Source organism: Moorena producens 3L, from assembly GCF_000211815.1.
Taxonomy (GTDB): domain Bacteria; phylum Cyanobacteriota; class Cyanobacteriia; order Cyanobacteriales; family Coleofasciculaceae; genus Moorena; species Moorena producens.
This window is the reverse complement of record NZ_GL890825.1, coordinates 87,391-145,061: the sequence shown is the minus strand read 5'-3', so window position 1 is coordinate 145,061 and position 57,671 is coordinate 87,391. Positions and strand designations below refer to the sequence as shown.

Genomic DNA, 57,671 nt, shown 5'->3' with positions numbered 1-57,671 from the left:
GGACATTATAGTTATTAAAAACGCTTTAAATGCTGCTATAGAGTTAATAAATAAATACAAAAAAATAATTACAGTTTTTTTGATTACCAAAAATTCCTATATACTTAATTAAATCTTGCCTCTTGCCTTTCCCAAAGAGATTATGTTCACAAATCAAATGGAAATGCTATATAACCATCCTAGGGCGAAACTAGTCAAAACATTAATATAGCGTTTTTCATACTTATGAGGTACAGTCAATTTTGTTACCCCGTCTCCCGACTCCCGACTCCCTACTCCCGACTCCCTACTCCCGACTCCCTACTCCCGACTCCCTACTCCCTACTCCCTTTGTTATAGATGAACAAATTAGCACTTACCTTAAAAAATCCCTCTCTCACTGATATCAAGTGGATCCTAAGCCTTTTCCTGGCCGCCCTTTTCCTTTGGGGTATTTTTCTGGGAAATGTACCCCTACGGGACTGGGATGAAGGCACTAGAGCCCTGATCGCTAGAGAAATCTATCGCACGGGTAACTGGCTCCATCCTACTCTGTGGGGAGAACCTTATCTACTGAAACCCCCTTTGATGGATTGGCTGATTGCTTTAAGCTATAAAGTAGGGGGTGTCCAAGAATTCACTACTCGTTTGCCTGGTGCTTTTTTGTCAGCGTGTGGAGTACCACTGCTCTATTTAGTAGCACGAGAACTATTCCTTCAACGTCTCAGTGCCATATTTGCCGCTAGCGTCTACTTAACCCTGTTGCCAGTTGTGCGCCACGGACGTTTGGCAATGCTGGATGGCATGATCAATACTTGGTTTTTGCTGTTGCTATTTTGCTTACTTAAAGCTTGTCAGGCTCAGTCTTATTGGGCAATTGGGATCGGAGTTTGTTTAGGACTAATTACTTTCACAAAAGGTCTATTAGTTGTGCCTCTAGGGGCAATTGCTTTGGTCTTTATTCTGGCCAATAAAACCTTAGGGTTGTTGAAAAGTCGCTATTTTTGGTTGGGCATAGTCCTAGGTTACGCACCGGTTTTGGTTTGGTATATTGCCCAATGGCAGCATTATGGAGCAACCTTTTGGCATGTTCATTTTCTCTCTCAAGGATTTGCTCGCATCTCTGAAAAGGTGGAAGGGAATCAAGGATCAGCGTGGTATTATCTTTTGGAGTTAATTAAGTATACTTTCCCTTGGCTATTGTTTTGGCTAGGAGGATTCTATCTAGCTTGGCGAAAACCCCTCACGAGTTGGGGGAGTTTAATTTTAATTGGGACTATCGGCTATTTGACAATTATTTCTATGATGGCCACTAAGCTACCCTGGTATATTATGCCTGTGTATCCCTTTTTTGCTATAGCTGTTGCCGCTAAACTCACTGTATTTTGGCAACATTGGAGTCGTTATCCTAAGATTTTAACAATTATTTTAGGATTTATTGGAGTAGCTGCTTTAGGGGGATGTATTTATTTTATCTTGGCAGATCCCCAACCGGTTTTAATCCTTATGGGTATGGTGGTAAGCCTAACCATGACCCTAGCGGCTTGGACAATTAAACAGCATAACCGCAATTTTATCCCAATTTTATTGATAGGGATGTATATAACTTTGGTATTATTAATGAGTTCTCACTCTTGGCTCTGGGAGTTAAATGAAGCATTTCCAGTTAAGCCAGTGGCGGCTTTGATTCAGGAAAATACGGCTCCAGGGGATATTATCTATACGTCTTTTTCCTATCAGCGTCCTAGTTTAGATTTTTATAGCGATCGCAAAGTGATTCCCCAAGATGAAAATACTTTAAAAGATTTGTGCTCAACTCAATCTTACCTGCTCTTGGACAATTCGACCTTAGCGGCTTTGCAATTACCTAACCAAGTCTCTTTAGGCACTGCTGAAGGGTTTACGTTAGCGAGAGGGTTGGGAGTAGGGAGTGGGGAGTAGGAAATCGGGAGGTAAGCTTTCAGCTATCAGCTATCAGCTTTCAGCTATCAGCATTCAGCTTTCAGCTATCAGCATTCAGCTTTCAGCTTTCAGCTATCAGCATTCAGCTATCAGCCATTGGCCGTAGGCCAGGCGTTGCTGAATCTTCTTTTGAATAGGAGTAGAGTGGGCATCCTGCCCGCCCGAAAATATATTGAAACTGGCAAGATGCCAGTTCCACCAAGATGCCCATTCCACAAAAGTCTTGAAATCATTCCATTATTAAGCAACGCCGTAGGGCAAGCTACACCGAACAGCTTTTGAATAAAATAAGCTGACCGCTGACCGCTGACCGCTGACCGCTGACGGCTGATAGCTAAATGCTTAAGTACTCCAGAGTAGAAAATAGCCCTGGCCAATCAATTACTGATGGTCTCGCTCCCCTATTTATCAGCTCAAAAACTTTTCCAACTGTAACAGAGTTAGCAATGGATTCTACACAAGCTGATGCCACATCAATCCGGCTAGTTTGACCTGATAAAGTATCCCCGGTACCTAAGACTAACCCTAATTTTCCTGCTGTTGTCGCTTTCAACAGAGTGTTTAAATCATAGGAGGTAAACGGACCGTCGATCAATCGTCCTGGGCGAATAATAGTATAAGGTAATCCTGAATTAATGATAATTTCTTCAGCTTTTTGTTTGGCATCGAGTACACCAAAGGAATTAAGAATACTATAGGGTGGTTTATCTTTCCGTAGCACACCACAAGAGGATACAAAGACAAACCGCTTGAGGTCTTTAGGAGCTGCTGCTACCAGGTTGGTGACTCCTATAACATCAACTTGCTCAGGACTATTTTTGGCTTTAGTACGAGCGTAGGTGGGGTTGAGATAGATCTTGAGCCACTCGATCACACTTGGGAATCCTTTCGCCTGATCCATTGTGTCGAAATCCCACTTTTTAGAAGGGAAAGCAGTAGTTCCAGTACAACAGATGATATGAGTGACATTTTGGATGGCAGGGGGGAGGCTAGGGCGTGTTTTCAAACTCGGAGATCCCCCTAAATCCCCCTTAAAAAAGGGGGACTTTGAGAATGGCTCCCCCCTTCCGCGCGGGGGGTTGGGGGGGATCTAAATCTTGCGGAAAACTTTGAAAACACGGCCTAGAGGGATAGCGGATATCACCAACTATAATCTCTACTCGGTTATCAAACATTTCCTGAGCTTTTTCAGCACTGCGAGTCAGAACACTAACCTGAAAACCTTTCTCTAGTAGCTTGGCCACCGTTAGCTGTCCAACCCCACCTGTAGCACCCGCCACCAGTACTTTCTCTGTTGAAGTCATCACCCCTGCTCCTCAAGTTTTGGTCTTAACTGGAATTGGAAATAAGTATATAGTAGTCGGGAGTCGGGAATCGGGAATCGGGAATCGGGAGTCGGGAAGTGTGGGAAGCCATGGCCAATAGGCCACGCTACGCGATCGCATTCAACAATCTCACTAATCCCAGGATTATTCTTGCTAATTGAAATTGTCAGCTATCAGCTGATAGCTGATAGCTGTTCGCTGAATCCTTACTTTGATTCCTAGGATTTTACAGAATCCAAAATGTAATTAGTCGCCAATAACCGTAAAAGTAAAGGCACTATCGGCAGGACGATCTGGAGAAGAAGTTTGTACGACCAAATAATCGGGTCCGACTTCAACAATTGCAGCAGACATATTGAAAGTCTTCCACGGCGAACCATATATAGAAACAGTAGGTGCTGGCAGACTTTGAAATCCTTCTTGAAACTGTATAAGATAAATACCTCCGTCGAGTTCCCGGCTTTTGAAACCCTCACCATACCATACTTGACCATCTGAATTAACAGCCCCATAAAGCTCACGAGCTTGAGCTACAGCAGGGTTAGCAACGAAAACAGACAAGCACAAAGCAACTAAAAGAAAGAAGGAAGCAACTTTCTTCCCGATAGACTGAAAATTCACCATCATATCTCCATTTGATGATCATTGTTAACCTAAAACTTTTGTTGTCTCAGGTTGCGATAACAACCTACCACGAACAGAGCAGACATTCCCCAAAGCCTTAACATTTTCTCAATATTTTTTTAAAATTAATCTAGGATAGTAAACCAATATCTCTTACTTTGTCAAGCAAAGAAGGGAAGTGTGGGAATATCAAGAATCTCACCAATCCCAGCATTATAGTGCTACGCGCAAGTCAGAAGTCAGGGGAGCATCCCATTTTGGAAACAATATTACCCAAAGCAACGATATTTCAAGGGTTTCAGCCCCCTAAAAAGAGCTAACGTGCCAAATTGGGATGCTCCCGAAGTCAGAAGTCAGAAGTCAGAAGTCAGCTATGACTAAGTTTCGGAATTTATGAATTTCAAACACCTTAATGCGTAGTGCTATATTCTTACTAATTGAAATCAAGCATTTCTTTTAAGCTAATAACCTTGGCCTTTCGGCCACGCTACGCGAACAAGCTTGGCCTTTGGCCACGCTACGCGAACAACCTGCTAACCTTATAACCTTTAACCTTTAACCTCCTAACCTTCAACCTCCTAACCTTCAACCTCCTAACCTTCACCCTTCAACCTTCAACAAAATAACCTTCAACCTTCAACCTTCAACCTTCAACCTTCAACCTCCTAACCCCAAAAAAATAGCCGCAGAAATACTATCCACGGCTAGAAAATTCACCTTGTCTTGATGCAGTCGCTCATGGGGGAAACCCCCAAGACCGCGCTGCATCGCTATGTCATTCAATTTTTTCACCTATCCAGACCTGAGCCTATCTGATTAGACCCGATGGATTAGCCGGGGGGAAAACCCCCCAGGAATTTAACGTTTTAGGGGATAATCAAGTACTTGACGGTAATTGTGATGAACTCTCCCGGAATGCCCGTTGGCTGAAGAGGAGTCCAGTCGGAAATTTCCGTGTAACGAAGTACATACAGGGTATGCATCGTATTAAGTATGGCCTTGCGGGACCCCTTTAAAATATGCTGAACAGGGATTTTTTTTGGGGAAGACTCGTCAGGATTATTATCTGAGTTAGGCGGTAATTTTGAAGGCATAAGGTGAACCTTTTGCTTTTTATTTACAGTTATAATCGTAATGATTATAACTGTTTTTGTCAAGGGTTTTGGAAAATTATTTTTTTGTTGAGGGAACAGGGAACAGTGAACAGGGAACAGGGGAAAAATACTATATACATCATTAGGCTATCAACGGCTATAAATAGATTTTTTTAAATAAATTTGATTATTTTTTTTGGTTGTGTTAAATTTAAAGTAGTTTAAATTATCGATTAACAAATCCTATAGAATAGCGTTTCCATATAGTAATGAACTAAACAGGATTTTTCCCCGATTCCCGATTCCCGATTCCCGACTCCCGATTCCCTGTTCCCTGTTCCCGATTCCCGATTCCCTGTTCCCTTGCTATCTATGATTAACTCTGACTCCTTAAAAGCTATTGAAAACGCTAGACTAAATGACAACATTGGTAAGCCCCTTTATGACTCCTATTGTTTCTCCCAGATTCCCCAGATGATCTATCATCTGCTCACGGGTCAAGGAAACATGGGATTACCTAGGAGTGTATTAGGAGAATTACCGGAACGCTATGATAAGGTTATTCTGATTTTTGTTGATGCTTTCGGGTGGCGCTTTTTTCAGGACTATGTTGAACAATCGGAATTTTTGAAGCGGTTTGTAGTGGAAGGTGTCGCTTCTAAATTGACTACCCAGTTTCCTTCTACAACTGCTGCTCATGTGACTACTATTCACTCAGGGCTTCCGGTTGGTGAGAGTGGTGTCTTCCATTGGTTTTACTATGAGCCGCTGTTGGATGATATTATTGCTCCGTTGATGTTTTCGTTTGCGGGTGATAAGCAACGGGGAACCTTGCAAACAACTGGCATTTCTGAGCAAAGCCTTTTCCCTACCCAAACTCTCTATCAAAAATTGCAACAGTATGGTGTTAAATCTTATTGTTTTCAACACTACAATTATGCTTACTCTCCCTTTTCACGAGTGGTGTGTGATGGGGCAAGTATTGTTCCCTACAAAACCATTCCTGAAGCATTAGTTAACCTGACTGAAGCTGCGATCGCTGAATCCGATAAGAGCTACTTTTTCCTGTATTTGGATACTGTTGATGGCATCGCTCATAAATACGGTCCTGGCTCCCTGCAGTTCCAGGCTGAAGTTAGCACACTTTTGCTAACTATGGAGCGACTTTTATATCAGCAGGTAGCTGGTAAGCTGAAGAATACATTATTACTAATTACGGCTGATCATGGACAAATAGAGATTTCACCAGAGACTACTATTTATTTGAATCAGCTTAATCCTTCCATTGAGCAGTTTATTAAACGGAATGCCCAAGGTAAACTGTTGGTGCCAGCAGGATCATGTCGGGATATGGTGTTGTATATTCAGGAAGACCATTTGGATAAAGTCTATGATTTGCTGACGGAGCAGTTGGCAGATCGAGCAACAGTGTATCGCACTACAACATTACTTGAGCAAGGCTATTTCGGTACAGGTGAAATATCGCCACTATTGCTGAATCGGTTAGGCAATTTAGTGATTTTACCGAATAAGTATGAAACGGTTTGGTGGTATGAAGAAGACCGGTTTGAACAACACAAGTTGGGCGGTCATGGGGGATTGTCAAGGGAAGAGATGGAAACGATTTTGTTGGCTATTGATTGCTAAAAGTTGGTTGTTCGCGTAGCGTGGCCGAAAGGCCAAGGTTGAAGAGGGTTGAAGGTTGAAGGTTGAAGGGTTAAGAGGGTTGAAGGGTTAAGAGGGTTGAAGGGTTAAGAGGGTTGAAGGTTGTTAGGAGATGGGGAGAGCTTGTAGGGTGGGCAAAAACCGTTGGCTTCAAATGAGTATTAATGATTAGATTACTTTGCCCACCCTACTTTAATTGGTATTTTTTGTTCACTACTTCTAAAGTTGAAGCTTGTAGGGTGGGCAAAAACCGTTTGCTTCACATCAGTATTAATGATTAGATTACTTTGCCCACCCTACTTTAATTGGGATTTTTTTTATGATAGCTGATAGCTAATAGCTGATATAGCACTACGCATTCAAATTAGGACATTGTCTTGATGCAGTCGCTCCTAAACTCTGAAACTTAGTCATAGCTTACTTCTGACTTCTAACTTCTGACTTCTGACTTGCGCGTAGCGCTATAACTGAACCACTACTCCCTAGGGTCTACTCCTTACGGCCTATTTCCTAAGAGCTATAGCATTTTTAATACTTATGAGTTATGCAAGAGTTTTTTCCTAATTGCTCCAAATAGATAAAAAAAGATCTAAACTACAAAAGAATCATCTGTGCTATTGAGTTGTCAAATTATAGATGACTACTTCTGAGCTAGAAACTGCCCTTAATTGCTATCAAGAAGCACTCTCTAACCTAAAAGAGTCTCAATCTCCTCAAGTAAAGGAAGTGCTAGAGATTTTCAATGCCAGGGATGCTGTGCAGGCTGCTTGGAGTCAGTGTAATCACGTATCTACAACGGATCAACAGCAACTGGTTGAGTTGGACGCTCTGCTGAAGAGCAAAGCAGAGCAGATTACCAAAGTCATCGACTTAGCTGAATACCGAAACAGTTTTCAGCCTCCCGCCGCTGCGTGGTGGTGGCGATTGGAAACAGAAGCACCACCTCATCCCTGGGACCGCTGGGATTGGTTGTGGAAAGGGCTGACGGTGGGCAGTTGGACGGTGAATCTGAGTTTGTTGGTGGATATTGTGCCCCGATTTCTGAGTGCTGGCACCGGAGTTGCGGGAGTGGCAGTGGTGGCGTTTCCGAGTATCTTAACCCTATTGCAAGCCAGAAGCGAACTGACCCAGGCCGGAAAACAAGGGTTTGAAAAATTACTGAACAGGCTGCGTATTCCCAAGCATTACCATGAAGAAGCCAAATTCGCTTCCACATTGTTGCTGTGTGCGGTTCTAGCCCTATTATTCTCTAACAAGCCAGCTTTTTCCGATTGGTACAATCGCCAGGGAGTCAAGAAATATAATCAGGGGCAATTGGCTGGTGCTGAAGCCGATTATCTTCAGGCTTTGGCTCTCGATCCAGATAATGTCAACGCTCACTATAATCTAGGGTCCCTCTACGAAGACCTGCAACAGTTCGATAAAGCCAAGAGTCAATATCAATTTGCTGTTAAGGGGAATTTGATTAAGGCCGAGAACAATTTGGCTCGCTTGTGGATATTGGAGAATAAACCAGAATTGGCTACACCTCTGCTGTGGAAAAGTTTACAGGAGACGGAAAATCAGCCCTTGAGGATCAGATACAACTTGATGAAAAATTTCGGTTGGGCATTGTTGCAACAGCAGCAACTAGACCAAGCAGAGTCCATTCTAACTGGAGCGATCGCTTTAGCCACTACACCAGAGGGATTGGAACAAATCACAACTCGCGGCTCAGCCCACTGTTTGTTGGCTCAGGTCTATGAACAGCAAACGCGCAATAGCGAAGCCCTTGAACAATGGCAAACGTGTTCTGAGCTAGGTTCAATTGTTAATCCTGATCAACCGAAATGGTTAGTTTTAGCTTACAAAGCGTTAAAGAAGGCAGGTAAACTCTAATGCAATGGAAAAAATGGAAACTCTTGATTGGCTTGCTCCTGGGGCTGAGCTTGGTAGTGAGCTTAGCTAGACCAGCTCGTCCGATCGGAAATGGTTTAAATCTAGTTGTGGCCCTTCGTCCTCAAGGTCAGGTGAAAATAAAGCGTTCCACTTGGCAGGATTATCAGCCAGCCTTTATTGGTGCGCCATTGGCAGCTAAGGATCACCTCTTACTGGCCAGCAATACCTTTGCTAAAGTCCTGTGCCAGAACTTAATGCCGTGGGAACCCGAGGGTGGCAGAGACTATATCGTTTCTGAAGGCTGTCCTCCTACCTCAAAACCAAAGCTATCTCAATCCGACCAGGATACAGTGATTGAAAGAGCAGCCAATAATCCAGAGATTCCTTATATTCTTAGACCTCGGGATAGTTCTGTGCTTAATCAGCAACCGCTCTTGGGCTGGCATCAGGTTGAGGGCGCGAGCACTTACCAAGTGACAGTGATAGGTCCAGGGGTGAAGTGGACTCAGGAAACCAGTGCAACGGAGATAGTTTACTCAGGCAAGCAGTCCCTACAACCAGGTGCTCGTTATTGGCTGATTGTCAAGACTGACCAAGGCAAAAGTTCTAAAGATGAAGGGAGTTTCGGGTTTAGCATCCTCGGTCAGGAAAAAGCCCAGGAGGTAAGGGCAGCAGCAGAGCAAATTAAGCAAAAGCAGTTGAGTAAGCCAGCAGAAGCACTAGCCTTGGCTCATTTGTACCGCAGCAATGACTTAAACGCTGAAGCCATTAACCTGCTGGAAACAGCTTTAGCTGATGGACTTGAGTCGATCCGGGTTTATCAACTTCTGGGGGACATTTACCAACAGGTGGGATTAAATCGCCTAGCTAGGGAGCGTTACCGGCAAGCCCTAGAACTGGCCAAGGCAGCGGGAGATTTAGATACTCAAGCTCAAGTGCTTGGGGGACTGGCAGTTACCAGTGGGATTATCGGCCAGAAGAATGAAGCGATCGCGTGGCTAGAGCAAGGGAAAGAGGTTTATCAAACCTTGGGAGATCAGGTCAGGGCAGGTCAATTGGAACAACAAATGGTTAAGATTTTAGGGAGCTAATCGTTCATGAAGCCAAAAATCCTAATCAACCCAGGGCTGATGGCGGCTACCATAGTCGGTGTGATCGGGATCAGAGCAGTTCCCCTGCCACCATGGGGACAGATGAGTATAGCCCAAGCCCAAGAAAGCTCACCATCAACTGAGCTAACCGAATCTGTAATTAAAAGAAAACTAGCAGAAGCATTTCGACTTACTCAGCAAGTGTTGGAACTTGGACAACAACGAAAGTACTCAGAAGCTATCCCCCTAGCAGAAAGAGCATTAGGGATTTGGCAACAAGTCCTAGGAGAGGAACACCCTCTGGTGGCCAGCAGCCTCAACTACCTGGCAGCACTGTACTATAGCCAGGGCAGGTACCAAGAAGCCGAACCCCTCTACCAGCAAGCCTTAGACCTTAGAAAACGCTTGCTAGGAGAGGAACACCCCGATGTGGCCACCAGCCTCAACCACCTGGCAGGACTGTACTCTAGCCAAGGTAGGTACCAAGAGGCCGAACCCCTCTACCAGCAAGCCTTAGACCTTAGGAAACGGGTGCTAGGAGAGGAAAACTCTGATGTGGCCACCAGCCTCAACAACCTGGCGGGACTGTACTCAAGCCAGGGCAGGTACCAAGAGGCCGAACCCCTCTACCAGCAAGCCTTAGACCTTAGGAAACAGGTGCTAGGAGAGCAACACCCCGATGTGGCCACCAGCCTCAACAACCTGGCAGGACTGTACGACAGCCAGGGCAGGTACCAAGAGGCCGAACCCCTCTTACAGCAAGCCTTAGACCTTAGGAAACGCTTGCTAGGAGAGGAACACCCTGATGTGGCAGTCAGCCTCAACAACCTGGGGTTACTGTACTCAAGCCAGGGCAGGTACCAAGAGGCCGAACCCTTCTACCAGCAAGCCTTAGAGCTTTTCAAACGCTTGCTAAGAGAGCAACACCCCGATGTCGCCACCAGCCTCAACAACCTGGCGCTACTGTATTACACCCAAGGTAAGATCACCCCTGCCCTTGAGCTGTTCGAGCAAGGATTGGAGGTAGAAGAACAGAACCTCCACTCTAATTTAGTAGCTGGTTCTGAGTCTCAAAAGCGAAAGTACCTCGATACTATCTCTGGTAGGACATACGCAGTCATTTCTCTGCACCTCAACGCAGCTCCCAACAATCCCAGAGCAGCACGTCTGGCCTTGACTACTGTCCTGCGGCGAAAAGGTCGCGTTCTTGATTTCATCACCAATAGCCAGCAAATCCTGCGTCAACAGTTAGACCCTAAAAGCCAGAGGTTACTGGATGACCTCAACGCTACCCGCACTCAACTAGCAAACTTGTTCTACAGCCAAAGCTTAGACCCTAAAAGCCCAAGGTTACTGGAAGACCTCAATTCTAACCCCACTCAACAAGCCAATCTGACCTACAACCGACCCCCAAATCTACCTCTTAAATACTATCAAGAGAGGGTCAAGTCTCTCTCTGAACAAGCCCACCAATTAGAGGATCAAATTAGCCGTCGCAGCCCTAACTTTCGCACAGCTAACCAACCTGTGACTATCGAAGCCATTCAAAAGCTGATTCCAGCTAATACGGCCTTAGTGGAATTGGTCAAGTATCGACCTTATAATCCTAAAGCGAAACAAGATAAACCTTTTGGTCCCCCTCGCTACGCCGCCTACGTGCTTCATGGCCAAGGAGACCCCCAAGGCATTGACTTAGGGGAAGTTGAGTTGATTGAATCAGACCTGGAGCTGTTCCGCCTCTCTCTTCAAGACAAAGGCACACGCACAGCTCAGTTGAAACAAGCCGCACGGCAAGTGGATCAGAGGTTGATGGAGCCTGTGCGCAAACTGTTAGGGTCTACTCGACATATCTTACTTTCCCCAGAAGGAGAGCTCAACTTGATTCCCTTTGAAGCCCTGGTTGATCAGCAGCAGCGGTATCTGGTGGAAAACTATCGCTTTAGTTACCTTACCTCTGGCAGGGATTTACTGAGATTATCCGAGAAATCTGCCAGTCAAACTGCTCCGGTGTTGTTGGGCAATCCTGACTTTGACCGTTCTGCTGGTGAATTAATTGCTAATCACGATCATGGCAATCTCCCTAGTGCCCACCTTACCCGTTCCATTGACCTCTCAAAGCTGGACTTTTCACCATTACCAGGCACTGCCGATGAAGTAAAAGAAATCGCTGACATGCTGGGAGTAGACCCTCTACTGGGGGCTAAGGCCACTGAGTCAGCAGTCAAACAAATCAATAGTCCCAGGATACTGCATATTGCTACCCACGGTTTCTTTGAGAGCGCTCCCAATCAAGAACTGCCCACCCTCTATGACAATCCCATGCTGTTGTCTGGACTAGTGCTAGCAGGGTTTAAGCAGAAGCGAACTGGTGCAGAGAATGGGGTACTCACTGCCTTGGAAGCGGTAGGACTGAAGTTGTCTGGCACGGAGTTGGTGGTGTTATCCGCTTGCGATACCGGTTCCGGACGGATTAGTTCAGGAGAGGGCATCTATGGCTTGCGTCGGGCTTTTGTGATTGCCGGTTCACAAACTCAGCTGATCAGTTTACGCAAGGTAGAGGATAAAGCCACCAAAGAGCTGATGCTGGCTTACTATCAGCGCTTGCTAGACCATAACATGGGGCGCACCGAGGCTCTGCGGCAGACCCAACTGGACATGTTGAAAGATGAGACGTATCAGCATCCTTATTATTGGGCGAGTTTTATTGTTTCGGGGAATTGGAGACCGATGAAGAATTGAGAATGAAGAATTTAGAATTTAGAATTTAGAATTTAGAATTTAGAATTTAGAATTTAGAATGGAGAATGAAGAATTAAGAATTTAGAATGAAGAATTAAGAATTAAGAGGATATCTGAAAAGTTTTTTTATACTGAATTTTGCCCCCCTAGGGCGTGTTTTCAAAGTTTTCCGCAAGATTATGATCCCCCCCAGCCCCCCAAGCGAGGGATTGCTCGCTTGGGGGGAGCCATACTCAAAGTCCCCCTTTTTTAAGGGGGACCAACGGGGGATCTCCGAGGCAAGAAAACACGCCCTAGCCCCCCAAGCGAGGGATTGCTCGCTTGGGGGGAACAAGAATCAATTTGCTGCTAAAAGTCCCCCGAGCGAGGGATTGCTCGCTCGGGGGATTTAGGGGGCTTAGATGTAGCAAATGAGACTTCTCAGACAACCTCTAAGAATTTAGGTTGTAGGGTGGGCAAAAAACCTTGGTTTAGAATGAGTATTAATGATTATAGCGTTAATTGCATGTATGAGGTACAATAATTAACCTCAAAGTCCCCCTTTTTAAGGGGGATTTAGGGGGATCCATTTGTACCTCATGAGTCCTATAAACGCTATAGATTAGTTTGCCCACCCTACTTTAATTAGGATTTTTTTCACTCCCGACTCCCGATTCCCGATTCCCGACTCCCGACTCCCGACTCCCGACTCCCTTTTTAACATGGAGAATACACAAGACTATCTACAAACCACTCCAATCATCGATTGGCAACATCCTAGCGTTCTGGAACTGGCGAAGACAATAGCCCTAGAGCATCAAACATCGAATGCGATCGCAAAAGCCTGTTTTGAGTGGGTTCGCGATCAAATTTGTCATAGCGTTGACTATAAAATGAACCCTGTCACCTGTCGTGCCTCGGATGTACTTAAGCATAAAACCGGTTATTGTTATGCAAAAAGCCATTTGCTAGCTGCTCTATTACGAGCCAATGGAATTCCAGCAGGCTTTTGTTATCAACGCTTAAGTATTAATGACGATGGTGAGCCTTACAGTTTGCATGGTCTCAATGCTGTTTACTTAGCTGAATTCGGTTGGTATCGAATTGATCCCAGAGGAAACCGTGAGGGAATTAATGCTCAATTTAATCCCCCAAAGGAGCAATTAGCCTTCAGCATTCGATTTCCCGCAGAAGCTGACTTTCCTAACATTTTTTCTGAACCACTTCCTATAGTTATCGAAGCATTACAGGCTTGTAATACTTGGGATGAAATGCTTGGTAGTTTGCCAGATGTTTTGTTGGAGGAATGGTAATAATGAAGAATGAAGAATTTAGAATTTAGAATGAAGAATGAAGAATGAAGAATGAAGAATGAAGAATGAAGAATGAAGAATTTAGAATGAAGAATTTAGAATGAAGAATGAAGAATGAAGAATGAAGAATTTAGTGCGTACCCGTAACGCACCACTAGGTTGAAAGCCCCTAACAGGTGGTAAGCACTATAAGTGTTGCAAGGGTGGGTAGAGGAGAAAAATAAGCGATCGCATACTTTGTAATTTTGCGATCGCTACTGTTCAACAAAACAACAAATTTGTCTACTATTTTAGCAATCGGAAAGCCTAAGCTATCAGCTTATGCGCTACGCGCACGCTACTTGAGGTGCTTTCAGCTATCAACTAATGGGCTATGGGCAAGCTACACCGAACAGCTTTTGAATAAAATAAGCTGACCGCTGACTACTGACCGCTGACCGCTGACCGCTGACTGCTGACTGCTTACATGACCTTTTCCATCCTAAACCGTTCAAACCCTACCCCCCTAAGCAATACAGTCTCCGGTTCAATGATAGTAAATCCCTGTTTGATAAAGAAATACTTAGAAATTATGCTAGCTTCAGTATAGAGACAACTAACCCCTTGCTTTAACGCTTCATCTTCTAATTGTTGGTAAATGGCTGTAGCATATCCCTGTCGAGAGTAGTCTTTTGCTGTAAACAGTAAATCAATGTGATTAGCGGGATTTAATTGACCAAAAGCCGCCACCTTATTGCCATCAACTGCAACAAGTGTTATTCCCATACTCAGCCGTTTCGTAAACTGGTCGATATCCTTAGGATAGGATGACCAAATCTCTATTTGTTTACGATCATAAGCCTGTGATGCTATCTCCATGATAGCATTTTTGTAGACATCAATCACAGCTTTGGCATCTGATACTTGGTAGTTACGAATTAACATCTGTCTCAGAGATTACTCTGCCTCTTGCCTCTTGCCTTAGTGGTGCGTTACGGTGCGGACTATCTCAACGCTGGCTACAAGGTTCAAGATGAGGGCAAGTCCGCCCCTAACGCACCCTACTGGACTTGCCTCTTGCCTCTTGCCTCTTGCCTACTCCCTACTCCCGATTCCCTTTCAATTCATCTTATAGCGAGCAGTCCACAGTATTTTCCTGAAAAATGGAATATCTTTGAAAACTCTCAGCAAACCAAGTTTCTTTTCTGGTTCATCAAGATAAAACCAATCATCAAGGAATTCAAGCCCTGGATTCCAAGCCTCCAAGTCTTTACTGTCTTTAATACCAAACTTGAAAGTGGCATCTTTTCCCAAATGCAAATCCTGTTGTAATTTTCTGTTGATGATTGCTCGCAGGGGCGGCTTTAACCAAGCAGCCTTGACAAATTCAGCAATAAGTTCACAGCCTGGAAAAGTTGATTGCAGTTTCAATACTAATGATTTTACTTCCTCTTCTTGAAGGTACATAAACACGCCTTCTGCCATAAATAAAACTGAATCAGCCTTCAACTCTCTGATTAGTTCCATCCATTCATAATTAAATACCGAAGACGGAATAAAGCGATAGCGGTCAGTTTCTGGCAACAGTTTCCGTTTAACTGCTATCACCTCTGGGAAATCAAGGTCATAGAATATCACCTTACCGTTATCGATCCGGTGGAAACGAGTATCCAATCCACAACCAATATTAACAACAATTCTGTTCTTGATGCAGTCGCTCATGGGGGAAACCCCCAAGACCGCGCTGCATCGCTTATGCGATCGCTCCAGGAAATTTCTGGTATAATCATCATAGCGTTTGGCGCGCATAGCAATATGAACCACCAATTTTTTTTCTACCTTGCCCTTAGCTAAGCTATGATAAAGCTTGTTATCTGATTGGGATAATTCAGGAGTTAATTTGTCAGTAATTTCAACAGCTAATGGATCATATAAAATTGGGTCTTTTGACTGGCTTTCTAGGGCATGGCAATATAAAGTCAGTAGGGATGTAGCTGCTACATCACCGATTTGAGTGTTGAGTAATTTCGGAATTTCCATATCAGCTATCAGCTATCAGCTATCAGCTATCAGTTATCAGTTATCAGTTATCAGCTATCAGCTATCAGCCATAAGCTATAGCGTTTATTGCATTTATGAGGTACGCTTTTGAGCCTCAAAGTCCCCCTTTATAAGGGGGATTTAGGGGGATCCCTTTGTACCTGATGGGAGAGAGAATTGCTATATCAGCCAAAGGCCAACGACTGACCGCTGACACCTGTTCCCATAGCGCATATGCTTACAAAAAACTTGTATAGCACTACGCATTCAGATTAAGACATTTGTAAACTCCGAAACTTAGTCATAGCTTACTTCTGACTTCTGACTTCTGACTTGCGGACTTGCGCGTAGGGCTATACTATCATGTCGGAATAATTACCCTTCATAAAAATCTCCCCATCTCCCCATCTCCCTATCTCCCCAGCCTAATTATAGGTATTCCACCAGACTTGATATAAGCTATTTTGAAGGCGTTTATAGCAATCTACTATGGCAACCATTAACGATAACTACCTCAAACTCAAAGCTGGCTACCTATTTCCCGAAATTGCGCGACGGGTCAATACTTTCGCAGAGGCCAATCCTGATGCTAAGCTAATCAAGCTGGGGATTGGTGATGTTACCGAACCACTACCAGCAGCCTGCCGCACCGCTATAATCAAAGCTGTTGAAGAAATGGGCGATCGCGCCACCTTCAAAGGTTATGGTCCCGAGCAAGGCTACCCTTGGTTAAGGGAAAAAATTGCTACCCACGATTTTCAAAGCCGGGGGTGTGAGATTGAGGCTGGGGAAATTTTCATCTCCGATGGCTCCAAGTGCGACACCGGTAACATTCTCGACATCTTTGGGAAAGATAACAAGATTGCCGTTACTGACCCAGTTTATCCTGTATATGTAGACACCAACGTCATGGCTGGTCATACGGGGGATGCTGATGATAGCGGTAAATATGAGGGTTTGGTTTATCTACCGATTACCGCCGAGAACAACTTCACCGCAGAGATTCCCTCCGAGAAGGTTGATTTAATTTACCTATGCTTCCCCAATAACCCTACCGGAGCAACCGCTAGCAAAGACTACCTCAAAACTTGGGTAGACTATGCCAAAGCAAATGGTTCGGTCATTTTCTTTGATGCAGCCTACGAAGCCTTTATTACTAATCCAGACCTACCCCACTCCATCTACGAGATTGAGGGAGCAAGGGATTGTGCCATTGAATTCCGCTCTTTTTCCAAGAATGCGGGCTTTACCGGCACCCGCTGTGCATTAACAGTAGTACCCAAGACCCTAACAGCCAAAGCATCCGATGGTTCAGATGTGGAACTGTGGCCACTTTGGAACCGCCGCCATTGTACTAAGTTTAATGGGGTTTCCTATATTGTACAACGAGGCGCTGAAGCCGTTTATTCTGAAGAAGGCCAAGGGCAAGTTAAAGCACTAGTTAACTTCTATCTGGAAAATGCCAAAATTATTTGCGACCAACTAACAGCTGCTGGATTAACAGTATATGGTGGTGTAAATGCCCCTTACGTTTGGGTCAAAACACCTAATGGTCTATCCAGTTGGGACTTCTTTGATAAATTACTCAACACAGCCAATGTAGTCGGAACCCCTGGTTCTGGATTTGGTGCTGCCGGGGAAGGTTATTTCCGCATTTCCGCATTTAATAGTCGGGAAAATGTAGACGAAGCGATGCAGCGGATTACCGATAAATTCAAAGTGTAGTTTTAGGGTAAAGGTAAGCATTCAGCTATCAGCTATCAGCTTTCAGCTATCAGGTTTCAGCTATCAGCTATCAGCTATCAGCTATCAGCTATCAGCTATCAGCTATCAGCTATCAGCTATCAGCTATCAGCTATCAGCTATCAGCTATCAGCTATCAGCTATCAGCTATCAGCTATCAGCTATCAGCTATCAGCTATCAGCTATCAGCTATCAGCGATTAGCGCACGCGACTTGAGGTGCTTTTGAATAAAATAAGCTGACCGCTGTTCGCGTAGCGTGGCCTTTGGCCAAGGCTGAAGGCTGACCGCTGACCGCTGACCGCTAACCGCTGAATGCTTAAAAATAAGGATAGAAATTATGTCAATTAAAGTCTACGGTATCCCCAACTGCGGCACTTGCAAAAAAGCATTTAAATGGCTGGAAGATAACAGTGTTGACTATGATTTTATCAACACAAAAGAGCATCCACCAACTGCTGATATGATTAGCAGCTGGGTAGAAGCCTTGGGCTCTAAACCCATGCGTAATACGTCTGGGAAATCCTACCGTGAAATAGGTGAAGAAAAAAAGACTTGGACCGAAGAGCAGTGGGTTGAAGCCTTTGCCAAAGATGCGATGCTGCTGAAACGACCCCTGTTTGTGAAGGATGGCACAGCGGTGTTGGTAGGGTTTAGGGCAAATGAAGAAACGATACGAGAAAAATTGGTAATATAGTATTTTTGTCGTAATTATCAATAGAATAAACCAAACTATCGAGCCCAAGGATGAGTAAAGAAACAGATATAGTTGTAATTGGCAGTGGGATTGGTGGTTTATGCTGCGCCTCTCTTCTAGCTCGCTACGGTTTTAACGTCACAGTCTGCGAGAGCCACTCAATCCCTGGTGGTGCTGCTCACGCTTTTGAGCGCAATGGATTCAAGTTTGACTCCGGTCCGTCTCTTTACTCAGGTTTGTCTTATAGCCCTTCTTCTAATCCTCTGCGACAACTGCTAGATGCCATTGGTGAGGATTTATCTTGGGAAACCTACAAGACATGGGGTTGCCGTTTGCCTGAAGGTGACTTTGACACCTCCGTTGGTGCGGATCAGTTTTGTGAGGTTCTAGCCAGGCTTCGTGGTAAAGATGCTGTAACCGAATGGCGTGAGCTTCAGCGGGTGATGGAACCCCTAGCTAAGGCTGCGATCGCAATTCCCCTCGCTGCCATCCGTTTTGATCTTGGCGCAGTGGTCACCCTCAGCCGATTTGCCCCCTCTTTCCTACCATATCTTGGGAATTCTATCAAGCTCAGAGGACCCTTTAGCCAGATAATGGACGGTGTTCTCAAAGACAACTTTAGCCGTAATTGGCTGGATTTGCTTTGTTTTCTATTATCTGGACTACCAGCGGATGGAACCATTGCGGCAGAGATGGCCTTTATGTTTGCGGAATGGTATCGACCAGGGGTAGTGCTAGACTATCCCATTGGTGGTAGTGGTGCCCTAGTTGATGCCCTAGTGCGGGGATTAGAAAAACATGGTGGTCAGTTGATAGTTAATGCTCATGTTGAAGAAGTGATAGTCGAGCACAACCGTGCCGTAGGTGTGCGTCTGAGGGGCAGCAAAGAAATCCGAGCCCGTAAAACAGTAGTGTCTAATATCTCAGTATGGGATACCCTCAAACTACTGCCAGATTCAGCCATACCAAAATCCTATCGAGCCAAGAGAAACGCCACCCCTGAGTGTGATAGCTTCATGCATCTCCACTTAGGCATTGATGCTGAAGGACTAGAAAAAGACCTAGCCTGCCACTACATTATCGTTAATGACTGGGAAAAGGGTGTTACCGCTCCCCAGAATATAGTAGTGCTATCGATTCCATCCCTTTTAGACCCATCCCTAGCACCACCAGGAAAACACGTGATTCACGTTTATACTCCAGGTAACGAACCCTATGAACTCTGGCAGGGGATGAGTCGTAGCAGTGAAGCCTATGCACAACAAAAGCAGATGCGTGCAGAAATCATGTGGAAAGGATTGGAGCGGATCATTCCAGACATTCGTTCCCGTTGTGAAGTCACTCTAGTCGGTACACCACTGACCCACGAACGCTTTCTGCGCCGCCACCGAGGTTCCTACGGTCCAGCAATTCGAGCAGGAGTTGGCATCTTTCCTGGTCCTGGCACACCCCTACCTGGACTAATGTGCTGTGGAGACTCAACCTTTCCCGGTATTGGTTTACCAGCAGTTGCCGCCAGCGGGATGATTACTGCCAATACCCTTGTACCGGTTTCAAAGCATTTGGAAATGCTGAAAACGATTGGGTTGTGACCTAGATTGGGCAACTATCGTCAGCCGTCAGCCGTCAGCCGTCAGCCGTCAGTGGTCAGCCGTCAGTGGTCAGCCGTCAGCCGTCAGCAGACTTAACTCAGATTAAACCAATGCTTACCTCTTTTATTAAAAAGCACCTCAAGTAGCGTGCGCATTAGCTGATAGCTGATAGCTGATAACTGATAGCTGATAGCTGATAGCTGATAGCTGATAGCTTACCTATAACTAAGGATCACCAACTAGCAAAAAAGCAGCCCAATAATAGGGATGGGTAAAGCTTTGTTTTCCAAATCCTGACAATTCTGAGGATAAAGCAATTTTCTTGCCAGAGCTATATAAGTGATCATTCTCGATCCGGACATTGCCTCGAATCATTGCCAACTGTGCCTGTCGCAAGGCTTCAGTTTTACTCGGTGTCTTGTTCAACTGACGGTAAAACTCTGTAGTCAGCCCCAGAGCCCCTTGGTCACTGACAGACCAAAGGGTTGCTAGAGTGGAGTCAACCCCTGCCTGAAAGGCTGAGCCAGCAAAACCTAGCTCTGCTTCCCGATTTCCCAAAGCGGTTTGGCAAGCGCTGAGTACCAACAACTCTACCGATGGCTCAGAAAACAGATTTTCCACTTGATCGAGCCCCAGTTTTTCGTCCCACATTTGAATATAAGAATTTTCAGGAGCTCCCTGATTAAACTGAGCATGGGTAGCTAAGTGAATGATGCCAAATTTCCGTTTTTTTCGTTGAGCCTTTAAATTTTCCAGAGTGAAGCTTTCGTTGAGAAAATAGTTACCTTTCCACAGTTTGTTGATAATTGTTTGTAACTCGACTTTTACCCAAGGCAAATCCTGTTTATCAGAAAATTGGGAGGCTCCCATCGCCAGCAGTCGCAAGGATTGAACATGGGTAAACCGAGAATAGGTCAAACTAAGGCTAGGCACCAGGCTGACACTATAATTTTCCACTAGATAATTCTTTTGATCGTGGAGAGCAGCCAGGGGTAGGGAGCGCAACCCCTGATCCATGGCAAATATCAGGCTCTCGATCTTATTAGCTTTTAACTCAGCCTCCAACGGTCCGATCAGCCATTGGTAAAGTTGCTGAGCTGGTTTGAGATAATCCTTATCATCCAAGCTTCGGGGATTTATCAGTGTTCGATGAAAGGTCCTAGTCACAGCTAGGACTTCAGCACGATTTGCGTTATAGACTCGCCGCAGAATTGGATTACCGTCTGCTGTGATCAGCAACAGTTCTAGCTGGTCATCGTTTTGTTGTAAGCATTTTTCCGGTTCTAAAGGTAGATCAGAGGGTCGGTAACCAAATCTTCGGTCAATTTCGGCTGCTGGGATTGCTGGAGTTTGGCATCGAGTTCCTGGTAATGTCAGGGAGTTTTGGACAAAACTGACATAAATAACCCCAGTCTTGAGACCCTTCTCCCGCTCAAGCTCACGAATGCGATCGCGCACATCATTCTGAGTAGAAATTTTGGTCTTGAGCTGTCGCAGAAAGTATGCCTGATATTCTTCTGTGAAGGCTTTTTCTATGCCATAGACTAGGTCACTTGTAACGGTCGCCTCCAGTGTGATTGGTTGCTCTACCAATGGTGGAACCTCTGGCGGTGTTATTGATGAGTTATCCGGTGTGGGGATTTTTGAGTCTACCTGTTGTGAAACTGTTAGATCATCCGGTAGTAAAACCGTTACATTCTCTGGTGGTGTACCTGTGCCATCATCCGGTGGTGTGACTGTGCCATCATCCGGTGGTGTGACTGTGCCATCATCCGGTGGTGTGACTGTGCCATCATCCGGTGGTGTGACTGTGCCATCATCCGGTGGTAGAACTGTTACATCATCCGGTGGTGTAACTGTGCCATCATCCGGTGGTGTAACTGTGCCATCATCCGGTGGTAGAACTGTTACATCATCCGGTGGTGTGACTGTTACATCATCCGGTGGTGTGACTGTGCCATCATCCGGTGGTGTGACTGTGCCATCATCCGGTGGTGTGACTGTGCCATCATCCGGTGGTAGAACTGTTACATCATCCGGTGGTGTAACTGTGCCATCATCCGGTGGTGTGACTGTGCCATCATCCGGTGGTGTAACTGTGCCATCATCCGGTGGTGTGACTGTGCCATCATCCGGTGGTGTAACTGTGCCATCATCCGGTGGTGTGACTGTGCCATCATCCGGTGGTGTGACTGTGCCATCATCCGTTGGATCTCCCGGATTAATAGTAATCTCTCCTTCCGTACCTCTGAGAGCATCTAACCGTGAGTTAGATTCTATTTGTTCTCGTATTGCTTCTGCATCAGCTTCGCTAGTAATGTCAGGAGCGAAGACTATGATATCACCACCATTGCCACCCCTCTGAGCTTGTGTGTTGATCTCAATATTCTCAAAGTTAACATTGTTTGAATCTGGAACGTTAAAGGTTAAGTTACCAGAATCTCCACCGTTTGATGCCTCGGTGATAATTGTGAGAGTCTCACCATTTACCTCAATGCTTCCCTGTGCAGTTTCCAAGGTTACATCACCAGAATTACTACCCCCTGTTTCTGTCGTCCTGATCGTGGTAACATCCGGACGATCATTATTACGGAATATAATGTCGTCTTGAGCTGATAAGATTACGGGTCCAGCATCACCTAAGATTACAGGTGCAGCATCACTCGGATTAGAACTTGTATCGATATCACCAATAGTGATACTCCCTTCAGGTAAATTCTGTTCAAGATTAGAGAATTCTGTCCCTTCTACGGTGACTGATTGATTAGGATCAAAATTAACTGAATTACTCAATTGATCCTCACTCAAACCTGCTCGCAAAATCAGAGAGCGGCGTTGGGTCAAATTCTCAAAATCTGGATCTGAAGTGGGAATCGAGCCAGTGGTGTCTGGCTGTGTGATCTTGATATTTCCCCCCTCAATACTTCCAGTAGACTCTACTTTCAGAGAAGCTCCTGTATAATCGCCAAATTTTACATCGCCTCTAGAGATAATAATCGGGTCATAGAAGCTCAGAAAATTACCTGGTTTACCGGATAAATTCAGAATCGAGAAACTACCACCACTAGCAAAGTGAGCATCTCCGGAAATAATCCCATCACTAACTAAACTGAGATTACCCCCACTCTGAAAGGGTGTCTTGGGATGATTCAGTGCCAGAATATCAATGCCTAAATCCCCCTGAATGTAGAGGTCTCCTCCCGCTATAGCATTGAAGGAATTCTCAAGAGTATCCCTTACCACCACTTTATTCTGGGCAAGTAGGTTTAAATCTCCCGTGGTAGACAGCTGGCTTTCTACTAGAGTCAGGTTATTGTTGGCGGACAGGGTTGCAGTCTCTGCCGTTACTTCCTTTGCCGCTACATCCCCAGACTCCAAAGTGATGCCTGAATCCTGCAACGTTACAGTACCATCACCATTATCCTTGAATTCTGTGGCATGACCTACATCAGGGCCAGTTAAAAGTTCAGGCAATTGCACAGGTGTCAAGGATTGTTGGTCAGTGAGTAGGGGGTGAATTTCCAAATTCAGCAAGTGCCCCTCTTGGGTAATTTTCACTAAACTTTCCCCTGGTACAGCAGCTACCGTAATTTTTCCCTCTTGTGCTGCCAGTTCTCCAGTACTGATCACAGTGCCACCCAGTAAGGTTAGGTTATTTCCTGGTGTCACCTCTAGCTGGCCCTGATTGATAATGGCTCCTGGTGTACCTAATGTCTCGAACCTAAATACACTAGGTGTTCCAATTAAGGACAAGTAGTCGTTGTCACCAAAGGCACTAAACCAATTATTATCACCAAAGCCAATATCTGTAGCGGTGGTAGCGGTTAATGATCCTGGAATGTTCAGCTGGGCATCGGCACCAAAAATTATCCCCGCTGGATTCATTAAAAACAGGTTGGCGTTGCCCCCTGTGACTTGGATGAGACCGTTAATCACTGAAGCGTTGCCACCTGTAACCCGATTGAGAATGTTTTTGATACCGGGTTGAGACAAAAAATTAACAATTTGGTCTTGGTCTAAACCAAACTCCTGAAAGCTGTGAAATAGATTAGAGCCATCACCTGATTGAGTACCTCCGTCAATATCAAAGCGATTACCATCTTGGATAACTTCCGTGTCAGTGGTGTGATCGGCTTGAATCGGCTGTGCTATTGTCGGTATAACCCAAAGAGGTCCTGCCAACACATAGAGGACGCTCAGGGATTGACTAATTCTACTCACAGCTAATTTCATCTGGCTTATTCGTAAAATCTTTTTTATTTCGTTATCTTAATCGGTTTTAATTTTAAATTTAAATTGCTGGATAATTAACAAAATTAATCGAATCTTTGATTATATAGTTAAATTTATTGCAATCTTGATAAATTAGGTTTGGCAGTAGTTAAAAACTTCACAAAGATCTGGTCATCTTTATCAAAAAAATACAAACAAATACTAGAGTAGTGGTAAGATTACCCTTATATTTCTACCGTGAAATAAATAAGGTAAAATTTGGATTTATTCGTAGAAATTTACCAAATATTATCGTTTTCACAACTCATTTATTATTGTTATCATTAATGGCAATATCAAAAACTATGTCAGTAATCAGCTAAAGGCCTTTGGCCACGCTACGCGAACAGCAGTCAGCTTTGCTGCTAATACGTAAGCAATCAGCAATCAGCAATCAGCAATCAGCTATAATTAATCAGCAATCAGCTATCAGCTATCAGCTATCAGCGCTTTTCATAACTATGAGGTAGATAGGATTTTTTACCTATTACCTATTACCTATTACCTATTACCTATTACCTAGGCGTTGCTGATTATGCGTATGGTTTTGCCCCCCTAGCCCCCCAATTCTGGGGGGAACAAAACTATCAAAGTCCCCCAGAATTGGGGGATTTAGGGGGCTTCAATCAAACCAAATGATCGCGCATTCATTCCTTAATTCAGCAACGCCATTACCTATTACCTATTACCTTGTTTTAAGCTGACCACTGACCACTGACCGCTGACCGCTGACCACTGACCGCTGACCACTCTGGTTAATCACTTCCCAAATAGTGCCTGGAATTTTCGGTTACGCTAATAGGTGATGCGGTTTCTAGCCTAATCAGGTAAACAGCATTTTTTCCCGATTCCCGACTCCCGACTCCCGATTCCCGATTCCCGACTCCCGATTCCCAACTCCCGACTCCCGACTCCCGACTCCTATACCACGAAAAGGGATATGATGGTAAGTTAACCGAATTTGATCTGAAATGTTCGAGAGTCAAACCATTGCTGCGATCGCAACAGCAGTTGTACCCCAACAAGGGAGTATCGGTATTGTGCGACTGTCAGGAAGAGATGCGATCGCAATTGCCCGTACTTTATTCCAGGCACCGGGGCGTCAGGCTTGGGAGAGTCACCGGATTCTCTACGGCTATGTGCGTCATCCCAAAACCCAACAGCTAGTGGATGAGGCATTGCTGCTAATTATGCAAGCTCCCCGTTCCTACACTCGTGAAGATGTGGTAGAGTTCCATTGCCACGGTGGGATCATGCCTGTACAAAAAGTGTTGCAATTGTGCCTAGAACAAGGAGCGAGATTAGCACAGCCAGGAGAATTTACCCTGCGGGCATTTTTGAATGGGCGTTTGGATTTGACTCAAGCAGAAAGTGTTGCTGACTTAGTGGGGTCTCGCTCCCCAGCAGCGGTTCAAGCGGCCCTAGCTGGGTTGCAGGGCAAGCTCGCCACACCCATTCGGGAAGCTAGAGCTACTTGCCTGGATATTTTGGCAGAAATTGAGGCTCGAATTGATTTTGAGGAGGATTTACCGCCCCTTGATCAAGGCGCAATTGTAGCTCAACTTAACAATATCTTAACAGAAGTATCCCAACTATTAGCCACAGCGGATCAAGGTGAGCTATTGCGCACAGGTTTAAAAGTGGTAATCCTGGGGCGACCCAATGTCGGAAAATCCAGTTTATTGAATGCCTGGAGTCGATGCGATCGCGCTATTGTCACTGACCTTCCTGGTACCACTAGAGATGTAGTAGAATCCCAGTTAGTAGTTGGGGGAATTCCGGTACAGGTGCTCGATACAGCAGGAATTCGGGAAACGGCTGACCAAGTGGAGAAGATTGGAGTAGAGCGATCGCGTAGTGCAGCGATGGCGGCTGACTTAGTATTACTGGTGATTGAAGCAACCACTGGCTGGAGTGCAGGAGACCAGGAAATTTACCAACAGGTGCAAGAACGTCCCGTAATTCTAGTAATTAACAAAACTGACCTAGCCAGTGATAAGGCTGAATCTACCCTATCCTATCCTAATACTATAGAGCGGGTAGTGAAGACAGCTGCTGCCTACAATCAAGGGATTGATGCTCTGGAGAAGGCAATTCTTGACGCAGTAAATCGTGGCAACCTGCAAGCCGCTGATTTAGATTTAGCCATTAACCAACGACAAGCTGCTGCATTGACCCGGGCGAAAATGTCTCTTCAGCAAGTGCAAGAAACTATTGCAAAAGAGTTACCCTTAGATTTTTGGACGATAGATTTGCGTGGAGCAATTCAAGCCTTGGGAGAAATTACAGGAGAGGAAGTAACCGAATCAGTGCTTGACCGCATTTTCAGCCGTTTCTGTATTGGGAAGTAATATTAAGTTTGTTTGATTACTTGTAAGCATTCAGCCGTCAGCTATCAGCTAAAGGCCTACGGCCACGCTACTTGAGGTGCTAATGCGCTACTGTTCGCGCAGCACCTCAAGTAGCGCAATCCCTGCTAAAGGTCTGTGGCCACGCTACGGGAACAGTTTATGCCCATAGCGTACGTTACTAATGGTGCTTTTGAATAAAATAAGCTGTTCGCGTAGCGTGAGCTTTTAGCTCACGGCTGACGGCTGATAGCTGAATGCTTACGATTACTTATCTTATTACTGGGCTGCTAATGGATAGTGAATAATGGGTAATCAGCAAAAGGCAATTATCCATTATTCACTATTTTTTACCTCTTCCCTCTTACCAGCTCTGTTCGCGTTCGCGCAGCGTCTGGCTCTGCCAGTAAGCGTGGCTCACGGCCTTAGCTCCCTAAAAACCTCACCCAAATCAGAATTGCTCTAAAACTTAGAGACTATTTATAAAGTAAATCTTAAGAAATATAGAGTACTTAATAGGGGTGAGTTAAGGCAGACAGCTCTCGCTACAGGTGAGCTTTTAAAGTACTCGCCGCCTATCTCACCCTACGCAATAATTTAAGCTTTATTTAACTTTAACTAACTTTAACCTTTATTTAACAAAAAGTCTCTAAGAGACTGAATCTAGAAGCTTGTCTTAAATGCTAAAAGCTTGACTATGACTACAGCCCCCCTTAATAAGCTGTTACACACTTAACTGGCTAGCTGGCGTAGATAGTAGATGGGGAGAGGGTTTTGAGGTTTTTTTCTAATTGGAAAATAGGCAATTTAAGCGATGCAGCAAGGGAACAGGCGGTTTCCCCCATGAGCGACGGCATCAAGAAAATGCACAGCAGCTTAAGAGGGAAACTTTGAACAGATGAAAGTCCCCCGTGGCATAAATGGCAAAACCTCTGGTTGAGAAACACCCTTATATATCACGAATCCATTGTAATTACTTAATAATTAGTTGTTTTATATTTTATTATGTGTTTTTTTTAAAAAAAATGTAAACAAGTAACCAGTATTGAATTTATTTCCCCTATAGTTAATTTTTGTCAGCCTTATAAAAAAAAGGAGTTTTGATGTTAACTGCTCAGGCAATTAAAATGCCCGAATTTGATAAATCAATTACTGATTATCAGAACTTACTGGAGCAAAACAACTTTATTTATGTGGAAACTGAAGACCCCAATTTTGACTGGATCGAATTTTCAAAATTGGTCACAGGTGGTGAGTTAATCCTGCAATATGGGCAACCGATTTTCTATGTCAGATATGAACCAGAATTGATGAAATTTTCCGATGCCAGAGGTGAAAGGCGTTTGCTTCCTCATACAGAAGCCAGCGATTATCAAACCCCACCGAACTATCTAGTGCTTTGGTGCAAAAAGCCTTCTGATTGTGGTGGTGGGATGACCACGTTGGCTTATGTGGAAGGATTCCTGAAGACTCTTACGGAAGAAGAAAAGAAAAAACTCATGGAGACTCGACACCATTTTGGTGCCACCAGGGGAGTCCACGCCAACCGCACCAAGGGAGCAATTCATCCGATCCTGTCATTTGAGGGTAAGAAGCCTGTTTTCCGCTTTTCTTGTAACTATATTAAATACGGTGACTACAGCCCCGATCCAGAGAACCTAAAGCCCTTTACTCCCGAGCCGTTTTTGGGAGAAATTGCCGACCGATTTCTAGCGTATTACGAAGAAAATCACATGGCTATTCGGATGAACCAATACTCATTGTTGCTTTGGGACAACAAATGTATAGCACATTCAAGAACCACCTATAGCGATCCCACTCGAGAACTACAACGCATCTTCTTACGGAACTCCTAAGGCTGAAAGCCCCGTGTTTTTAAACCGGGGATGAAAGACCGTAGCGACTTGAGTCGCCGAGTTGACAATACCTTGGCGCTAGGGTGTAATTAAAGCAATTAAAGCATAGGGTACAGGCTGAGAAACCGCAGGCTGAGCCGGGAGAGAGACCCGTAACTTACCGACCTGAAAGTAGTAATGCCCGGAGGGCTTGAAGTTACCGTAAGTAGAGGGTCGCCTTTATAGTCGGCAGGTTATGCAGCATAGGGAAAAGGTTTTGTAGTAAGGCTCCACTCTACTAAGGTTTCGTCTCTGGGAAAATCCTCCTTAAAAACCCAATCATCAATTAACCGTTGGTGTGTGAACCCAGCAAGATAACAACTTGAAATTGAACGGTACGGCGGGGCACGCCGGAACCAAGTGAAACAGGGAAGTAACGGACTTTCTAAGGCACTTCTCAATAAGTAGCTGAACGCTATCGCGAGACTAGCCCGCTGGGTCTTTCGTGAGCTGAACTGAAATCTTAGTCTTGACGGGATTTCGGCTTAGATATTGCCATTTGGACACGAAGGTTTAAGGCCGGTCAAAGATCATGGAATCCCCGTCTTTTTAAAGCGGGGAGTGTCAAGCTAACTGTCAGCTTAAGAGTTAAGTGTTAGCTGACTAATGTAGCTGACTAATGTAGCTGAGTCATGACATCCTGGCGATTCCTACCCTAGGATTTGGTGAGTTGATGAAAAGAGAAATGGGTGAGGGGGTGAGTAGGAATCGCCACCAGTTGAAAGGTAAGTAGCAGAACCTTGAGGTAGCTTGCGGAAAGCATCACGTATAACACTAATGAGGATAATCTCATGAGAATCTTCAATCAATTGGAATCCAATGTGCGAAGCTACTGCCGTTTATTTCCCACGGTGTTTAAGAAAGCACAAGGAGCTGTTCTAGAAGATAAAGAAGGTATTAAGTACATTGACTTTCTGAGTGGAGTGGGTACCCTCAATTACGGACATAACAACCCACAACTAAAAGAACGACTGCTGGGTTATCTGGAGTCCGACGGTATTGTCCATGGTCTCGATTTAGCAACCGTAGCGAAAGAGGAGTTTCTCGAAGCTTTTGAAGCCATTATCCTTAAACCCAGGCAATTGAATTACAAAGTTCAGTTTCCTGGACCAACAGGAACCAATGCTGTGGAGGCAGCTCTAAAACTGACCCGCAACATAACGGGACGGGAAACGGTCATTGCCTTTTCCAATGGCTACCATGGCGTAACCCTAGGTTCCTTAGCAACAACTGCCAACATTTCCCAGCGAGACGCTGCAGGACTCACCACCACAGGCGTAACCTTTATACCCTATGATGGGTACTTGGGTTCGGATATTGATACTACAGAGTACCTAGACAAAGTCCTTTCCGACAGAGGCAGTGGCGTAGCGCTTCCAGCAGCAGTGATTGTAGAAACAATTCAGGGAGCAGGTGGGGTCAATGTAGCCAGCTTTGAGTGGTTGCGATCGCTTGAAAAAGTCTGTCGTAAACATGATGTGCTTTTAGTTGTAGACGACATCCAAGTGGGATGCGGACGGACTGGTTCCTTTTTCAGCTTTGAACAAGTAGGTATTTCCCCTGACATTGTTACTATCTCCAAATCCTTGAGTGGATTTGGTCTTCCTTTCTCATTGGTGCTGATCAAACCCGAATTAGACCAGTGGAAACCAGGTCAACACAGTGGCACCTTCAGAGGACCTAACCTAGCCTTTGTTACCGCCAAAGCAGCCTTGGAAATCTATTGGCAAGACGACAGTTTGTCAGCCTCCGTTAAACAAAAAGGAAGCAGAATGCAGCTTCGATTGGAACAGATCGCAAAAAATAACCCGGAGGCCGGTTTTTCCGTTAGAGGCAGGGGCATGATTCAGGGCTTAGACTGCAAAGATGGCAACCTAGCTAATCAAATCATCCGGACAGCCTTTGCTAATGGGCTAATCATGGAAACAGCTGGCGCACAGGGGCAGGTGATTCGATGTCTCCCGCCTTTAACAATTTCCGAAGAAGTATTAGACAAAGGGCTAGACCTCCTCGAAAATAGTGTCAACCAAGTCATCCAGGAGACAGTTTCTAAAAAGTTAGTTGATTTAGGAGCATCTGTTTAATTGCTTATGACTGCTGCATTTGGAAATTCTCCAGAAGTCAAAACCCGGATAGAAAAAATTGAAAACATCTGTGGACGGGATATAGGTAATGGTATAGAGCCCCTTGTGGAGGCTGCCAAGGGGGGGCTGCTTGGTGCAGCTCGCTCCATCGCGGAACATCCATCCCCCCATGTGGCTATTATGACAGGCTTTTTTGTTCCCCATGGAACTCCTCCAGCGGCGGAAACGGATGGCCCCATCGGTTGCGCTCACCTAGCAGCGGCATTACTTAGAGTTGGAATCCCTGTCCGTCTAGTTACCGATCCTCTATGCCTTAATGCTGTCAAGGTTGCTGCTCGGGCAGCAGGAATACCTGCTCAAGTTCCTTTTGATGTCGTTCCTGTCGATGCAGCGAGTGCAGAAGATCCCTCCGTTTCTTCTATTGTGAATTCATGGCAAAGTGCTGAACCACCAGTTTCCCATGTTATCTCTATTGAAAGAGCAGGCCCAAGTTACGATGGTACTGTCCGAAATATGATCGGGAATGATATCACCGCTCATACCGCTCCTTTGCATCTCCTATTTATCCTAAGTGAAATAATTTCCATTGGAATTGGTGATGCTGGCAATGAACTAGGTATGGGAACACTTCCTAAAGAACTCATTGCCAAAAGTATTAGCACAGGAGAACAAATTGCCTGCAATATTCCTTGTAATCACCTCATCGTTTGCGGTGTATCAAATTGGGCAGCAATCGGGTTACTCACTGCTGTTGGTTTACTCCGACCAGACTTGAAATCTAAGTTAACTGAGGGATTAACCTTAGAGACCGATAAACATATTTTGACCACTGTGGTCAAAGAGGGACCAGCGGTAGATGGAGATACAGCAGTCCAAGAGCTTGCAGTTGATACTTTACCCTGGGAATATCATGGTAAAGTCTTGACAGAAATTTTAGAAGCTGCTGGTTTGACAAAGTCAGTTTGAGAGAGCAGCTCCAATGCTTTCCTCCAAAATATCTAGCCCTTGGGTCAAAGTGTCGGGATCAATCGTTAATGTAGACTGAAGATTAATCACTTCTTTGTTCACTCCCATGGGTTCAAAGATTAAACCCCGCTTGAAAGCTTCATTACTAACTTTTTTAGCCAGCCCCTTTTGTTCACAGGCGATTCCTTGAATCAAACCAAGTCCTCGATGTTCGCCGCCGACTTCTGGATAACGAGTGATCATGTCTTTGAGTCGGTTCTTCATTACCTCACCTTTGTCCGCAATTTCCTGGGTAAAAGTATCTGTCTCCCAGTACTCGTCGAGAGCAGCTGTGGCAGTCACAAAAGCTAGATTGTTGCCTCGGAAAGTCCCACTGTGTTCCCCTGGTTTCCAACAGTCTAAATCAGGTCGAATCAGTACCACAGCCATCGGGTTTCCATAGGCGCTTAAAGATTTAGCCAGACAAACTAAATCAGGTTTTAACCCTGCCCGCTCAAAGCTAAAGAAAGGACCAGTTCGACCACATCCCACTTTAATATCATCAACAATTAGCAAAATTTCTCGCTCTTGAGTGATCTGGGCAAGGCGTTGAAGCCAAGGAACACTAGCAACATTAATTCCTCCCTCAGATTGAACAGTTTCTAGGATAACTGCTGCGGGTTTTTCCTGATTTATGCTCAGGTCATCAACCAGTTTTTCTAAGTAATCAAGACTGTCGTCTTTGGTGCCATTTTTATCCTCGAACGGGACCGTTAAGACATTACCGAGGGGAATGCCCGCAGCCTTTTGATAGGTCGGATTAGGTGTAACAGCTAGGGCACCTAAAGTATGACCGTGGTAGCCTTTGGTAAAACAGATGACTGTTTTTCGACCAGTCACTTTACGGGCTAGCTTCAAAGCAGCCTCCGCAGAATTAGTCCCTGTAGGACCGGTAAACATAACTTTATAGTTTAGTCCTCGCGGTATTAAGATTACTTCGTCGAAACGTTCGAGAAACTGCTGCTTGGCAGAGGTAAACATATCGAGGCTGTGGGTGATGGCATCTGACTCAATGTATTCGAGGAGACGCTTTTTGAGCTTGGGGTTATTATGTCCGTAGTTGAGGGCACCGGCACCTGCCAAGAAATCTATATAAGTACGCCCACTCTCATCTATCAAGGTATCTCCCACTGCCTTGGTAAAGACTGTTGGGAACAATCGACAGTAGCTTCGGACTTCTGACTCAAGCTTGGTGAAAATGTTCATATGCTAAACCTGCCTATTGTTAGTATTTTCAAGTAGGTGAGACAATTGTGTGTGGTGTACAAAACGCGAAGCTATTCCATTTGCTTCACTTTACTTTACGAACACCGAAACCTAGAAAAATATATACTATTTAGGGTGACTATAGCAATCCTAGATCATTTGTGAAAACCAAAATTATCCTTAAAAATCTTATAAGGCACAACAACTGGTATACCCTGATCAAAGAGCCAGTTTAACAATTAAAATAGGATTGCTATAGTCTAAATTTTTTTGATCAGTATCAGAAACCAACAAGAGCGTGGAATTAACTGGGATTAACTATGCAAAAAAGTAAATTTACTGAAGCTCAGACCGAGGCATTGTTTGATGATCGCGAACGAGACCAACGTTTCCGCAGTTTCTGGGATCCAGAAGGCAGTCTCCACTGGGGTTACTTCGAAAACTTAGCCAAGGCTCGGCCTGAGGACTTTGTGCCAGCCTGCAAGCGCTGGGATGAATATATGCTGGCACAGAGCGGTATTACTGCTGACTCCCGGGTACTAGAAGTTGCTTGTGGAAATGGCAACGCTGCCGTTTGGCTGGCTCAGCAAACGGGATGTGAGGTAGTAGGAATCGATATCAGTAGCAGTTATATCGAGAATGCTCGAGCGAAGGCTAGTAATTTTCCCTCTCTGCGGGTGAGCTTCCAAAAGGAATCAGCCCTTAACCTACCTTTTCCAGATGGCTCCTTTACCCATGCCTGGAGTCAAGGCGCTCTTTATCACATCCACGAGCGCGAAAAGGCTCTGGCGGAAGTTTATCGTGTCCTAGGAGCAGGAGGCATCTTCCTGTTTGATGACTTGGTAACGCCAGTACAGGAAATCAGCGAAACAGCCCGTAAGTATGTCTACGACAGACAGAGGGTTGATCCGACATATAGTCCCGAAGTCTACACAGAAAAACTCACTCAGATCGGATTTAACGTGTTGCAGGTCAAGGAAATGAGCGAACACCTGAAAAAGAGTTACGAATTGGTGTCCGAGCTGGCTCGGGAGGCTTATCCGGATTTGAGCGTTGCTTTTGATAAAACCCAGGAGGCGATTACTGCTCGTGAGTTAGGCTGGTGCTTCTACCTCTGTGACAAGGTTAGCGATCACTAATCCGTGGCAAGTTAAGACAGCTACGCCATAGGTTGAGTGTAGATTCAGTGGATGCGATTGACCTTGGCCAAAAGGCCACGCTACGGGAATGGTCACGCGGGGCGCGATGCTCGGTACGAGCCGCTACGCGAACGCATCTACGGGCTGGGCTATACACCCAATCACTCCTCAGCAGTTTTGCCTAAAAACCTTAAATTTTACCCCTAACCAGCGCAACCGGCTACAATAACAAGTGTTGAGATTTGTGTAGTCGTGACCGGCATAGGGAAAGCTTATGGCTGCCGCTGTATTAATCCAGAACCTCCAAAAACGCTATGGAGATGTCCACGCCGTCAAAGACATCTCCTTACAAGTCGAACCGGGTCAAATTTTTGGCTTACTCGGTCCTAATGGTGCCGGTAAAACCACCACCATTCGTTGCCTATGCACTCTCACGGCACCGGACGCTGGAAAAATTGAGGTATCTGGCATTTCAGTACTACACAATCCTAGGGCAGCACGCCGCCGCCTAGGCTATGTAGCCCAAGAAGTTGCCCTAGATAAGGTACTCACTGGTAAAGAACTACTCCAATTGCAAGCTGACCTCTATCACCTCCCCAAAGCAGTTGCCAAAGAACGCATCAATAAACTGCTTGACATTTTGCAGCTCAAGGAGTATGCCAATAAAAAAACGGGCGTTTACTCTGGTGGTCTGCGTCGGCGGCTGGACTTAGCCGCTGGCTTACTCCACCAACCCGATGTTTTAGTACTAGACGAACCCACAGTAGGTCTTGACATTGATAGCAGATTTGTGGTATGGGAACTGTTGCAAAAGTTGCGAGACTCAGGAACCACATTACTAATCACCAGCCACTACCTCGAAGAAATAGACGCATTAGCTGACCAAGTCGCAATTATTGACAAAGGCTTGATCATAGCTGAGGGGACACCATCTCAGTTAAAGGATAGTGTTGGAGGCGATCGCATTACCCTGCGCATCCGGGAATTCTGCCCCATGGAAGAAGCTAAGGAAGCCAAAGATATGCTTCAGTCCTTGCCCTTTGTGCGAGAGGTGATTATTAACAGCAATCAGGGCAATTCCCTTAACCTTGTGGTTAAACCCCAAAGCGATGCCTTAATGATCATTCAGCAAGCCTTAAAAGACGTTAGTTTACCAACCTTTGGCATTGCTCAGTCGCGACCTAGCCTAGATGATGTTTACCTGGCTGCCACAGGTAAAACCCTGATGGATGCTGAACTGGCTGAGGCTGGGAAACGGGATCCCAAGGCAGAGCGTAAACAAAATATGGCCTAAAGGAGAGATAGGACAGAGCTTAGTGGAAAGTAAATAAAGATTGCTCCAATTATTGTAAGAATCTATTGTAGAAATAAATATGAGTGAAACCTTTACCCCTCCTAAATCCGACCTTAACTGGCAACCAGACCTTACTGCACCAATCCCAGTCAATGATACTCCTGGTGTAAGTGAATTTATCCAAGAAACCCTAGCCCTAACCAAACGCCTGTTTATTCAGCTGCAACGGCGACCTTCTACCTTAATGGCTGGTATTATCCAGCCCCTAATGTGGCTAATCCTATTTGGGGCATTATTCCAAAACGCTCCTCAAGGGATTTTTGGCGAGAGTTTGAGCTATGGCAAATTCCTAGGTGCAGGTGTGATTGTGTTTACCGCCTTTGCTGGAGCACTCAATGCTGGCTTACCGATCATGTTTGACCGGGAATTTGGTTTCCTCAACCGCTTACTCGTAGCTCCGTTAGTATCTCGTTTCTCTATTGTTGCAGCCTCAGCCATATATATAATCGCTCTGAGTTTGTTGCAAACTGTGGCAATTGTCACCGCCAGTGCCTTTTTAGGAGCCGGTTTACCCAACCTAGCTGGTCTGGCTATGATTGCCTTGATTGTATTCTTGCTGGTGGTGGGAGTCACAGCCCTCAGTCTAGGACTAGCATTTGCTCTACCGGGTCACATTGAACTAATTGCAGTCATTTTTGTTACCAACTTACCCCTACTGTTTGCCAGCACAGCCCTTGCTCCTCTGTCCTTCATGCCGAAATGGTTACAGGTAGTAGCCAGTCTTAACCCCCTCAGCTATGCCATTGAACCAATTCGCTATCTCTATCTCCACAATGACTGGTCTTTTGGTAGTCTTGTGATGCAGGCTCCTTGGGCATCTATTACCTTTGGCCAATCCCTATTGGTATTGCTTGGTTTTAGCACAGTCGTATTACTCGCAATTTCTCCACTACTGAGCCGCCGCTTGTAACTATTCACCCTAGAGCCTTAGCCATAGGCCGGTGTTACCCTTGCTAGCCGGGGGCGGGGAGATGGGGAGATGGGGAGATGGGGAGATGGGGAAAACCCGAAAGACCTCACTGCATCCCGACTCCCTACTCCCTACTCCCTACTCCCGCGCAACCCATAAATTTGTACCTCACCCAATTGAAAACTGCTAGAAGCCATTGCCAATAATCTAGTAGTTGAGTTGATAGCTTTTTGTTGATGGTTGATGCTTGACGGTTGACTATTGACAGGGTCGCGTCAACCGTCCAAAATGAACCTGTAACAATTGTGCAGGTTAACTCAGGTTAACTCAGGTTAACTATATATAATTCTATAGCAGTATACCAGCGAGATTTATCCATTGAGGGGGGATTCCTATGACGATCAGCAACCAATCTGTTGTTACTGTAGCTGTATTGAGTGTAGCCCTTGGCATTACTACAGCGTTACTGCACGGGTCCGCTACTGCCCAAAGTATAGGTACTATTCGAGCGGATGAAAATTTTAATAACCCTAACGAGCAAGACACATTTGGGGGGTTTGGAGACAGTGGTTTCAACGCTTTTGATTTAATCCATAATGCCCAATTGGGTACAGTTGATATCGATCAGTTCAATCAGGGACAGTCTCAGAGACTAGACGATGCTGCTTCTGAGTTTCGGCGTTTACAGTTGGAACGGTTGCGCAATCCCCAACTAGCATATCCAGAAAACCAATATCCACAAAACCAACCTACTACATCTGGGGCTAGCGAAAGTTACCGATAATCTTAGAGACTTTGGATCAGGTTTGGATCAGGTTTGATATCAACTCCGGTTAATCCCTTGGTTTACGGGTTATCCCATGGATGGTATAGCAGTTCTCAATACCCAATTGAGAACTGCTATTTTATGATATAAACTTTGGGAAATCAAGCTAAGGAATCACAGGAGATAGACCTTGAGGTAAACGTTTTAGGCATCGGGCAATTATCCCAGCTGTAGTTTAACATTAGATGCAAGATATGATAGATTCCTGTGTGAATCAAGTTTTCTAAATACAGCTTATGCTCTGAGGATAAGTGACGTAATTCTTGGCTTTTTGATGATGGTTCAATCTTGTCTAGGGCTTCGTAATGATTCGGAATTCTGCTGAGGACATAAGCAATTAAATCCTGGCGTATTTTAGACTGAGAAAACACGTCTTGATAGGGAAACTCCGGATACGTTGCTAAGACGTTTTCAATTTCTTGAATCACTATCGGTGTAGTTACGTGAACAAGGGTTTTACCCATCGTTTACACTCCTTTTGCAAACCGATTTATTATGGCGAACTGGTTTTTTAATTAGTAAATAGCTTGTTTTAAGCCCTGTTTGAAGTCAAGGGAAGTATTCTTAACTGCTGATTAATTGCTGCTAACAGTTCCCGACTATCTACAGGTTTGGTTAGATAATCATTGGCTCCAAGTTCCTTAGCGCGAGCATAGCCATCCTCCTTTGACTGACTGGTTAGAAATATAAACGGTGTTTTCGCTGTCTTTAACCTATCTCGTAATATCTGGAGAAGCTCATACCCATCAAGGGATGGTATATTAATTTCACAAATAATTAAATCAGGTCGGACAACTTTAGCTAAATTTAAACCGAGCCAACCATCGTCTGAAGTAAGGACATTAAATCCTTCTAATTCAAGTAAATCGGAGAAATTTGAGCGCAATACTTTATCATTTTCAATTAATAAAATTGTTTTGTTCATCGCTCCAGGCTTTATAAATTCATGATCAAGATTAATCCCCAACTTGCATAATCCGTTCTAGCAAGAGGCGATCGCTAGTTGAGCTACCGAACCATAACTTATCTTTTGCCAGAGTACTGAGAGATAACTGACCATTCGGTTCAATGCTAAAATCTTGACCCAACACTAACCCTTGCTCCTGAAGCTTCTTGATTGCGACAGCCATCGCTACTGCCACTAAGTCAAGTTCGGGCATCAAATAATCGGGATGACGCAATAGCCAGTAACAAGCATCAAGGTTAATCTCTGGTAGTCGATAAACCGCTGCCAGTAAGACTTGCTCAATATAAGTGGGACTGGGTAAAACAGTCAGAAAGTCTTTAAGAGATTTGATAAATGTTGAGTCTTGACTCTGAAATACATCCACAGCTAATCCGATGTATGACTCATAGTCCTGGGCTTGGCTGGTGGTACCCATGTTTCCTTCCTTGGTCAAAAGCAAACTGTTGATACCCAGGACAACTGGTGTGAAGGTTTGTCTCCTCTGGTGCTCTGGGTGGTGAGGATAAGCTAAATCGATCGTAGGACTGATCGTGGGACTCAGGGATAATTGCTCCAAAGGAGTGGCGTTGGAACAATTACTGGAACTGCTACCTTTGTTTGAAAAAATCATACCCATACCCCGAAGTTCAACCCAAGATCGATTTACCTTACCTACAAATACAAATTAGGGCGCAAATGTGAAGATACTGTGATTGGGTAGGCTACCAACTTAGGGGTAATCTGTAAGATCTCAAAGGTGAGTGCTATCGAATCGGGAGCATCCCAATTATGCAAATCTTAACCAGAGGTCGAGGGGGGATATCTCGGGGATACCGAAGATGGGGAAGATTCCGAAGATGGAACTGAGGTGATGTTCCATCATACCAAGTTAATTCATACATCGCACCTTCTTCCCCCTCCTGCTTGGGAATGGTGATATCTTTGAACCCAGGGCAAATGCATCTAAAGTATAGAATCCTTACCATCAAGACAAAGATTTCAAGATTCATACGCAAAACTACGTTATAGTATGAATCTGATATGCAGTAAGCATTTCAAAATAAGATACCTTTACCCTGGGGTCTAAGAAGGCAATGCTCTAACAAAGCTTGGCCATTCGCTACGCGAATGAACACATTCACAGAAGCTTTAGAAGCATAACGGAGCCGCCATGTCTGATCGCGCATGTCAATTGGCTCAAGCAGAATCAGGACGTGTTTGCTGCTTACAAAGCCTCTTTGGGCTATGTTTGGTCTTGATTTTTGTCTAAGTTCCGATAGGAGAAAGAATTTAGGAGAAAATATTCATCAGAACTATGTCTAGTTTAAGAAAAGAAGGATATCTTCATTTGCAGTTGGACGACGGATCAATAAAGCCTAAAAATCCAGATTTTTTGAATTACTGGAATCATTTAGTAACTGATCCCTATATTGAAGGCGATCATAAATTTAGGCAGAGAAGATATTCAAACATAATCTTTCACAGAAATAGTGAGATTGAATATTTGAGATCAACTTATTTTCAGGGAGAGAGATTTAACAGGCTGTTTGGAGGTCAAAGCAGAATTTTTGAAAAGATAGATGACAATTTATTGACTGATCCAATTTTCATTGACTTAATAAATTATGATTTTTGTTTTTTCTTAAAACATGGCCTTATAACTAGTAAGGAATATAATATGGGAATTCACCAAATTAGAACTCTTACTACAGCCCAAAATACTGGGCGAGTAACACCTGAAGGTATCCATAAGGATGGGCATCCTTTTTTCGCAATTCATTTCATAAATAAAAGTCAGATCACAGGAGGAACTACTAAAATATATGACAACAATCTGAAGTTAATAGAAGAAATAAACTTAAGTAATTTTGGAGAGACTATCTTTGTCCTTGATACTCTGGTTTACCATGGAGTAACAGATATAAAACCATTGCCTGGAAGTGATAAAGGGTTTCGAGATGTTTTGATAATAGAATTTTATTAAAGATGGCAATATATACTAATATAAGCTCTTTTGAGTTAGAAAAAATAGCTTCATACTATGGTATTGAAGCGATCAATTCTTTTCCTATTAATGGAGGAAATGCTAATTCAAACTACTGCTTACAGTCTAAAGATGGAAAATACATAGTAACTGTCTTTGAAGAAGCTTCTCTAGAAAAAATATGCACGATGGGGTATCTTCTTCAATATTTAGAAAGATACAAATTCCCCACTTCTCAAGTTCAAACAACTTATTCCGATAAAATAGTAACTCAATGGCATGAAAAACCTGTTCTAGTCAAGAAATGGATTAACGGAACAGTGCCTACTTTATTAAACGAAACTCTCTTAGAACAGGTTGGTCGTGTTATGGCACAACTACATAGAGTTCCTGCTCCTCCTTATTTACCTCAGTCACACGATTATGGACTGGAGCTTTTTTCAACAGTTTTTGGCAAGTCAATTGATCTGTCTTATGAGTCATGGCTCAAGAATCAGTATCAAGATCTCAATTTTTTATTGCCCATTAAGTTACCAATGGGCTTAATTCATGGTGATCTTTTTTATGATAACATTTTATATGAAAAAAATAACTTGAAAGCCTTTATTGACTTTGAGCAATCTTGTTACTATTACCTCTTATTTGACTTGGGAATGGGAATCCTTGGACTATGCCAAAACCAAGAAAAAATTGATATTGTTAAAGCGAAATATTTCATCAAGGGATATGAACAGGTTCGCTCGTTAGAGCCTCTAGAAAAAGAGCTTTTACAGGTATTAATCGGTTATGCGGCAACTGCAACCTCTTTCTGGAGATTTTGGAAGTATAATATTCATTCACCTAATATAGAGTTGAGAAATGAGCATTGGAAGATGGTTAGGATAGCTGAGGATGTAAAAAGATGTAGGCAAGAAGATTTCCTATCAATATTTGATCCGGCTTGATTTCTCCAGAGCTAGGGATGATGCCTGTTCAAGTGTTAAATTAGACCGAATAAAACGGGGGAAATGCTGGAACTCGTCGGATAAAATAAAAGCATGACCGGCATGAGCTCCACTCCTGTCTACCATTAGAACTCTTGCAAAAGTAGCGATCGCTACTTTTCAAGAGATATTATCACCTATCTACATCCCAAATACCCATAGGTAGATCTTTAAGATTGGGTTTATAGCGAGATCTAGGATCTTCATAGCAGCCTAGGAGTTGATTCCAAACAGGGTTATCTGTTTTTTTATGTCTTCTAAAAATATCCCGTGAAGCCAGCCATCTAAAACTATATCCATAAAAAAGAGCTTTCCTTGTAACGCTAGAGATATTTGGGCTTCGAGCATGCCAAACCCTTCGATCGAAAAATACAGCATCTCCTGGGGCAACAAGCATCGGGACTGCTTTTTCAAAATCTGCTTTGGAAAGAGATGATCTTTCCATCTTGTGGCTCCCAGGAATTATCAGAAGATTTCCCCGATTTGGCTTTGATACATCACTGAGCCAGTAAGAAACCTTGACAGAAAACATATGAGTTTTCAATACATTGAGATCCATTTCTATGATGTCACTATCTCGATGCCATTCTAGCTTCTCTATCGGCAATGGTTGTTCACCCGGTAAGTTGACATCTAAATGAGAATGGAATAAGAAAATGTTAGAGCTTAATAGGTTGACAACTTTAGTGATAGTTTTATCCCAATCTAATAGATTAAGAAAGAAATCTTCTTCTTCTACAAAGTCAAACAAGTGAATAGATTGAGATTCTGGCTCTTTCTGTTTGTGCTTTCTCCATAAATCATCGACCTTCTCTAAAGCTAATGTCACTACATCATCAGGTAAGACGCCTTTCAGTATTAAGTATCCATTGTCATCAAAAAAAACTCTTTCTTCTTCTGTTAGCGGGTAACGCTTATTAGTCTTTTCAGTCATTCCTAAAGTCTCAGTTAAATTAATGGACAAAACTACGTGAAAAAATCGTTGTCATTGCTTCTTGAGCTTGACAGTCTAGATTGATACTTGCTTGTGATTTAGAGTTTCGATATCTATCATACAAATAGTCTTGACTCCATTCTTGATGCCGATTGGCTAGCTGTATTATACTATCTGCTATGAATTTAATTTCTTCATCCATCATGACAGGGTGGAGGGAAACTCTAATCCACCCTAATTGTGGGTTGTGCTGCTGGTTATAATTGAACCTATCCTCTTGACTTTCTGGCTTACCTTCTTTTAGAAGACTATACCCGTAGCTTCCGGGTGCTGCACGACTGGCTTTGCACTGTATTGCAAATTTATCGTTGAGCAATCTTGCTCCTATATACGAGTCCAAATTTTCTATATAAAATGAGATAATAGGAAGTCTATATCGATGCTGAGATGCCAGAATATGAAGGTTAGGGATTATTTCGAGTTTCTTCCACAGCATATTCAAAAGTATCTGATCTCGTGAGAGTATTTTGTCAACCCCCATCTCTTCTTTCAAGCGAATACACATAGCTGCTCTTATTGTCTGGAGTAATGCCGGAGTTCCGCTGTATTCTAGTCTTTCAATTTCTTTGATAGTTTTGTAATTGTCAAAATGCCTTGGTTGATTTTCTCTAGACTCTCCCCTAAAGAGGAAGTTCACTTGATGATAGAGTTTTCTGTTAAATGCTAAGACACCACAGGAACCAGGTCCTCCCAAAAATTTATGAGATGAGAAAAAAATAGCATCTAAGTGAGTATTCTCTTGAGGAGGGTGCATGTCAATATCAACGTATGGCGCAGAGCAGGAAAAATCAACAAATATGAATCCTCCGGCTTCATGCATGATTTTTGCTATAGAGTTAAATGGTGGACTTATACCAGTAATATTAGAGCAGGCTGTGACTGACGCCATCTTGAGGGGACATTCCCTATACTTGTGTAGAAGTTCCTGCAAATGCCCAAGGTCAACTAGCCCAGTACAATCGGGATTAATGACTTCGACTGTTACGTCAGTCTCCATCCAACTATCATGATTGGAATAATGCTCCATATGTGTTACAAATACCACTGGCTTTTTGTTGATCGGGAGAGATGGCGTGAGATTTGTTTTTGGTGTCAATCCCAGCATTGTCTGAAACCTTTTGATTAGCATAGTTGCACCTGATGATGCAGTAATAATAATATCGTCTATACTGGCATTGATATGTTCTGCAATAATTTTTCTGGCTGTATTGTATGCATGTGTCATTGCTGTTCTTGTGTAATTGACTTCGGCTTCAGTATTCGTGATCAGGGGCATTATTTCTTGCTGTATTCTGGCCTCAATAGGCAGGTAATTTCGTCCACTTCCAGCCCAATCTGCATACACTATTTTTTGATAACTGCCATCAGCAGTCGGTATGGTTTTATTGACTCCAGCCATGCCGGTTCTAAACTGTAAAAAGTGTTTTTTCATTCTTTTTTATTAAGAAAATTAATGAGTTAGGTAGTGCCTTGATGCTATCCATATTATAAGCTTTTTTAAAACTCCACTACACAAGGTTGGACTGATTTTTTAAAAAAAATCCTGCGATTCATAATAGCCGGATAGACTTTCTTTAACTCAATAGTTATTTTTTGATAATGATATCCATGGTCAAGCAAAATAGTAATTTTAGTAATGTTGACTGGCTTAGATTTGAATTAATCAATATTGACTGGAGTTTCTAAGGGGGTGACATGAGCCCTAAAAAGCTTAGTATATAAGGCTTTTATGCCAATGACATCATGGAAGATACAGTCGGAAATTAACCCTCGATTCATTGTCTTGATGCAAAGCGCGAGTGGGGTAAACCCCCGCAGGTCGGCGCTGCATCGCTTTCTGGAAGCTCAAACCCTTATAACATAGTCCAAGGTCGCACCTCAGCCATGCAAAGCGCGAGTGGGGTGGCCTCCTTTGACCGCGTTGCATCGCTGTGTTTAATTTGTTGTCCAGATATTGTGGCGCAAGTCAAAGCGATCGCTTTCACGAAAATGAGAGTTATTAACTTTGTTGCAGCAATTAATCACAGGGTAAGCTTAATAAGCAGACTAATTTACCAGCAATTAATCCTAATCAAGTTCCTTATGATTTGCTGCAGGTTTGGGAGTTTTAATAAAACCTAACACTTCGATGAGTCAATCGAGCCAATTAAGAATCCCTTGGATTTCCTCGACCAATTCCATAGGTTTAAACGGCTTGGTAATAACTCCAGTTACCCCCAAATCTAGAAACTGCTTTTGCTCGCTGCTCCTAGCTTTAGCGGTTAGCAAAATTGTTGGGATATCCGCCGTTACTGCATTAGCTTGTAACTGTCGAAAGGTAGCCGGTCCATCCAGCTCGGGCATCATGACATCTAGCAGAATAGCATCAGGCTGATCTGCCTCAGCCTTAGCTAATCCCTCTTTACCAGAAGCAGCTGTCAACACTTCCCACCCTGCTGCTGCTTCTAGAGAAAATTGGATGATTTCTCGAACCCCATCATCATCATCAATCACTAAAATGCGCTTAGTTGTCATGGTGATCACCTTCTGCTGCTGCTGCTGTTTGTTGTGGTAAGGTAAAATAAAAACTGCTGCCTTCACCAACAGTACTCTCAACCCAGATTTTTCCTCCGTGCTGCTCCACTATATTACGGCAAATCGCTAACCCCAAACCCGTCCCTCCTTTTTTACGGGCATCGGAGGCATCAACCTGTTGAAAACGCCCGAATATGCTTTCAAGTTTGTCAGCAGGAATTCCCCTACCTTGGTCTTTAACAGTAAATAAGATAGTGGCACTGTTTGGGTCAAGGGGTGAGGTGGTTTCTAGTTCCTCTGGGTGTTGCAGTTCCACTGTTAACCATAGACTAGAACCTCTGTCTGAAAATTTAATCCCATTGCTAAGTAAATTGGTTATGACTTGAATAATGCGATCGCTATCAGCCTCGAATTCAATCTCAGATTCAATGGCTTGGGGCGAGACTTCCAATTTAATCCCAGCTCGATTAGCCATCACCTGCACCTGATCAACAGCTTTAACCATCAACTCAGCTGCATTCACTGGCTGCTTCGACAAACGGATCTTACCAGATTCCAGACGTTCGAGTTCCAAAATATCGTTAACTAGTCGCACTAAACGCTCAGCACTGTCAGCGGCAATGCCAATCACACGCTGTCCTCGTTCAGACTGAGGTTGAATTAGACCAGTTGATAACAGGTTCAAGGCACCATGAATCGAGGTTAAGGGGGTACGGAGTTCGTGGCTGACCACGGAGGTGAATTCATCTTTCATCCGTTCAATAGCGTAGCGCTCGGTAATATCTTCCCCAATACTCATGGTGCCAATTGCCTCTCCTTGGACATTTTGGAGTAGGGTATTATTCCAAGCAATAATTTTTTCTTGCTTTGACTTAGTTAGAATCGAGTGCTGATAGTGGGATTGAAAGTCTGGATCTAGGATGTCCTGGAAGTATTGCTGTACTGACTGTTGCTGGGAATTGGGTAGGAAGTTTTCAAACCAGTCCTTGCCTAAAACTTCTGCTGCTGTGTACTTAGTCAATTCTAGGAAGAAGGGATTGACATACTCCACCTTACCCTGTCGGTCTAGTCCCACCACCACCAGTCGCACATTTTCGAGAAGGCTGCGCCACCGTCGCTCTGATTCCTGTAAACTAGCAATTAACTGGGTACGTTCTTCTTCAAATCGTTTGCGTGAACTAATATCTCGCTGCAACACTAAGATATAACTAATGTTTCCTTGGGTATCATGAACCACTGAGCAGGAGGAGTCTGTGGTAAGAACAGTGCCATTTTTGCAGACAAACTCAATTTCTTGACGATGGGTTCCCTGCTCCAGTAAAACTGGAAACTCTTGCTGGCAAATGTTTTGGTATCTGGGGGTAAAGAACTCTTCTAACCGATTACCGATCAATTCTGATTCAGAATAACCGGACTGCTGGATAACAGCGGGGTTGACTTGCTCAATCATGCCCTGAGTATCTAAGATATGGATAAAATCTGGGGCAGATTCAAACAACGAGCGGAATCGTTGTTCGCTTTCGAGTAAAGCAGCTGTGCGCTGTTGAACCCTAATTTCTAATTCTCGATTGAGTTGTTGCAGTTCAGCTTCTTGCTGTTTACGCTTGGTGATATCCGTAGTGATGCCGTGAAGATGTACAGAGGTGCCATTATCACGGATAACCACATGAGCGCGATCGTTCAGCCAGCGAATTTCTCCATTACTGAGCTGAATTCTATATTCTAAATCCCACGATTCACGACGGTTTTCTTGAACAGCTCGCCATGCCTTCTCAACACGATCACGGTCTACTGGGACAATAAACTGTCGCCAGAGGTTGTCTTGATCGCTGAATAGCTCGAAAGTTGGGCGACCGTAAACTTGCTCGAAGGCTATATTAACATAGCGCAGTATCCCAGAAGGGAGTGATACTGACCACACCACGTCTTGAAGAGAACTCATAATTGCTTCGAGCCGCTCTTGGTTGGACTTTAGCGCCTTTTCATTTTCTTGCAATGCTTCTTCTGTCTGCTTGCGATCGCTAATATCGGTAATTGAGCCAACCACTCGCACTGGATCACCTGCTTCATCCCACAGTGCTTGTCCCTGGTCAAGAATCCATTTGTAGCTGCCGTCGTTGCAGTGTAAGCGATACTCTTGAACATAATAGGAGGTTTTCTGGGCTAAGTGATCCTCCATGGCTTTGATCACCTGGTCTACATCATCGGGATGGATGTGTGTCCACCATTGATGGTTATAGTTTCCGATGTCGTAGTTTTCATCATACCCCAGCATTTCCTTACATCGGCTGGAGAAAAAGGTTTCATTGGTTTTAGGGTTCCAGTCCCAAATTCCCTGATTAGCTCCCTGTAGTGCTAATTGCCAGCGTTGCTCACGTTTCCGTAAGGATTGCTCTACCAAAATACACTCTTCAATTTGAGATTTTAGCTCCTGGTTGAGCGGCTCTTGTCCAGCCAGACTAGGTGAATTTTGGATTCGAGGTAGAATAGAGTATAATTTTATGGCAGTGTATACAGAAACTATAGCTGTAATTGCTTTAATAGAGCCTGATAGCCAGTAAGCTGGATCCCAAACAGTCCATAGTTCCATCAGGTGAGTGGTGCCACCGCAAATAATAAACGCCCCAAACAAAATCAAGAGTCCCTTGAAAGGCAGATTCTGCCGCTGGGTGATCAAGTACACTAGCAGTATAGGAATCACATAGTAGACTAGGGTAATGAGAGCATCACTGATCAGGTGTAGCCAGATTACGTTAGGCTGCCCAAGGTAGCAGTTACTTTGGGAAATAAAGGTTTCGGCCAATAAGATATAGTCAAAGAAATTGATCATAATTAGGTTGACAATTGACATGATTGCTGACAGTCAACCGTTAACCATCAACTGTGAATAAAATGTGATCAACTTTAATGTGATCAACTCTAATATGTACGATCTCCAAATTCTATGTCCACTAACTAATCAGGGTTATTGATTTATCTGATCAGATCCGATTCTTCTGTGTTACCATTCTAAGTCTTAGTTGGCTGCGCTCAATCCGATTCAACACGCGAGCCAATAGCTCTGGGGCTCTTATTGGCTTTTGTACGTAATCATCAGCCCCGGCCATAAACACTTGCTGCACAGTTTCAGCATCTTGAGCAGCGGAGAGAAACAACACGGGTAACTCAGCCCAGCGAGGGTCATTGCGTACCACCTGACACAAGTCAATACCGCTAAATTCCGGCATTTGCACATCCAAAATCAGTAAATCGGGAGTACACTGCTCTATGGTCTCCCAGAACTGTTGTGGATCGTTTAGCAAAGTCAACTGAAATCCCCAAGGTTCTAGCACAGTGCGTAGCTGATCCAGGATTTGAGGGTCATCGTCAACAATCAATAGCTTTGCCTGTGGTGAACCAGATTGTTGCAACGCTTTAGCGATCGCATCCATCACCTTTTGGGGGGCTACAGGCTTCCGAAGAAAACCCCTTCCCCCCAAACGAGCCACTCTGACTCGTTCAGCAAAACTCTCTTTAACCGTAAGTACTACCACAGGCACAGGGGGCTGAGTTGTTTTCAGTTCTGCTAACAGCTCTAAACCATTTCCCGCTGAGTCAGGAAAACACAAGTCTAGCAGTACCACATCAGGGCGGTTACGAGCAATTGCTTTTCTGGCTTGAGATATATCAGCGGCCACCTCAACCTCCATTTTCCAGGCTGCTAGCTCTGAAGCTAACCCTTGCGCTAGTGTTAAATCATCATCCACAATCAGTAGTCGTGGGGAGTGGGAAATAGGGAATGGGGAGTGGAAAGTGGAGAGTGGTTTACTTTGACTAGGTTTTGGAAGGTTAGGCTCTGTCTCTAGTTGTTCTCCTAGTTCTACCACTAGTTGAGACATATGTGCTATGGTCTCTTTGCTAACTTTTTTCGCAGATTTCAATATCTGCTCAATCTCACGGGATTTGAGAGAAGCTTGATCAAAACCAAAGCTACCGAGGGAACCAGCTAGGGTGTGTGCCTCCCGTAAAGCCTCCTGTTCCAATTTTCCGCAGTCGTCACCATCTCGCCAAGCCGTCACCAACTGCTCCAATACATTGATCCGCTTGATATAGTTTGACTTCTGCTGTTCCCAAATAGCACTTAATCCTGATTGCTTTGGTTCTTGGGATTGAGCCTTAGGGAATGGGGAAACGGAACTATCACTCTTGCTCTTTGATTGTTTGAGGTTAGATGGTGTCTTTTTAGCTACTTTTTTGCCTTTGTTTTTCTCAGTCTTTGTTTGAGCTGAACCTTCCTCAGGGGGTTGTCTGAGCCGATACCCCAAGCCGTAGACAGTTTCAATTAAATCATTTTTGGCTCCAGCTTGCTTGAGTTTCCGCCTTAAACTTTTGATATGAGCTCTAACGGCATTTTCTGTAGGGGGTTCTTCAAAAGACCACAGATTATCTAGCAGGAAACTTTGGCTAAAGATGCGGTGGGGGTTCCGTAAAAACAGCTCTACTAGACCATACTCCTTAGGTGTCAGATGCAAGAGTTCCTGATCGTAGCTGACCTGGCAGTTACTGGGGTCAAGGTGGAGCAATCCCCACTCCAGCACCGGCAGTAGGGGGGTGCTGCTGCGGCGCAGCACTGCTCGAATTCTGGCTAATAATTCAGGTATGTCTAAGGGCTTGACTAAATAATCATCTGCTCCTGCGTCTAAAGCTTCGACTTTGTTAGTGCTGGTGTCTTGGGCAGTCAGGAGGATAATTGGAGTGCGATCGCGTGCGTTTCGCAGCTGCTTGCACAAGTCAATCCCAGTGAGCTTGGGAAGCATCCAATCTAGCAAAATCAAGTCATACTTAAGTATCTCTGCTAGTGCTATCCCCTCATCCCCATCTGTAGCTAGATCAACCTGATAATGTTGACTAGCTAGCGCTGCCGTTACTACTTTGGCAATACCTTCATCGTCTTCTACTAGCAGGATTCTCACAGGGACCTAACAGCTCCAGCACTAAGGGGATGAGTTAGTTTCTAAATTAGATATATAGGGATTAAATAAATAGTGACGACTTCGCCCAAATTCAAAAAAATTTAGACGAAGTTTGATGGTTTTGACTTTGTTTAGCCCATGGCTGCCAAGATATCTTGAGCGTGGGTAGCGGTTTTTACCGTCTCATCAACGTGAGTAATTTTGCCCTCGCCGTTGATAATGTAGGTTACACGCTTGGAGTAACCGCCACCATCTACATCATAAGCCTTGGTAATTGCGCCATCCGTATCCGCTAGCAGGGTGAAAGGCAGACCATACTTTTCCTTAAATTGTTTGTGGGATGCCTCATCATCCATACTGACCCCAAGTACCACCATGTCTTTACCTTGATACTCAGTGTAGTTATCCCGAAAGCTTTGGGCTTCCTTGGTGCACCCTGGAGTATCGTCTTTGGGGTAAAAATAAAGCACTACAGTTTTTCCCGCAAAGTCCGACAGTGAAACGGTATTGCCTTCGTCGTCTTTGACAGTAAATGCTGGTGCATCCATGCCAACTTGAAGAGCCATAACTTTGGTTTCCTATAAAAATATACTGAACTTATGTATAAAGTTTACAGTAATACGACTTACGTAGTAACTTGACTTTTAGGGTGCCTTTTCTGTAAGCACCATTATACATAAGCACGCTTGTTGCCCAGTTTGCCCTAGGTCTTGAGTAAATTCAAAAATTTCTAGAGTAAATTACAATAGGTTGGCCTCTAAAGTCAAAAAAACCTTAATATAGAGATAATCGGCGGTCAGTATAGTTCTGAGATTTAGTAACTGTGGCAAGAACTTCAATTCAGTCTCAAGGTAGCCAGCCTATTCAATATCCTGACCGAACTACTAAGCGTGCAGAGCAAGCAATGCGCTGTTTGCCATTCCGGATGCCTCTATTGGCAGCGATGCGTTCTAGCAGTGTTCCACTCTTATCTATAGTAGGTCTTGAAGGTGTCGAGAAAAACTACACAACGCGCCCTAGGTCTGAATTGGCAGTAGAAAACGATTTAATGTGGTTGATTCAAGTGGGTGTATTACGTCGAGAAGTAGACGGTCAGGGAATTACGGATAGTTTTCGATTGACACCTTTGGGTCGTCAGTTGTTAGAAAAGTGGGAACGGCTTGGAGAAACCTTACCTCCACCCTCATTATCAGATCGACTCGATCATACCTTGAATCGCTGGCTAAGATTGTCGGTTTAAATCAAGTTGGTGACAGGGTGATATCTAAATTTATTGATCATCTAGGCTAGTTCTGACGCCCTAACCCTGAATTATGAAAGCGATTATGGTGGTGGGTACTACATCCCACGCAGGAAAATCCTTGATAACCACAGCTCTATGTCGCCTTCTATCGCGACAAGGCTGGCGTGTCTGTCCCTTTAAGGGTCAGAACATGGCTCTAAATGCCTATGTTACACCCAATGGTGGAGAAATTGGACATGCCCAAGCAGTACAAGCTTGGGCTGCAGGTGTCATTCCCTGTGTGGAAATGAACCCAATTTTACTCAAACCCCAGGGTGACATGACCTCCCAGGTGATTCTTATGGGTAAAGCCGTAGGGAAGGTTAGTGCTGCGGAGTACTACGAAAAGTACTTTGATAAGGGTTGGCAGGTGATTGAAGAATCACTGCGACGTTTAACCAATGAGTTTGATTTAGTCGTGTGTGAGGGAGCTGGTAGCCCAGTAGAAATTAATATCAAGCATCGCGACTTGACCAATATGCGAGTGGCGCGGTACCTCAAAGCTCCCACCTTGCTGGTGGTAGATATTGACCGTGGAGGGTCTTTTGCTCAGGTAATCGGTACTCTCGAACTGCTCGAACCAGAGGAGAGAGCTTTGATTAAAGGTGTCGTGATTAATAAGTTTAGGGGTCAGCGATCGCTGCTCGAACCAGGGATAAAATGGTTAGAAGAACGCACTGGTATTCCTGTAGTTGGAGTTATTCCCTGGATTGATATACTGTTCCCTGCTGAAGACTCCCTTGACTTACTAGATCGCAACACCAGGAACAAGTCCAATAAGGAAGTCACTATCGTAGTCATTCGTTTACCTCGAATTTCTAACTTTACTGATTTTGACCCCCTGGAAGCTGAACCCAGCGTCTTTTTGAAATATCTGTCACCAAATGAAACCTTGGGATATCCAGATGCAGTTATTCTCCCAGGGACAAAAACTACCATTGCGGACATGATGGTACTCCAAAAAAGTGGCATGGCTGAGCAAATTCAAAACTATGCTGCCTCAGGTGGGACAATTTTGGGAATTTGTGGGGGATTTCAAATGCTAGGCAAAAGCCTAGTTGATCCTGATGGCTTAGAAGGTAAACAGGGACGTCATCCAGGATTAGGCTTGTTGCCCTTAAAAACCTTGATTACCACTGGTAAAGTTGCCCGTCAACGGATGGTGACATCAAATTATCCTCAAGTTGGCTTACCGATTACCGGTTACGAAATTCATCAGGGGCGTTCGCGACTGCTTGAGGCGGAGATGGGAGACAATAAATCTGCTTATCGAGCTTTATTCGATGACCATGGTTTGGGCATTGTTGACGTGAATCAATCAATTTGGGGCAGCTATCTCCATGGAATGTTTGACAATAGTCCTTGGCGACGTGCCTGGTTGAATCAACTGCGCTCCAGACGAGGGCTACCTTCTCTCCCTACTGGGGTTGTCAACTATCGGGAACAACGAGAAGCGCTTTTGAATTCACTGGCTGATACTATCGAATCTCATCTTGATTTAACCCCGATTTTAAGGTCTTAGACCGTTAACTATCAGATGAGTTTTTTCACAAGTAAAAAGTAAACTTGAGAATTGAAAATGGAAACTGGAAAATCGTTAAGGGAAATTATAAATTAAAAATTAAACAATTAACTAAAATTAACAATAAAAAACTAACAAATGAAATGACTAATCAAACATGAGTGTAAGCGTTCGCTTTCTACCAGATGATGTGACAATTGAGGCCGAAGTTGGAGAACCTATCCTTCTAGTGGCTGAACGTGCTGGTGTGTTCATTGCCACAGGTTGCCTGATGGGTTCTTGTCATGCCTGTGAGGTAGATATAGAAAATGGACCGACTGTTTGTTCTTGTATCACTGCTGTACCTGCAGGTTATGAACAGCTGACGATTAATCTCTACTCTGACACCAATTGGTAGTCTATTATTGTAAGCATTCAGCGGTCAGCAGTCAGCGGTCAGCTTTGTGACACAGGCTCCAAACCTGGGGCTTTAGTAACATTAAACGAATGTTTAACTGTTTTCTTCAAAAGCTGTTCGGTGTAGCGTTCGCGTAGCCCATTAGCTGATAGCTGAATGCTTAGGTATATTACTACCATGGCAATCGGCTTTCGTCAAGGTCACTAGTTGATTTAACTGTCCACTAACCTTGGCCTTTCGGCCACGCTACGCGAACAACCTACCCTACACCGAATCGCCTTGGCCGAACAACCTTCAACCTTCAACCTTCAACCTTCAAACTTCAACCTTCAAGCAATTTGCCATTGGCTATTTTCTCTGGTAGCTGCTCAATAATGCCACCTCCGAGCACCAGCTCCCCGTCATACAGAACAGCAGCCTGTCCTGGGGTGATGCTGAATTGTGCTTCATAGAACACTAATCTGATCCGATTTCCTTCTAGAGGAATCACATTCACAGGTACAGCAGGTGAGCGATAGCGAACTTGCACAGAAGCTCGAATCGGAACAGTAGGTTGCTGAATCGATACCCAATTGACCCGATGAACCGTACATTCAGCTTGGGTAGCTTGGTGGCGTTCCCCTACAATTACCCGATTCCTGGCTGCATCCAGAGCAATCACATACAAGGGATTGGGAGCAGCTATACCTAGCCCTTTCCGTTGTCCAATGGTGTAGTGGTGAATTCCCTGATGTTGCCCTACCACATTTCCATCCAAGTCCACGATGTCACCTGTGGTTTGGGAAATATACTTGTCCAGGAACTTCTGCATGGAACCGTGGGATTCAATTAAACACAAGTCCTGACTTTCTGGTTTATCAGCAGTCTTGAGATTATACTCAGCAGCCAGGCGTCGCGTTTCCGTTTTCTTAAGTTCTCCCAAAGGAAATAGGGAAGCCGCCAACAGGTCTTGAGTCAAGTCATACAGGAAGTATGACTGGTCTTTTGTCAAGTCTATTGCTCGCCGCAATTGATAGCGATCGCATTCAGCATCATAAGTAATCCGGGCATAGTGACCTGTGGCTATTTTATCAATCCCCAATGTCTGATGGGCATAGCTCAGCATCGGACCAAACTTTACTGCTTTGTTGCACTGAGAACAGGGGAGTGGAGTAATCCCAGATTGGTAACCCGAGACTAAGTAATCCACAATGTTTTCCTGAAAAACATCGCGACTGTCCACAATGTGGTGGGGAATTCCTAATTGTTCACAGATAAACGCTGCATCGACCATTCCCTCAGAGCAGCATTGACCCTTGCCTTTCATTAACCAAAGGGTCAATCCTACAACTTCGTATCCTTTGTGATAGAGGGTGGCGGCAGCTACGGAACTGTCTACCCCGCCAGACAAGCCAACGACAACTTTATTCATCAACTCAACAGATTTCTGCCTTAGGGAGGTATTGCATTGTATAGTATTATTGTAGTCCTCCTGACCCCTAAGTCCGTCTACCTTAAGTCGAGTCAACTACCGCACACTGACCCTAACGGGTACAGTGTGGGCTTGAATAAAGCTTGTTGACCAGACGGCTAGAAAAATCTAGCAGCCGTTAGTGCCAAGAGTTAAAGTTCGTACCTTGGGATGCGTGCCAGTTCCAAGCTCTACAACCGGGTAATTAAACAGGCCATACGGGAAAGCCAGTGTTATTCGGAAAGTACCGAGCACTAACACCGTCGAGGCAAACCTTACCAAGAAATTGAGACGTGCAGTAATGTACACTTTTGTTCTAGATAAAAACCTCAAACCCCTAGACCCCTGCCATCCGGCGCGGGCAAGAAAATTACTCAATACGGGACGCGCTAAGGTGTTCAAGCGTTACCCATTTACGATCGTCCTACTAGACAGGACGGTCAAACATTCACTGACCCATCCCCACCGATGCAAAATTGATCCAGGTTCCAAAACTACGGGTATGGCTGTAGTTCAAGAGCAGACCGGACGGGTGACTAATGCTTTGGAGATAGAACACCGAGGACAGCAAATTAAGAACGCTCTTGACTCTCGTAGACAGTTAAGACGGGGGCGACGCAGTCGAAAACTCCGGTATCGCAAGCGAAGGTTTCTTAACCGGACTCGCTCAGAAGGCTGGCTCCCACCATCCCTTGAAAGTCGGATCGCGAACGTCGAAACCTGGGTTAGTCGGATTCTAAAGGTATGTCCTATCACTGCACTTTCTCAAGAGTTAGTGAGATTCGACATGCAGAAGATGCAGAACCTCGAAATTAGCGGCATTGAGTACCAGCGAGGAGAACTGTTCGGTTTTGAAGTGAAGGAATATTTACTTCAAAAATGGGGCAGAAAATGCGCTTATTGCGGCACTGAGGGAACCCCGCTCGAAATCGAACATATCCGAGCCTTAAGCAAGGGGGGGTCGAACCGAGTGAGCAACCTAACCCTAGCTTGCCGCTCTTGCAATCAAGCCAAGGGCAACAAGCCTGTCGAGGTGTTCCTCAAAAAGAAACCCATGGTATTAAAGCGGGTGTTAGCGAAAGCATTAGTCCCGTTGAAAGATGCAGCAGCGGTTAATACGAGCCGATGGGAATTGTTTAGGAGACTCAAAGCAATCGGATTGCCAGTAGAAATGGGCTCTGGCGGTCAGACTAAATTCAACCGTAAACTCCGGGGTATTGCCAAAACCCACTGGGCGGATGCGGCTTGCGTTGGGGCTTCTACTCCCGAAAGACTATTCCTGAAAGGGGTCAAACCTCTGATCGCCAAAGCCAAAGGTCACGGAAGGCGGCAGCGCTGTCGAACCGATCGCTATGGCTTTCCATTAGGGCACGCTCCCTCACAGAAGTTCTTTATGGGATTTCAAACGGGGGACTTGGTCAAAGCCGACATTCCTAAAGGAAAGTACGCGGGACAGCATACGGGGCGAATCGCAATTCGTTTTAGGCCGAGCTTTAAGTTGAGCACATTAGAAAAGCGATGCAGTCGGCCAAAGGAGGTTTCCCCCACTCGCGACTGCATCAAGAAGAGCTTTGACGTGCATCCGAAATACCTAAAAACCATTCAGCGAGCGGACGGCTATGAATACAGATTTTAAACAATCGACTCGCTACCGCTCGAAAAATTTGTTGGCGGTAATTCCCCGGACGCTAACCCTAACCGGTATAGTCGTCCGCCCCCTTACCGCTATTTTTTGGTGGGCAAAGTGGGATTTCACTCCTATCCTGGAATCATAGAGTATTACGATAACTCTGGGAGTATCAGTGTTCATGGCTGGTTTTGGAAATTTGGTTCAAAAAGCGTTTTATCTAGGCGTCGGTATAGCTGCTGCTGCAGGGGAGAGAGCTGGGGGAACCTTGTCAGAAGTGCGAGGTCAAGCTCAGAAACTGGTAGATGAACTGGTAGAAAAAGGGGAGATGACTACCGAGGAAGCCCGTAAACTGGTTGAAGATTTAGTGCAACAGGGGCAACAGCAATCCTCTCAAGCTAACCCTAATGATCCTAAACCTGAGCCGCGCCGGATTGAGATTATTACTGATGAGGAAGAAGAATCAGCACCACCCGAAGAGCAGGATGTTGACAAACTACGCCAGCAGGTGCAAGCTATGCAAGAAGAATTGCGTCGGCTAAAGCGCTAACTTATAGCACTTATCTAGCACTTATAATTAATTTGTGGACAACAACAGGGGTTGAGCACATGATGGTTTTTGAGTGAATGTTTACCATGGAAGATGATTGGTCTAAAAGTATTTTTGAAACCCTCGAATCAGTGGCTAATATGGTCGATGAGTTCTTCGAGGGTGTCAGTGAGGTGGTTGAGGAGTTTGCCAATGAGATAGACAATGCCCTTGGTGCGGAAATTGACCAGTGTTTGCAAGAGATTGTTGAACCGTTTGTTGAGATTTATTTTGACTTTGAGGTTATGGTCAGTGAAACAGACGAGGATTTTCCTGATTCCGTGACACCATCCTCACAGAAACATCCCGCTTGCATAGGTTGCCGTCATTATCACGGTCAAGCCTACGGTGGAAATTTATTAGTCTGTGCTATGCATCCCTATGGTTGGGACACAGAAGATTGTCCTGACTGGGAATCCCATCCTAGAAATTCCTCAAATCGTTTCTAATCCTAGCAAAACCAATGAGTAATTCCTTTACCCAGGAACAAGCATCACCAGAAGTAGACACACCCGAGATTAAATACGGTGAACAGGAGATTGCCCAAGCAAAACTTATTACTTTTCCCAATCCCCGTATCGGTCGTCCCTATCACATTAACATCACCTTACCGGAGTTTACTTGTAAATGCCCCTTTTCAGGTTATCCGGACTTTGCCACGATTTACATTACCTACGTTCCCAATGAACTGGTGGTAGAACTAAAGGCCCTTAAGTTGTATATCAATACCTACCGCGATCGCTACATCTCCCACGAAGAGAGTATCAACCAAATTTTAGATGACTTCGTAGCCGCCTGTAACCCCGAAGAAGTCACCATCAAGGGGGATTTTAACCCACGGGGTAATGTTCACACCGTTGTAGAAGTGCGACACCAAAAGTAATTGGTACAAACGTAATCGGTAATCTTGAGGATCCAGTTAGCTTGGTCAGTGACCTGACGAGAATGGCTCAATGATCAATTTTGTGCCTTCCTCCCTTCCTGTCCTTTGGATCTTCGCGGTTTTCCTCCAAACAATTCCCATATAAACCGAAACGATATCACTTGGGATCAATTCAGATTGACCCTAGCTGGTGGCAACATAGAACTCTTGAGTTTTTGTTTCAACACTAACCAAAGGAAGACCGGAGCATCAAACAGGTATCGCCGCCACAATCGTCGCGGTTCAGATAATAGCCTGTGTAACCATTCCAATCCTACATCACTCATCCATTCAGGCGACCTTGGTTTAGTGCCTGCTTCAAAATCAAGGGTGGCACCTACTGCCATGAATATTTTGATGTTTGGTAATTGATCTTTGTACTTATGTATCCACTTTTCTTGTTTAGGTGCACCAACTCCCACAGCTAGTACTGTAGCTCCAGAGTTCTTAACCATTTCGATGATTTCTCGGCATTCAGCATCATTCTTCTCAAATCCGAATGATGGGGAGTGCGCAGCGATAACAATTTCTCTGCCAACTCTAGCATTGACATTTTCTTGAGCTTGTTTAGCGACTCCTTCTCGTCCACCTAAGAGAAATATTTTAATAGTCTTATTGTTTCTGTGATAATCATAAAAAGCTGGAAAAAGGTCAGATCCAGAAATTTTCTCCTGTATGGGTGACCCCAAGAACCTCGACGCATAATACACAACTTTACTATCACATAATCTATAATCGGCAATTCGATATGCCTTCATGAATTCAGGGTCT

Annotated in this window: 49 protein-coding genes and 1 pseudogene (1 of these 50 running past the window's edge); 28 read left to right on the top strand and 22 right to left on the bottom strand. The window is 44.4% G+C overall.

Annotated elements, in window-relative coordinates; translation table 11 throughout:
• Positions 1 to 339 precede the first annotated feature (339 nt).
• Positions 340 to 1,920, top strand: coding sequence for an ArnT family glycosyltransferase (locus LYNGBM3L_RS03465; RefSeq protein WP_008179142.1), 1,581 nt, complete (start codon positions 340 to 342; stop codon positions 1,918 to 1,920).
• A gap of 110 nt (positions 1,921 to 2,030) precedes the next feature.
• Here LYNGBM3L_RS03465 and LYNGBM3L_RS45405 read toward each other — a convergent pair whose 3' ends face one another.
• The 5 genes and pseudogenes from LYNGBM3L_RS45405 to LYNGBM3L_RS35805 form a co-directional block, all read right to left on the bottom strand.
• Positions 2,031 to 2,318, bottom strand: coding sequence for a hypothetical protein (locus LYNGBM3L_RS45405; protein ID WP_131826986.1), 288 nt, complete (start codon positions 2,316 to 2,318; stop codon positions 2,031 to 2,033).
• Positions 2,276 to 3,245, bottom strand: a pseudogene (locus LYNGBM3L_RS50110) (SDR family oxidoreductase). The gene LYNGBM3L_RS45405 and the pseudogene LYNGBM3L_RS50110 overlap by 43 nt, the downstream one beginning before the upstream one ends.
• Positions 3,246 to 3,257: 12 nt before the next feature.
• Positions 3,258 to 3,386, bottom strand: coding sequence for a hypothetical protein (locus LYNGBM3L_RS48330; RefSeq protein WP_267871978.1), 129 nt, complete (start codon positions 3,384 to 3,386; stop codon positions 3,258 to 3,260).
• Between the two features lie 126 nt (positions 3,387 to 3,512).
• Positions 3,513 to 3,893, bottom strand: a complete 381-nt coding sequence (locus LYNGBM3L_RS03450; RefSeq protein WP_008179137.1) for a hypothetical protein — start codon at positions 3,891 to 3,893, stop codon at positions 3,513 to 3,515.
• 863 nt (positions 3,894 to 4,756) lie between these two features.
• Positions 4,757 to 4,984 (bottom strand): hypothetical protein, encoded by a 228-nt coding sequence (locus tag LYNGBM3L_RS35805; protein ID WP_071986789.1) that lies wholly within the window; start codon positions 4,982 to 4,984, stop codon positions 4,757 to 4,759.
• A gap of 372 nt (positions 4,985 to 5,356) precedes the next feature.
• On the opposite strand from LYNGBM3L_RS35805, the gene LYNGBM3L_RS03445 reads away from it, so the two are divergent.
• The 5 genes from LYNGBM3L_RS03445 to LYNGBM3L_RS03420 all read left to right on the top strand — a co-directional run bounded on the left by LYNGBM3L_RS03445 (position 5,357) and on the right by LYNGBM3L_RS03420 (position 13,649).
• Positions 5,357 to 6,631 carry an alkaline phosphatase family protein gene (locus LYNGBM3L_RS03445; protein WP_008179134.1) on the top strand — a complete coding sequence of 425 codons (1,275 nt, stop codon included), beginning with the start codon at positions 5,357 to 5,359 and terminating at the stop codon, positions 6,629 to 6,631.
• 654 nt (positions 6,632 to 7,285) lie between these two features.
• Positions 7,286 to 8,527, top strand: a complete 1,242-nt coding sequence (locus LYNGBM3L_RS03440; protein WP_008179133.1) for a tetratricopeptide repeat protein — start codon at positions 7,286 to 7,288, stop codon at positions 8,525 to 8,527.
• Entirely contained in the window at positions 8,527 to 9,618 is a 1,092-nt protein-coding gene (locus LYNGBM3L_RS03435; protein ID WP_008179132.1) for a tetratricopeptide repeat protein, read from the top strand. Before LYNGBM3L_RS03440 ends, LYNGBM3L_RS03435 begins: the two co-directional genes overlap by 1 nt.
• 6 nt (positions 9,619 to 9,624) lie before the next feature.
• Positions 9,625 to 12,357 (top strand): tetratricopeptide repeat protein, encoded by a 2,733-nt coding sequence (locus tag LYNGBM3L_RS03430; protein ID WP_008179131.1) that lies wholly within the window; start codon positions 9,625 to 9,627, stop codon positions 12,355 to 12,357.
• Between the two features lie 701 nt (positions 12,358 to 13,058).
• The gene (locus LYNGBM3L_RS03420) at positions 13,059 to 13,649 is read left to right on the top strand and encodes a transglutaminase-like domain-containing protein (protein WP_008179125.1); all 591 of its coding nucleotides are present in this window, start codon (positions 13,059 to 13,061) and stop codon (positions 13,647 to 13,649) included.
• Between the two features lie 462 nt (positions 13,650 to 14,111).
• On the opposite strand, the gene LYNGBM3L_RS03415 is transcribed toward LYNGBM3L_RS03420, so the two are convergent.
• Complete coding sequence (locus LYNGBM3L_RS03415; RefSeq protein ID WP_008179123.1) at positions 14,112 to 14,573, bottom strand: GNAT family N-acetyltransferase; 462 nt, start codon at positions 14,571 to 14,573, stop codon at positions 14,112 to 14,114.
• Positions 14,574 to 14,747: 174 nt separating this feature from the next.
• Complete coding sequence (locus tag LYNGBM3L_RS33605) at positions 14,748 to 15,668, bottom strand: class I SAM-dependent methyltransferase (protein ID WP_008179121.1); 921 nt, start codon at positions 15,666 to 15,668, stop codon at positions 14,748 to 14,750.
• 489 nt (positions 15,669 to 16,157) lie between these two features.
• On the opposite strand from LYNGBM3L_RS33605, the gene LYNGBM3L_RS03405 reads away from it, so the two are divergent.
• The 3 genes from LYNGBM3L_RS03405 to LYNGBM3L_RS03395 all read left to right on the top strand — a co-directional run bounded on the left by LYNGBM3L_RS03405 (position 16,158) and on the right by LYNGBM3L_RS03395 (position 19,699).
• Complete coding sequence (locus tag LYNGBM3L_RS03405; protein ID WP_008179118.1) at positions 16,158 to 17,393, top strand: LL-diaminopimelate aminotransferase; 1,236 nt, start codon at positions 16,158 to 16,160, stop codon at positions 17,391 to 17,393.
• A gap of 357 nt (positions 17,394 to 17,750) precedes the next feature.
• Complete coding sequence (locus tag LYNGBM3L_RS03400; RefSeq protein WP_008179116.1) at positions 17,751 to 18,107, top strand: Spx/MgsR family RNA polymerase-binding regulatory protein; 357 nt, start codon at positions 17,751 to 17,753, stop codon at positions 18,105 to 18,107.
• A gap of 50 nt (positions 18,108 to 18,157) precedes the next feature.
• A complete protein-coding gene (locus LYNGBM3L_RS03395) occupies positions 18,158 to 19,699 on the top strand; it encodes a phytoene desaturase family protein (protein WP_008179114.1) in 1,542 nt (513 codons plus the stop codon).
• 225 nt (positions 19,700 to 19,924) lie between these two features.
• Here the strand turns inward: LYNGBM3L_RS03395 and LYNGBM3L_RS03390 are convergent, their stop codons facing one another.
• Both LYNGBM3L_RS03390 and LYNGBM3L_RS39555 read right to left on the bottom strand, forming a co-directional pair.
• Positions 19,925 to 23,920 carry a CHAT domain-containing protein gene (locus LYNGBM3L_RS03390; protein ID WP_161603123.1) on the bottom strand — a complete coding sequence of 1,332 codons (3,996 nt, stop codon included), beginning with the start codon at positions 23,918 to 23,920 and terminating at the stop codon, positions 19,925 to 19,927.
• An 806-nt stretch (positions 23,921 to 24,726) separates the two neighbouring features.
• Positions 24,727 to 24,957, bottom strand: a complete 231-nt coding sequence (locus LYNGBM3L_RS39555; RefSeq protein ID WP_131826988.1) for a hypothetical protein — start codon at positions 24,955 to 24,957, stop codon at positions 24,727 to 24,729.
• Here LYNGBM3L_RS39555 and mnmE point away from each other — a divergent pair.
• The 4 genes from mnmE (at position 24,943) to LYNGBM3L_RS03370 (ending at position 31,264) form a co-directional block, all read left to right on the top strand.
• Positions 24,943 to 26,322 (top strand): tRNA uridine-5-carboxymethylaminomethyl(34) synthesis GTPase MnmE, encoded by a 1,380-nt coding sequence (mnmE, locus tag LYNGBM3L_RS03385; protein ID WP_008179110.1) that lies wholly within the window; start codon positions 24,943 to 24,945, stop codon positions 26,320 to 26,322. The genes LYNGBM3L_RS39555 and mnmE overlap by 15 nt on opposite strands.
• Positions 26,323 to 27,422: 1,100 nt before the next feature.
• Positions 27,423 to 28,175 carry a TauD/TfdA family dioxygenase gene (locus LYNGBM3L_RS03380; RefSeq protein ID WP_008179108.1) on the top strand — a complete coding sequence of 251 codons (753 nt, stop codon included), beginning with the start codon at positions 27,423 to 27,425 and terminating at the stop codon, positions 28,173 to 28,175.
• Positions 28,176 to 29,005: 830 nt separating this feature from the next.
• Entirely contained in the window at positions 29,006 to 30,298 is a 1,293-nt protein-coding gene (gene ectB, locus LYNGBM3L_RS03375; protein ID WP_008179107.1) for a diaminobutyrate--2-oxoglutarate transaminase, read from the top strand.
• 6 nt (positions 30,299 to 30,304) lie between these two features.
• Positions 30,305 to 31,264, top strand: a complete 960-nt coding sequence (locus LYNGBM3L_RS03370; protein ID WP_008179105.1) for a glutamate cyclase domain-containing protein — start codon at positions 30,305 to 30,307, stop codon at positions 31,262 to 31,264.
• Here LYNGBM3L_RS03370 and ectB (LYNGBM3L_RS03365) read toward each other — a convergent pair.
• Positions 31,256 to 32,509, bottom strand: a complete 1,254-nt coding sequence (gene ectB, locus LYNGBM3L_RS03365; RefSeq protein WP_008179102.1) for a diaminobutyrate--2-oxoglutarate transaminase — start codon at positions 32,507 to 32,509, stop codon at positions 31,256 to 31,258. The two genes, LYNGBM3L_RS03370 and ectB (LYNGBM3L_RS03365), sit on opposite strands and share 9 nt — an antisense overlap.
• A 320-nt stretch (positions 32,510 to 32,829) precedes the next feature.
• Here ectB (LYNGBM3L_RS03365) and LYNGBM3L_RS03360 point away from each other — a divergent pair, with 320 nt between their 5' ends.
• From LYNGBM3L_RS03360 to LYNGBM3L_RS03345, 5 genes are all read left to right on the top strand, one after another.
• Positions 32,830 to 33,648 (top strand): class I SAM-dependent methyltransferase, encoded by an 819-nt coding sequence (locus tag LYNGBM3L_RS03360; protein ID WP_008179100.1) that lies wholly within the window; start codon positions 32,830 to 32,832, stop codon positions 33,646 to 33,648.
• Between the two features lie 51 nt (positions 33,649 to 33,699).
• The gene (locus LYNGBM3L_RS42705) at positions 33,700 to 33,855 is read left to right on the top strand and encodes a hypothetical protein (RefSeq protein ID WP_161603122.1); all 156 of its coding nucleotides are present in this window, start codon (positions 33,700 to 33,702) and stop codon (positions 33,853 to 33,855) included.
• Positions 33,856 to 33,922: 67 nt separating this feature from the next.
• A complete protein-coding gene (locus tag LYNGBM3L_RS03355) occupies positions 33,923 to 34,942 on the top strand; it encodes a daunorubicin resistance protein DrrA family ABC transporter ATP-binding protein (RefSeq protein ID WP_008179097.1) in 1,020 nt (339 codons plus the stop codon).
• 79 nt (positions 34,943 to 35,021) lie between these two features.
• Complete coding sequence (locus LYNGBM3L_RS03350) at positions 35,022 to 35,912, top strand: ABC transporter permease (RefSeq protein WP_008179095.1); 891 nt, start codon at positions 35,022 to 35,024, stop codon at positions 35,910 to 35,912.
• A gap of 394 nt (positions 35,913 to 36,306) precedes the next feature.
• Positions 36,307 to 36,696, top strand: coding sequence for a hypothetical protein (locus LYNGBM3L_RS03345; protein ID WP_008179094.1), 390 nt, complete (start codon positions 36,307 to 36,309; stop codon positions 36,694 to 36,696).
• Between the two features lie 143 nt (positions 36,697 to 36,839).
• On the opposite strand, the gene LYNGBM3L_RS03340 is transcribed toward LYNGBM3L_RS03345, so the two are convergent.
• From LYNGBM3L_RS03340 to LYNGBM3L_RS39550, 4 genes are all read right to left on the bottom strand, one after another.
• On the bottom strand, positions 36,840 to 37,202 hold the full coding sequence (locus LYNGBM3L_RS03340; RefSeq protein ID WP_008179091.1) for a late competence development ComFB family protein: 363 nt from the start codon (positions 37,200 to 37,202) through the stop codon (positions 36,840 to 36,842).
• Positions 37,203 to 37,270: 68 nt separating this feature from the next.
• Positions 37,271 to 37,705 carry a response regulator gene (locus LYNGBM3L_RS03335; RefSeq protein ID WP_008179089.1) on the bottom strand — a complete coding sequence of 145 codons (435 nt, stop codon included), beginning with the start codon at positions 37,703 to 37,705 and terminating at the stop codon, positions 37,271 to 37,273.
• Positions 37,695 to 38,315, bottom strand: coding sequence for a RasGAP domain-containing protein (locus LYNGBM3L_RS03330; protein WP_202799145.1), 621 nt, complete (start codon positions 38,313 to 38,315; stop codon positions 37,695 to 37,697). Before LYNGBM3L_RS03330 ends, LYNGBM3L_RS03335 begins: the two co-directional genes overlap by 11 nt.
• 133 nt (positions 38,316 to 38,448) lie before the next feature.
• Positions 38,449 to 38,694 carry a hypothetical protein gene (locus LYNGBM3L_RS39550; protein ID WP_008179085.1) on the bottom strand — a complete coding sequence of 82 codons (246 nt, stop codon included), beginning with the start codon at positions 38,692 to 38,694 and terminating at the stop codon, positions 38,449 to 38,451.
• Positions 38,695 to 38,999: 305 nt separating this feature from the next.
• Here LYNGBM3L_RS39550 and LYNGBM3L_RS03325 point away from each other — a divergent pair, with 305 nt between their 5' ends.
• A complete protein-coding gene (locus LYNGBM3L_RS03325; protein WP_008179083.1) occupies positions 39,000 to 39,668 on the top strand; it encodes a 2OG-Fe dioxygenase family protein in 669 nt (222 codons plus the stop codon).
• 2 nt (positions 39,669 to 39,670) lie between these two features.
• The gene (locus LYNGBM3L_RS03320; RefSeq protein WP_008179082.1) at positions 39,671 to 40,612 is read left to right on the top strand and encodes a homoserine kinase; all 942 of its coding nucleotides are present in this window, start codon (positions 39,671 to 39,673) and stop codon (positions 40,610 to 40,612) included.
• A gap of 172 nt (positions 40,613 to 40,784) precedes the next feature.
• Here the strand turns inward: LYNGBM3L_RS03320 and LYNGBM3L_RS03315 are convergent, their stop codons facing one another.
• From LYNGBM3L_RS03315 to LYNGBM3L_RS03290, 6 genes are all read right to left on the bottom strand, one after another.
• On the bottom strand, positions 40,785 to 41,585 hold the full coding sequence (locus LYNGBM3L_RS03315; RefSeq protein ID WP_008179075.1) for a phytanoyl-CoA dioxygenase family protein: 801 nt from the start codon (positions 41,583 to 41,585) through the stop codon (positions 40,785 to 40,787).
• Between the two features lie 19 nt (positions 41,586 to 41,604).
• Positions 41,605 to 43,077 carry an aminotransferase class V-fold PLP-dependent enzyme gene (locus LYNGBM3L_RS03310; protein WP_008179074.1) on the bottom strand — a complete coding sequence of 491 codons (1,473 nt, stop codon included), beginning with the start codon at positions 43,075 to 43,077 and terminating at the stop codon, positions 41,605 to 41,607.
• Positions 43,078 to 43,778: 701 nt separating this feature from the next.
• Positions 43,779 to 44,159, bottom strand: coding sequence for a response regulator (locus LYNGBM3L_RS03305; protein WP_008179073.1), 381 nt, complete (start codon positions 44,157 to 44,159; stop codon positions 43,779 to 43,781).
• Positions 44,149 to 46,989, bottom strand: a complete 2,841-nt coding sequence (locus LYNGBM3L_RS34620; RefSeq protein ID WP_161603121.1) for a PAS domain S-box protein — start codon at positions 46,987 to 46,989, stop codon at positions 44,149 to 44,151. Before LYNGBM3L_RS34620 ends, LYNGBM3L_RS03305 begins: the two co-directional genes overlap by 11 nt.
• 151 nt (positions 46,990 to 47,140) lie before the next feature.
• Entirely contained in the window at positions 47,141 to 49,111 is a 1,971-nt protein-coding gene (locus LYNGBM3L_RS03295; RefSeq protein ID WP_008179069.1) for a response regulator, read from the bottom strand.
• A gap of 131 nt (positions 49,112 to 49,242) precedes the next feature.
• A complete protein-coding gene (locus LYNGBM3L_RS03290; protein WP_008179068.1) occupies positions 49,243 to 49,677 on the bottom strand; it encodes a peroxiredoxin in 435 nt (144 codons plus the stop codon).
• A 257-nt stretch (positions 49,678 to 49,934) separates the two neighbouring features.
• Between LYNGBM3L_RS03290 and LYNGBM3L_RS03285 the strand changes: the two genes are divergently transcribed.
• The 4 genes from LYNGBM3L_RS03285 (at position 49,935) to LYNGBM3L_RS48325 (ending at position 52,676) form a co-directional block, all read left to right on the top strand.
• Entirely contained in the window at positions 49,935 to 50,351 is a 417-nt protein-coding gene (locus LYNGBM3L_RS03285; RefSeq protein ID WP_008179066.1) for an Npun_F0494 family protein, read from the top strand.
• Between the two features lie 73 nt (positions 50,352 to 50,424).
• Positions 50,425 to 51,915, top strand: coding sequence for a cobyric acid synthase CobQ (gene cobQ, locus LYNGBM3L_RS03280; RefSeq protein WP_008179064.1), 1,491 nt, complete (start codon positions 50,425 to 50,427; stop codon positions 51,913 to 51,915).
• 157 nt (positions 51,916 to 52,072) lie between these two features.
• The gene (locus LYNGBM3L_RS03275; RefSeq protein WP_008179060.1) at positions 52,073 to 52,312 is read left to right on the top strand and encodes a 2Fe-2S iron-sulfur cluster-binding protein; all 240 of its coding nucleotides are present in this window, start codon (positions 52,073 to 52,075) and stop codon (positions 52,310 to 52,312) included.
• Between the two features lie 229 nt (positions 52,313 to 52,541).
• Positions 52,542 to 52,676 carry a hypothetical protein gene (locus LYNGBM3L_RS48325; protein ID WP_267871977.1) on the top strand — a complete coding sequence of 45 codons (135 nt, stop codon included), beginning with the start codon at positions 52,542 to 52,544 and terminating at the stop codon, positions 52,674 to 52,676.
• Here the strand turns inward: LYNGBM3L_RS48325 and mnmA are convergent.
• Complete coding sequence (gene mnmA / locus LYNGBM3L_RS03270) at positions 52,635 to 53,723, bottom strand: tRNA 2-thiouridine(34) synthase MnmA (RefSeq protein WP_008179058.1); 1,089 nt, start codon at positions 53,721 to 53,723, stop codon at positions 52,635 to 52,637. The two genes, LYNGBM3L_RS48325 and mnmA, sit on opposite strands and share 42 nt — an antisense overlap.
• 340 nt (positions 53,724 to 54,063) lie before the next feature.
• Here mnmA and iscB point away from each other — a divergent pair, with 340 nt between their 5' ends.
• The 4 genes from iscB (at position 54,064) to queF (ending at position 56,861) form a co-directional block, all read left to right on the top strand.
• A complete protein-coding gene (gene iscB / locus LYNGBM3L_RS03265) occupies positions 54,064 to 55,398 on the top strand; it encodes an RNA-guided endonuclease IscB (protein ID WP_008179056.1) in 1,335 nt (444 codons plus the stop codon).
• Between the two features lie 172 nt (positions 55,399 to 55,570).
• Entirely contained in the window at positions 55,571 to 55,939 is a 369-nt protein-coding gene (locus LYNGBM3L_RS03260; protein ID WP_008179054.1) for a phasin-related domain-containing protein, read from the top strand.
• Positions 55,940 to 56,016: 77 nt separating this feature from the next.
• Positions 56,017 to 56,427: a hypothetical protein gene (locus LYNGBM3L_RS03255; protein ID WP_008179052.1), complete on the top strand. Its 411-nt coding sequence runs from the start codon at positions 56,017 to 56,019 to the stop codon at positions 56,425 to 56,427.
• Positions 56,428 to 56,441: 14 nt separating this feature from the next.
• On the top strand, positions 56,442 to 56,861 hold the full coding sequence (gene queF / locus LYNGBM3L_RS03250; protein ID WP_008179051.1) for a preQ(1) synthase: 420 nt from the start codon (positions 56,442 to 56,444) through the stop codon (positions 56,859 to 56,861).
• A 167-nt stretch (positions 56,862 to 57,028) separates the two neighbouring features.
• Here the strand turns inward: queF and LYNGBM3L_RS03245 are convergent, their stop codons facing one another.
• Positions 57,029 to 57,671, bottom strand: partial view of a WecB/TagA/CpsF family glycosyltransferase gene (locus LYNGBM3L_RS03245; RefSeq protein WP_008179049.1) — the 3' portion only. It continues 125 nt past the right edge of the window; the window shows 643 of its 768 coding nt (coding positions 126-768); the start codon falls outside the window, past its right edge; the stop codon is at positions 57,029 to 57,031.

Excerpts from the sequence above, each read along its gene's own strand:
- LYNGBM3L_RS03465 (WP_008179142.1), top strand. The coding sequence starts at position 340 with ATGAACAAATTAGCACTTACCTTAAAAAATCCCTCTCTCACTGATATC.
- LYNGBM3L_RS48330 (WP_267871978.1), bottom strand. The coding sequence starts at position 3,386 with ATGCGATCGCGTAGCGTGGCCTATTGGCCATGGCTTCCCACACTTCCC.
- LYNGBM3L_RS03450 (WP_008179137.1), bottom strand. The coding sequence starts at position 3,893 with ATGATGGTGAATTTTCAGTCTATCGGGAAGAAAGTTGCTTCCTTCTTT.
- LYNGBM3L_RS35805 (WP_071986789.1), bottom strand. The coding sequence starts at position 4,984 with ATGCCTTCAAAATTACCGCCTAACTCAGATAATAATCCTGACGAGTCT.
- LYNGBM3L_RS03445 (WP_008179134.1), top strand. The coding sequence starts at position 5,357 with ATGATTAACTCTGACTCCTTAAAAGCTATTGAAAACGCTAGACTAAAT.
- LYNGBM3L_RS03440 (WP_008179133.1), top strand. The coding sequence starts at position 7,286 with ATGACTACTTCTGAGCTAGAAACTGCCCTTAATTGCTATCAAGAAGCA.
- LYNGBM3L_RS03435 (WP_008179132.1), top strand. The coding sequence starts at position 8,527 with ATGCAATGGAAAAAATGGAAACTCTTGATTGGCTTGCTCCTGGGGCTG.
- LYNGBM3L_RS03430 (WP_008179131.1), top strand. The coding sequence starts at position 9,625 with ATGAAGCCAAAAATCCTAATCAACCCAGGGCTGATGGCGGCTACCATA.
- LYNGBM3L_RS03420 (WP_008179125.1), top strand. The coding sequence starts at position 13,059 with ATGGAGAATACACAAGACTATCTACAAACCACTCCAATCATCGATTGG.
- LYNGBM3L_RS03415 (WP_008179123.1), bottom strand. The coding sequence starts at position 14,573 with ATGTTAATTCGTAACTACCAAGTATCAGATGCCAAAGCTGTGATTGAT.
- LYNGBM3L_RS33605 (WP_008179121.1), bottom strand. The coding sequence starts at position 15,668 with ATGGAAATTCCGAAATTACTCAACACTCAAATCGGTGATGTAGCAGCT.
- LYNGBM3L_RS03405 (WP_008179118.1), top strand. The coding sequence starts at position 16,158 with ATGGCAACCATTAACGATAACTACCTCAAACTCAAAGCTGGCTACCTA.
- LYNGBM3L_RS03400 (WP_008179116.1), top strand. The coding sequence starts at position 17,751 with ATGTCAATTAAAGTCTACGGTATCCCCAACTGCGGCACTTGCAAAAAA.
- LYNGBM3L_RS03395 (WP_008179114.1), top strand. The coding sequence starts at position 18,158 with ATGAGTAAAGAAACAGATATAGTTGTAATTGGCAGTGGGATTGGTGGT.
- mnmE (WP_008179110.1), top strand. The coding sequence starts at position 24,943 with ATGTTCGAGAGTCAAACCATTGCTGCGATCGCAACAGCAGTTGTACCC.
- LYNGBM3L_RS03380 (WP_008179108.1), top strand. The coding sequence starts at position 27,423 with ATGTTAACTGCTCAGGCAATTAAAATGCCCGAATTTGATAAATCAATT.
- ectB (WP_008179107.1), top strand. The coding sequence starts at position 29,006 with ATGAGAATCTTCAATCAATTGGAATCCAATGTGCGAAGCTACTGCCGT.
- LYNGBM3L_RS03370 (WP_008179105.1), top strand. The coding sequence starts at position 30,305 with ATGACTGCTGCATTTGGAAATTCTCCAGAAGTCAAAACCCGGATAGAA.
- ectB (WP_008179102.1), bottom strand. The coding sequence starts at position 32,509 with ATGAACATTTTCACCAAGCTTGAGTCAGAAGTCCGAAGCTACTGTCGA.
- LYNGBM3L_RS03360 (WP_008179100.1), top strand. The coding sequence starts at position 32,830 with ATGCAAAAAAGTAAATTTACTGAAGCTCAGACCGAGGCATTGTTTGAT.
- LYNGBM3L_RS42705 (WP_161603122.1), top strand. The coding sequence starts at position 33,700 with ATGCGATTGACCTTGGCCAAAAGGCCACGCTACGGGAATGGTCACGCG.
- LYNGBM3L_RS03355 (WP_008179097.1), top strand. The coding sequence starts at position 33,923 with ATGGCTGCCGCTGTATTAATCCAGAACCTCCAAAAACGCTATGGAGAT.
- LYNGBM3L_RS03350 (WP_008179095.1), top strand. The coding sequence starts at position 35,022 with ATGAGTGAAACCTTTACCCCTCCTAAATCCGACCTTAACTGGCAACCA.
- LYNGBM3L_RS03345 (WP_008179094.1), top strand. The coding sequence starts at position 36,307 with ATGACGATCAGCAACCAATCTGTTGTTACTGTAGCTGTATTGAGTGTA.
- LYNGBM3L_RS03340 (WP_008179091.1), bottom strand. The coding sequence starts at position 37,202 with ATGGGTAAAACCCTTGTTCACGTAACTACACCGATAGTGATTCAAGAA.
- LYNGBM3L_RS03330 (WP_202799145.1), bottom strand. The coding sequence starts at position 38,315 with ATGATTTTTTCAAACAAAGGTAGCAGTTCCAGTAATTGTTCCAACGCC.
- LYNGBM3L_RS39550 (WP_008179085.1), bottom strand. The coding sequence starts at position 38,694 with ATGAATCTTGAAATCTTTGTCTTGATGGTAAGGATTCTATACTTTAGA.
- LYNGBM3L_RS03325 (WP_008179083.1), top strand. The coding sequence starts at position 39,000 with ATGTCTAGTTTAAGAAAAGAAGGATATCTTCATTTGCAGTTGGACGAC.
- LYNGBM3L_RS03320 (WP_008179082.1), top strand. The coding sequence starts at position 39,671 with ATGGCAATATATACTAATATAAGCTCTTTTGAGTTAGAAAAAATAGCT.
- LYNGBM3L_RS03315 (WP_008179075.1), bottom strand. The coding sequence starts at position 41,585 with ATGACTGAAAAGACTAATAAGCGTTACCCGCTAACAGAAGAAGAAAGA.
- LYNGBM3L_RS03310 (WP_008179074.1), bottom strand. The coding sequence starts at position 43,077 with ATGAAAAAACACTTTTTACAGTTTAGAACCGGCATGGCTGGAGTCAAT.
- LYNGBM3L_RS03305 (WP_008179073.1), bottom strand. The coding sequence starts at position 44,159 with ATGACAACTAAGCGCATTTTAGTGATTGATGATGATGATGGGGTTCGA.
- LYNGBM3L_RS34620 (WP_161603121.1), bottom strand. The coding sequence starts at position 46,989 with ATGATCAATTTCTTTGACTATATCTTATTGGCCGAAACCTTTATTTCC.
- LYNGBM3L_RS03290 (WP_008179068.1), bottom strand. The coding sequence starts at position 49,677 with ATGGCTCTTCAAGTTGGCATGGATGCACCAGCATTTACTGTCAAAGAC.
- cobQ (WP_008179064.1), top strand. The coding sequence starts at position 50,425 with ATGAAAGCGATTATGGTGGTGGGTACTACATCCCACGCAGGAAAATCC.
- LYNGBM3L_RS03275 (WP_008179060.1), top strand. The coding sequence starts at position 52,073 with ATGAGTGTAAGCGTTCGCTTTCTACCAGATGATGTGACAATTGAGGCC.
- mnmA (WP_008179058.1), bottom strand. The coding sequence starts at position 53,723 with ATGAATAAAGTTGTCGTTGGCTTGTCTGGCGGGGTAGACAGTTCCGTA.
- iscB (WP_008179056.1), top strand. The coding sequence starts at position 54,064 with ATGTACACTTTTGTTCTAGATAAAAACCTCAAACCCCTAGACCCCTGC.
- LYNGBM3L_RS03260 (WP_008179054.1), top strand. The coding sequence starts at position 55,571 with ATGGCTGGTTTTGGAAATTTGGTTCAAAAAGCGTTTTATCTAGGCGTC.
- LYNGBM3L_RS03255 (WP_008179052.1), top strand. The coding sequence starts at position 56,017 with ATGTTTACCATGGAAGATGATTGGTCTAAAAGTATTTTTGAAACCCTC.
- queF (WP_008179051.1), top strand. The coding sequence starts at position 56,442 with ATGAGTAATTCCTTTACCCAGGAACAAGCATCACCAGAAGTAGACACA.